Source organism: Massilia sp. LC238, from assembly GCF_000735635.1.
GTDB classification, from domain to species: Bacteria; Pseudomonadota; Gammaproteobacteria; order Burkholderiales; family Burkholderiaceae_D; genus Telluria; species Telluria varians.
Genome location: NZ_JNNN01000007.1, coordinates 171,491 through 229,161 on the forward strand (window position 1 = coordinate 171,491; position 57,671 = coordinate 229,161).

General features: G+C 59.1%; 29 protein-coding genes (1 of these 29 cut by a window edge). 17 read left to right on the forward strand and 12 right to left on the reverse strand.

Annotated elements, in window-relative coordinates; genetic code table 11:
* Positions 1-331: 331 nt before the first annotated feature.
* The 3 genes from FG94_RS25755 to FG94_RS02110 form a co-directional block, all read right to left on the reverse strand.
* The gene (locus FG94_RS25755) at positions 332-1,450 is read right to left on the reverse strand and encodes a HupE/UreJ family protein (protein ID WP_081925723.1); all 1,119 of its coding nucleotides are present in this window, start codon (positions 1,448-1,450) and stop codon (positions 332-334) included.
* Positions 1,451-1,523: 73 nt separating this feature from the next.
* On the reverse strand, positions 1,524-3,878 hold the full coding sequence (locus FG94_RS02105; RefSeq protein ID WP_200879927.1) for a hypothetical protein: 2,355 nt from the start codon (positions 3,876-3,878) through the stop codon (positions 1,524-1,526).
* A 206-nt stretch (positions 3,879-4,084) separates the two neighbouring features.
* Complete coding sequence (locus FG94_RS02110) at positions 4,085-7,057, reverse strand: DUF4982 domain-containing protein (RefSeq protein ID WP_051996036.1); 2,973 nt, start codon at positions 7,055-7,057, stop codon at positions 4,085-4,087.
* 673 nt (positions 7,058-7,730) lie between these two features.
* Between FG94_RS02110 and FG94_RS27035 the strand changes: the two genes are divergently transcribed.
* From FG94_RS27035 to FG94_RS28620, 8 genes are all read left to right on the forward strand, one after another.
* Positions 7,731-7,973 carry a hypothetical protein gene (locus tag FG94_RS27035; RefSeq protein WP_152570806.1) on the forward strand — a complete coding sequence of 81 codons (243 nt, stop codon included), beginning with the start codon at positions 7,731-7,733 and terminating at the stop codon, positions 7,971-7,973.
* A complete protein-coding gene (locus FG94_RS02115; protein ID WP_229445818.1) occupies positions 7,970-9,868 on the forward strand; it encodes a rhamnogalacturonan lyase in 1,899 nt (632 codons plus the stop codon). Before FG94_RS27035 ends, FG94_RS02115 begins: the two co-directional genes overlap by 4 nt.
* Before the next feature lie 28 nt (positions 9,869-9,896).
* Positions 9,897-10,424, forward strand: coding sequence for a PEP-CTERM sorting domain-containing protein (locus tag FG94_RS02120; protein WP_036206330.1), 528 nt, complete (start codon positions 9,897-9,899; stop codon positions 10,422-10,424).
* 155 nt (positions 10,425-10,579) lie between these two features.
* Entirely contained in the window at positions 10,580-11,305 is a 726-nt protein-coding gene (locus FG94_RS02125) for a response regulator (RefSeq protein WP_027864087.1), read from the forward strand.
* Positions 11,305-12,669, forward strand: coding sequence for an ATP-binding protein (locus FG94_RS02130; protein WP_036206334.1), 1,365 nt, complete (start codon positions 11,305-11,307; stop codon positions 12,667-12,669). Before FG94_RS02125 ends, FG94_RS02130 begins: the two co-directional genes overlap by 1 nt.
* 389 nt (positions 12,670-13,058) lie before the next feature.
* Positions 13,059-15,980 (forward strand): glycoside hydrolase family 2 TIM barrel-domain containing protein, encoded by a 2,922-nt coding sequence (locus FG94_RS02135; RefSeq protein WP_161783927.1) that lies wholly within the window; start codon positions 13,059-13,061, stop codon positions 15,978-15,980.
* 123 nt (positions 15,981-16,103) lie between these two features.
* Positions 16,104-18,842, forward strand: coding sequence for a Tat pathway signal sequence domain protein (locus FG94_RS02140; protein WP_036206486.1), 2,739 nt, complete (start codon positions 16,104-16,106; stop codon positions 18,840-18,842).
* A gap of 487 nt (positions 18,843-19,329) precedes the next feature.
* The gene (locus FG94_RS28620) at positions 19,330-19,701 is read left to right on the forward strand and encodes a restriction endonuclease (RefSeq protein WP_081925725.1); all 372 of its coding nucleotides are present in this window, start codon (positions 19,330-19,332) and stop codon (positions 19,699-19,701) included.
* Positions 19,702-20,976: 1,275 nt separating this feature from the next.
* Here the strand turns inward: FG94_RS28620 and FG94_RS02145 are convergent.
* Positions 20,977-22,044, reverse strand: a complete 1,068-nt coding sequence (locus FG94_RS02145) for a DNA-binding protein (protein ID WP_051996011.1) — start codon at positions 22,042-22,044, stop codon at positions 20,977-20,979.
* Between the two features lie 1,286 nt (positions 22,045-23,330).
* Between FG94_RS02145 and FG94_RS02150 the strand changes: the two genes are divergently transcribed.
* The 5 genes from FG94_RS02150 to FG94_RS02170 are packed head-to-tail and all read left to right on the forward strand — an operon-like array spanning position 23,331 to position 34,629.
* Positions 23,331-25,526, forward strand: coding sequence for a hypothetical protein (locus FG94_RS02150; protein WP_036206337.1), 2,196 nt, complete (start codon positions 23,331-23,333; stop codon positions 25,524-25,526).
* Positions 25,526-27,232, forward strand: coding sequence for a LeoA/HP0731 family dynamin-like GTPase (locus FG94_RS02155; protein ID WP_036206340.1), 1,707 nt, complete (start codon positions 25,526-25,528; stop codon positions 27,230-27,232). The genes FG94_RS02150 and FG94_RS02155 overlap by 1 nt, the downstream gene beginning before the upstream one ends.
* Before the next feature lie 11 nt (positions 27,233-27,243).
* Complete coding sequence (locus FG94_RS02160) at positions 27,244-28,500, forward strand: hypothetical protein (RefSeq protein ID WP_036206343.1); 1,257 nt, start codon at positions 27,244-27,246, stop codon at positions 28,498-28,500.
* Positions 28,493-30,475 carry a hypothetical protein gene (locus tag FG94_RS02165; protein WP_152570808.1) on the forward strand — a complete coding sequence of 661 codons (1,983 nt, stop codon included), beginning with the start codon at positions 28,493-28,495 and terminating at the stop codon, positions 30,473-30,475. Before FG94_RS02160 ends, FG94_RS02165 begins: the two co-directional genes overlap by 8 nt.
* Complete coding sequence (locus FG94_RS02170) at positions 30,472-34,629, forward strand: DEAD/DEAH box helicase (protein WP_036206349.1); 4,158 nt, start codon at positions 30,472-30,474, stop codon at positions 34,627-34,629. The genes FG94_RS02165 and FG94_RS02170 overlap by 4 nt, the downstream gene beginning before the upstream one ends.
* A gap of 117 nt (positions 34,630-34,746) precedes the next feature.
* Here the strand turns inward: FG94_RS02170 and FG94_RS02175 are convergent, their stop codons facing one another.
* On the reverse strand, positions 34,747-36,078 hold the full coding sequence (locus tag FG94_RS02175; protein WP_152570809.1) for a hypothetical protein: 1,332 nt from the start codon (positions 36,076-36,078) through the stop codon (positions 34,747-34,749).
* Between the two features lie 2,091 nt (positions 36,079-38,169).
* Between FG94_RS02175 and FG94_RS26365 the strand changes: the two genes are divergently transcribed.
* On the forward strand, positions 38,170-39,897 hold the full coding sequence (locus tag FG94_RS26365; protein WP_267872324.1) for a DUF262 domain-containing protein: 1,728 nt from the start codon (positions 38,170-38,172) through the stop codon (positions 39,895-39,897).
* A gap of 160 nt (positions 39,898-40,057) precedes the next feature.
* On the opposite strand, the gene FG94_RS02185 is transcribed toward FG94_RS26365, so the two are convergent.
* Genes FG94_RS02185 through FG94_RS02200 form a run of 4 tightly spaced genes read right to left on the reverse strand, consistent with a single transcriptional unit; the run spans position 40,058 to position 48,831 of the window.
* Complete coding sequence (locus FG94_RS02185) at positions 40,058-41,788, reverse strand: nuclease-related domain-containing DEAD/DEAH box helicase (RefSeq protein WP_051996015.1); 1,731 nt, start codon at positions 41,786-41,788, stop codon at positions 40,058-40,060.
* Positions 41,776-43,653 (reverse strand): DUF1998 domain-containing protein, encoded by a 1,878-nt coding sequence (drmB, locus tag FG94_RS02190; protein ID WP_036206359.1) that lies wholly within the window; start codon positions 43,651-43,653, stop codon positions 41,776-41,778. Before drmB ends, FG94_RS02185 begins: the two co-directional genes overlap by 13 nt.
* The gene (locus FG94_RS02195; protein ID WP_036206362.1) at positions 43,637-46,885 is read right to left on the reverse strand and encodes a helicase-related protein; all 3,249 of its coding nucleotides are present in this window, start codon (positions 46,883-46,885) and stop codon (positions 43,637-43,639) included. The genes drmB and FG94_RS02195 overlap by 17 nt, the downstream gene beginning before the upstream one ends.
* Entirely contained in the window at positions 46,882-48,831 is a 1,950-nt protein-coding gene (locus FG94_RS02200) for a UvrD-helicase domain-containing protein (protein WP_051996017.1), read from the reverse strand. The genes FG94_RS02195 and FG94_RS02200 overlap by 4 nt, the downstream gene beginning before the upstream one ends.
* A gap of 804 nt (positions 48,832-49,635) precedes the next feature.
* Between FG94_RS02200 and FG94_RS02205 the strand changes: the two genes are divergently transcribed.
* A complete protein-coding gene (locus tag FG94_RS02205) occupies positions 49,636-50,109 on the forward strand; it encodes a very short patch repair endonuclease (protein WP_036206367.1) in 474 nt (157 codons plus the stop codon).
* Here FG94_RS02205 and FG94_RS02210 read toward each other — a convergent pair whose 3' ends face one another.
* Positions 50,110-51,627 carry a hypothetical protein gene (locus tag FG94_RS02210; protein ID WP_051996019.1) on the reverse strand — a complete coding sequence of 506 codons (1,518 nt, stop codon included), beginning with the start codon at positions 51,625-51,627 and terminating at the stop codon, positions 50,110-50,112.
* A gap of 317 nt (positions 51,628-51,944) precedes the next feature.
* Positions 51,945-55,091, reverse strand: coding sequence for an SNF2-related protein (locus FG94_RS02215; protein WP_200879929.1), 3,147 nt, complete (start codon positions 55,089-55,091; stop codon positions 51,945-51,947).
* A gap of 259 nt (positions 55,092-55,350) precedes the next feature.
* On the opposite strand from FG94_RS02215, the gene FG94_RS02220 reads away from it, so the two are divergent.
* Positions 55,351-55,806: a hypothetical protein gene (locus FG94_RS02220; protein ID WP_051996021.1), complete on the forward strand. Its 456-nt coding sequence runs from the start codon at positions 55,351-55,353 to the stop codon at positions 55,804-55,806.
* Positions 55,803-56,735: a hypothetical protein gene (locus tag FG94_RS27040; RefSeq protein WP_152570810.1), complete on the forward strand. Its 933-nt coding sequence runs from the start codon at positions 55,803-55,805 to the stop codon at positions 56,733-56,735. The genes FG94_RS02220 and FG94_RS27040 overlap by 4 nt, the downstream gene beginning before the upstream one ends.
* A 258-nt stretch (positions 56,736-56,993) precedes the next feature.
* Here FG94_RS27040 and FG94_RS02225 read toward each other — a convergent pair whose 3' ends face one another.
* Positions 56,994-57,671: the 3' portion of a PD-(D/E)XK motif protein gene (locus tag FG94_RS02225; protein WP_036206374.1), read on the reverse strand. The gene runs 315 nt beyond the window's last position; the window shows 678 of its 993 coding nt (coding positions 316-993); its start codon lies beyond the right edge, outside the window; its stop codon occupies positions 56,994-56,996.

Genomic DNA, 57,671 nt, shown 5'->3' on the forward strand with positions numbered 1-57,671 from the left:
GTTATTCAAGTAAGACAAGGCAAACTCCGCCCGTCTCGAAAACTGCTCAGTTTATTGATTAAACCCGAGATTCTGTGTAATTTTGCCGAGCAATTCAACGCGATTTGACGCCAGCAATCACTGCGCTTTTCGGATTAAAGAAAGTGGGCGTGCACGGGGAATCCGGCAGCCGCTCCGGTTTCCTCTCTTCGGATTGCAGAATATGAATCTCCACCAATTGCAGAGATGTCAATCACGATATTTACCTTATCGCAGAGGGCAGTAAATCCATTCAAGGCAATATGGATCTCCGATAGGATTATTATTATTCGATCAAATCGCCGTACTGTCGCTACGTTATCCGCTGCCCAAGCCAAAATACCCCGATAGTCGCCACCATCAGCGATAGGGCTGGCTGGCCATAGCGTAAAAAGCCTGTATGACGCCGCGCCAGTTGCAGTACAGCGATAACTGGTAACGCAACAAGCAACTGACCCGCTTCAACTCCCATGTTGAACATCACCAGGGGAACGAAGAATGTCCTGTCTCCGTTCCCAAGTTCATCTTGCAAGGCCCCCGCAAAACCAAAGCCATGGATGAGGCCAAATCCGGCGGCCATCCAATACCGCGATGCGGCGCCGTCGTCATCGCGCAGGTTCTGTATGCATGCAAGGACGATTGACACAGCGATCAACGGTTCGATGATGGCGCTTGCCGGCCTGACCACGCCGAGCGCGGCCAGTGCCAGGGTCAGTGAATGTGCCAGCGTAAAGGACGTCAATACATACAGGATCGGACGCAGGCGTCGCAGTCCGAGCAGCAGGGCACCCAGGAATAACAGATGGTCGAAGCCTTCGAGGATGTGCTGGACGCCCAGCCTGAACATGTCGGCCCCGCCGCTTGCCGGCGTGCTTGAGCTGTCGGCAGCCAGATTCAACTTGGCCATCGGGGCGTGAACGGAGAGGACCGCGCGCGACAGTACTCTTCCATTGGCGCCCGCGCTCACGATCGTCATCGGGCGCATGGCCTCGATGTAGCCGAATGTCGCGGCAGTTACGTGTACTGAATCGGTGGATGGACGTGGATAGATCAGGAGATAAGTCGTTTCCATATCGCCGAACGCGACGTGCGCAGCGCTCGGCGTCATTGCCACTCCGCCCGCGGCGGACACGTCGAGGATCGCCGCAGCAGCGGTCAGCGGCAAGCGTGCGCTTCCCGTCTCCGATCGCGCCGCTTCGCTCTTCAGGGTAGAAACTGCTCCCGGCGTCATGCCTGCACGGACCAGACTGGCGCGCGCCGCGTCGAATCCCAAGGTCATCTTGATCTCGAGTTTGTGGTCGAATACCAGCAGCTCGACGTTGCCTTCGAACGGATCGTGGGCATGCGCCGGCATCAGTACCGCCAGCCAAAGCAGGCATATGCAGGTAAAGCGGCGCCAGCATTGTAGCGAAAGAATGTTGTCGAATGGCATGTATCGATCTTGAACCTTGCGTACCGGCCGCTGCGCGGAGCAGCCGGTACGCCGGCAGGAAAATCAACAATGATTACTGGACGGTGATTTCATCGATAATGCCCAGGCTTTGACCGGTAGACTCGAAGCGCACGACGTTTGCAAAGCCGGGCTGCAGCACGGCCGGAACCTGGATCGTGGCCCATGCGCTGAAACTGCCGGTAGGCTTGAAGATGATCGACCGGGCTACACCGTTGATCCTCAGGATGCCCGTACGAGGAGTCGGGTTGCCATTGGCATAGCGAACGGTCAGCAGCTTGCTTTCGCCGGCGCCGCCGTGGATGTTGCTCAGCTCCGCACTGCCGCCGGTTGCCGGAAAACTCAGGAAGCCGGTGCCGCGATATCCGCTGCGATCCGTATTCACCGTGGTTCCGCCGGCCAGTCGCGCCGACTCTGCCTGGAAGGTGCCGGTGCCGACGTAGCGGATATTCGGTTGCGGCGGTGCTTCCATGTCGGCTCCAATGTAGTAGTCCGGCAGGTGAGCCTGCATGTAGCCCTTGATGGTCATGCCGTTACGGTAGGCTGGGTTGTGCGCCATCGTGTACAACCTGGTCGAGGTCGGCACGTTGGTCGTGAAGATGACCAACTCGTTCTCTGCCTGGTTCATCAGGACGATTTCAGAGCGCCAATCCCCCATGATGTCGCCGAAGAAGTAGGGATTCTTGTTGGCCAGTTTCGGGGTGCCGTAAGCGCTGCTGTTCACCGAAACCAAGCGCTTCAGGCCCGTCGAGACGGTCGGCGCCAAATGATTCCATTTTTCCAGCTTGTGGTCGTTCAGGCTTTCGGCCAGCAGATCGCCGTCCCACCAGATCGTATGCGACGGCCATGGGCGCAGGTTGGTATTGGGTTCGGTAAGGGTATTGGTCAGGCCGTTGAATACCCCATAGAAGGACCAGACTTCGAGACCACTGACCCGTGGATCGATGTCGCCCACCTGGCCTCGTCCGACGTCGACCAGTTCGCCGGCGGTGCTATGTCCCCATTCGACGACACCCGTACTGGCATCGTAGAAGTACTCCAGCAATCCGCTCGGGTTGTGTTGCTGCACGCCATAGCCCTTCAGAGCGGTCTGGGTGGGGCCGAAACGGGTAATGTGGAAGCGATCGCCGTGGGACACGCCGTCCAGCACGTAGCGTTGGCTTCCATTGCTGTTGATCATGAAATTACCTGTGGCAACTTCGTCCTTGCCATCGCCATCGATGTCGATAATCCGCATCTGGTGCGATGGCCGGTGCGGATTGCCAACTTCGGTGAACGGGAATACCCAGTTCTGGGTGATCGTCGAGCCTCCGTTCCAGGTCCAGGAAGCGAACACATTATTGAAGGTGCCGCCCTTGTCGGTGTTGCGATTGCGGCCCCAGTAATAAATCGATGGATTGACGCCATCCGCGTAGCCGATGCCCAACTGGGTTCCGAATGGCCCTGCCTGGGTGTAGAAGTCGCTCGGGAACGGATGGGTCGCCAAGGGTACGCCAGTCTGGCCGTCAATGACGGCGACGAACTGCTTGTTCGGGTCGGCGTTGGTGAAGGTGGTGCCGTTGCCGAACGTCACGCCATTGGCAATCTTGAGGATCACTTCGGCCTTGCCATCGCCGTTCAGGTCATAGACGGTGACGCCATCGTACATCCCGACACTGAGTGTCGCCGGACCAGGCTTGACGTTATAGGTATTGAGACTGCCGGGACCCATGCCGATGCGCCACAAGCGGGTACCATCACGCTTGAATGCCTCCAGGAACTGCTGGCCGACACCCAAGTCTTCGTTACTACCTTCCACGTAGGGCGCCAAACGGTCCAGCACGTAGTCATATTCGCCGTCTCCGTCCAGGTCGCCGACCCAGACGAACTTGCTCGCGTAGCCGGCCTCAGGTCCGTTCGCGAGGGGGATGCGTACGATCGGTTCAACCGGGCCGTTTGCTTTCAGCGCGAAGGCAGCACTAGCGGGTTGTTCCACACCCGCAATTACCGGTCGAACTGAATAACTGTAGGAGGAAGCAGTTGCAGCGGCACCATCAACGTAGTTGGTGCCCTGCGTCAGCGGGGTGGCATTGAGCTTGATGGCAGGGCCGCCGTTGGTGGAACGGTAGACGTTGAACGCAACACCTTCAGGATCCAGCCCCAGCAGGCGCCAGCTGACAAACACGGCGTTTGCGCTGGTGCGCACGGCGACGACGCCACGCCCGAGGTTTTCCATCAACCGGGCATCCACAGCAGCGGATGAAACGACCGTCGACAGTTGTCGCGCAGCGTGCGCGCTGCTTTGTGTCATTGTGCCGGTCTCTGGCACGGTACCTGCGCCGCAAGCGCTCAGCAGCGCTGCAACAGGAAGGAGTATGCCGAGCTGTTGCAGGCGTGTCCGTACATGGCGGGTGTAGTTTATGTCTTGCATAAGGTCTCCGGTATTTTCCAGTTATGCGTCCAATGTCGTACTCACAATCACTAAAACTTTAGAGTAGTAGTGTTCGGATAGTAGTTCTGGCCGACCAGTACGTGTCACTGGAGCATGAAACGCGCGAGAGATTGAGTAAAACTGGAATTCGTGTGTCGTTTATACGCACGCGATGCGCCGCCTGCCCGCCACAATCGCGAAGTCAGTCACCGATCAGTCGACGGCGTGAGCGCCTCATAGAACTCGGCTTCCACGATCGACAGAACATCCTTGCCAGCGCGTCCGATGCCTGTGTCCACGTTCTTCTGGTTGGCGACTTCAGTAAGGACATTCATATTCGCTTCGTCGGCACTTCCAGCCAGTTCGATGCGGACCAGGCTCCCGTGACGCGCCTGAAGTGGGAGCGTGACGTACCCCAGGCTCTTGGGTGTCTTGCCCTCATACACAGCTTCGCCGTCGACCAGAATGCGCAAAGGGTAGCTGCGTTCGCGCCAGCCGGTCAGCCGGAGCGTGATCTCACTGAGAGTGGCCGCGCGTGCAAGCCGATAAGTGATCGCAGCCCGTCCCGCGCCGGACTCGCTCGTCCAGGAAGTGGTCTCGTCGTCGTCGGTCGACGCTCCGGCAGCGAGCGCGTTGCTCCCAGCCTCGACACTGGCCACCGGTACTGCGATACGGGTACGCGTGTAGGATGACCCGGCCGGGGTCGGGCCGCGGCCCAGGTAGGAGCCCAGACCGGCGCCAGGGAGCACCTTTCCCAGTCCACCGATGACCTCATATGCTTCCGACCGCAGCGTACGCGTCGTACCAGCAAGTCCGTCCGCGCTGGCCTTGAGAACAATCCTGCCGGCCTGCGTCGAACTCCTGATAAGGACGCGGTTGATGCCACCTTCGACCGGCAATTCCTTGTTCAGGATATGGTTGTTCGGTCCCTGGGCAATACCGCCGCGCCACTCGGCAGGGCCCGCCAGCTCGAAGCGTACGGTGTTCAGTGCGACAGGATTGCGGCGGCCCTGCTTGTCCACGACTTCCACCTGGACCAGGGCCAGGTCGTGTCCATCGGCCTGCAGACCATTGGGAGAAATGATCGGCGTTAGCTTCAGCGCCGCCGGCTCTCCCGCAGTGACCAGGCTTGCTTCGCAAATGCGCTTCCCGGTGCGGTCATAGCCAATCGCTTTGAGCGTACCAGGCCGGAATGCGACCTGGTCGAAGGTGAAGATGAAGCCATCGCTCTTGAGCCCGTACCCCAAGGATTTTCCATTAAGGAACAATTCGACCATATCGGCGCTCGACACGACGACGACGGGTTTGACTGTGTTCGGCGCATGGTTCCAATGACCGATAATGTGTGCGCGGGGACGTTCGATGTCCACCCAACCGTCCCAGATCACCTGGTGCGCGAAGAAGCCATCCTTGGGAATCCGCATGGCATCCACTTCGCCGCTGCGGCGGAAATTTTCGGCGCCGCGGTGATGTGTGTTGCTATCCGAAAAGATGATGTTGACGCCACCGGATGATACCCGGGTTCCTGTGCCTGGCCGTTCACGGTAGTAGTCGAACCAACGTTTGACGTTCTCGATGGCGTGAGAATCCATGTTGCGGTTGTACGCCGCGGCGCTCTGGCCTCGGTGCAGGGGGCCGTCCCCGTCCCGATGGAACGGTGGCGAATACTCGTCCCAGAACTTGCGCGCGCCTTCGTCACGGGCGTACTCCATGGCCCAGACAGGCATGTCGGCGCTCTTATTTATATAGAGCATCTCGCCGCCATATTCGGATATTTCCTTCAGGCGGCTCGAGAGCATCTCGCGGCTGCCGGCCGCTCGTCCTCCGTGAGGATCGTATTTGTCGCGCAGCGCTTTCATCTCGCGCATGTGGATGTCGCTGATCCCGGCGTTGCCAGCCTCGTAAAACAGGATGCTAGGGCTATTGCGGTTATAGATGATGGCATCGCGCATCGCCTCGACACGCTGGCCCCACCATCGACCGACTGCGTCTTTTTCGGCGTCGCCGGCGGGCATCGCCTGGATCAGGCCGATGCGATCGAAGGATTCGACATCCTGCTTCCAGGGTGCGACATGCATCCAGCGCACCACGTTCGCGTTCGAGGCCAGCATCTGGCCGTTGCTGTAGTCGGACAGCCAGGGCGGCACGCTGATGCCGATGGCCGGCCACTCGTTCGACGTCCGTTGGGCGTACCCTTTCAGTTGCAGCGCACGGCCGTTCAAGCGTATCTCGCCGCCCACAAACGCGGTCTGCCTGAATCCGGTACGCGTGACGACGCTGTCGACAGGCTTGCCATCGATCTTCAGTGTGGTGACGACGTCGTACAGGTAACCATAGCCCCAGCTCCAGAAGTTGAGCCTGGAGATGCGGGCGCTGGCCCTGACCACGCGGGTCTCGCCTGGTCCAATGGTCTGACCGGGCGTGCCGAAACTCGCCACCCGACGCCCATCCTTGTCCTTGACGGTGACTTCATAGCTGAATGTGCGTGGCTCGAGGTACTCATTGCGCACTTCGGATTCGGCGTGCACCGTCGCGCGGCGGCCAGCCAGATCGAACTCGCGCGCATACACATAGACGCCCGTGGTGGCAAGGTTGCTGTACAGGGGGAGGGTCTGGTACAGCTTGTCCGTGACATGCAGGCGTACATTCTTCGGCAGGCCGCCGTAGTTCGCATTGAAGTTCTTGTCGGCCCACTGATAACGGCTGCCGGTGGATTTTTCCTTGTAGTCCCAGCGGTTATCGGTGCGAACCGCTATCACGTTCTCTCCGCGATGAAGATGCGGCGTGAGATCGAAGCCGAATGCGGTGACGCCGTTCTCGTGCAGGCCGACCGCCGTGCCGTTGACATACACCTCCGCTGCCTGGCGTGCTCCTTCGAATTCGATGAATACCTTCCGACCGACAGGCGATCCCGGCAGCGTGAAACGCTTGCGATACCACGCGATCCCGGTCGCATGGTCGACGATGTCACGGGAGAATGCGTCATCCTCGTTCCAGGCGCGCGGAAGGGTAACGGCCTTCCAGGACGCGTCGTCGAAGCCGGGAGCGGATGCGCTCTCGGGATCGCCCACGGTCAGCTTCCAGCCAGGGTTGAAGTTATATACCGCACGCTGTGCTTGGGCCGGGACACAGGCCGGGGCAAGCACCAATAGCGCGAAGGAAAGCAGAAATCGGTTCAACACGGCTCCCGGATGAATAGCGCGATGCGATGATGCGGAACCTCGGACAGCGCTTGCTCTGGGCTGAATCCAGTAAAACCAGTTGCAATGTAGTTCGCCGAAGGTCGCGGGAGTGCGGTTACCGCATCACCAAGGATCTAAAAGTCTAGCATCCGCATTTAATGCGTGCTACGGCGGATTTATTTCATTTTTCCTCATCCCGACACACTTCGACATAAAGATTGTTCTGTCGAACAGTCCGCACCGAATGGTGCACGCCGGCTGTACCACCCTCGAATATTTCACAATATGTCAAATCATTTTTAAATATGTCGCTGCATGTATCGATGAAAAACTTCTACATAAACGGACTTTAAAAACTACAAAATTCCAGGGGTTTCCAGCGCGTCTTGATCGCATAATTGCTTTGCTAAATTTGTCAAGCCAAAAGCGGGCAACACAGGATTTAGTCGCCGATCGGATCTATCCGGTTCATGTACTTAGATAATTATTAACGCTGGAGCTTTCAATGTTTCCACCCTCTCTAAGAAATGAGCTGATCAATTCGCTCTCTGGTGAGCCGATAGGTCGCCACTGTGCATTATGCGGGACCCACTTGACGTCATACCTCGACGAGGTGCCTTGCCCGCACTGGTTCATTACTACCGGACATCGGGCTTTCAATGAGCGGCACTTGCGGAGCATTTTCGATGTCTATCGTGTGCCGTTCGTGATCGAGTATCTCAAGCTGGTCTGCAAATACGACCGGGTAGGGCAGAGGGAAGTAGCCGCTACCCCATCCGGCTGGTCACTCGGATGGCGCGGCCGGCGCTGGATCTTCGAGGAGTTGAGTGGACGAAACTCCGGATTTCAGCTGTCGCTGTTCAATGAAGGTCGCAGTGCCGGCTCCTTGACGATTGCCGAACGAGTGGATTGAACGACACACTCGCCTCGAAGGAAATCATGCAGTTCATTCGATACGCATTGGGAGCGTGCGTGCTGGTGGCGTCCGGCACGAACGCATCGCAGCCGGCCCCCCTGGTCGGAAAACAGATCGAACGCCTGGACCGCGGCGCCGTTGCGATGAAAACCCCGGCCGGAGCGCAGTTTATCGGATGGCGCGCGCTGGCCACGGATCCGGCTGGCACTAGATTCAATGTCTACCGTAACAACAAAAAGCTCAATGCCGCGCCCCTCGATGTGACCAACTTCACCGATAGCACAGGCACGGGCCAGGACCGTTACTACGTGCGCGCTGTCGTCAATGGACGCGAGCAAAAAGCAGAAGGCGGGATATCGCCGGCAGCCGTCCAGTGGAAGCTCATACCGCTGCAGAAGCCTGAAGGCGGCACCACATCGGCAGGCTTGGAATTCACGTATGAAGTCGGCGACGGCGCACCAGTAGACCTGGATGGCGATGGCAGCTACGAAATCGTGTTCCGCTGGCAGCCGACCAACTGGAAGGATCCCTCGCAGTCAGGCTACACCGGGAATACCTACCTCGATGCCTATCGGCTCGACGGGACGCGTCTCTGGCGCATCGATCTGGGCAAGAACATCCGTTCCAACTCCCACTACGTCCCGTTCGTCGCCTACGACCTGGATGGAGACGGGCGCGGCGAGGTCATGATGCGCACCGCCGACGGGACGCGTGATGGCCTGGGCCGGGTGATCGGATCGGAGACGGCTGACCATCGCAACGCAGACGGCCGCATCCTGGCCGGGCCGGAATACCTGACGGTTTTCAACGGCCTTACCGGTGCGGCGATGCAGAGCGTGGACTTCGTTCCCGTGCGCGGGGATGTTTCTTCCTGGGGCGACAGCTACGGAAACCGGGTCGATCGCTTCCTGGCTGGCGTGGCCAACCTCGATGGGCACCGCCCCAGCGCCGTATTTTCGCGCGGCTACTACACACGCGCAGTCATTGCAGCCTGGGACTGGCGCGAAGGCCGCCTGACCCGGCGCTGGGTATTTGACACGCAGGTCGCCGGCAAGGCGGCCGAACACCAGGGCGCGCACTCGTTTGCCGTCGCCGACGTGGACAGCGACGGGAAAGACGACATTGTGTACGGGGCTGCCACGATCGCCAGCGACGGCTCCCTGATGTACAGCACTGGCCTGTGCCACGGCGATGCACTTCATGTCGGCAGGTTCGATCCAGGCCGGCGCGGGCAGCAGGTGTACATGGTGCATGAAACGCCGGCGTGCTACGGCAACAAGGGAGCCGAGATGCACGATGCTGCCACCGGCGCCATCCTCTGGAGCGTGGATGGCATGGGCAAGGACGTCGGGCGCGGCACCTGCATGGATATCGATCCTTTCCACGCCGGGGTCGAATGCTGGGCCACTGTCGGGGGCCTGCGCAGCGCAACTGGCCTGCAGATATCTGCCGTCAGGCCGCAACGGATTAACTTCGGCGTGTGGTGGGACGGCGATCTCCTGCGCGAATCCCTCGATGCTGACAAGGTAGAAAAATGGAACCCGGCCAGGAACACGCTTGACCGGCTACTGACCGGCGCCACCTACGGTGCTTATGGCATCAATGGCACCAAGGCCACCCCGGTCGTCTCAGCCGACATGTACGGGGACTGGCGCGAAGAGATCGTCTGGCGCAGCCTGAATCACGACGCGCTGATGATCTTCAGCACGACTGATCCGACCGATGTACGCATGCCGACCCTGATGCACGACCCCCAGTATCGTGCCCAGGTGGCTGGTCAGAACATGGGCTACAACCAGCCGCCGCACCCGAGCTTCTATCTTGGATATGGCATGTCGCCGGTCGTGCAGGCGCCTGTGCACGTGCCTGCTCGCGTGGCGACTCGGGACTAGGTTTTAAAACGAGAGAGGAGCAAATGCAATGAAGAGATGTTTACTGATGCTTGGACTGGTGATCGGTATGCTGGGGAACTCCGTGCTCGCCGCGCCGATCGGTTGGTATGAACTGAACGCGGCGTGGAGGGATGGCAATTTCGAGGGCAAGTTTTTTTACGATAGCAGCGCAGCGACACCCATTACCCAAATTGAAGGCCTGCTGACGGATATCGCTCAGACTACCGCGATCACAACGGTCTGGACCGGGGAAGTCGAGCCACCTCAAACCGGCATTTTTGTGAGCAATACTCCCGGCGCCGATGGCATGCATGACGCGGGTTTCTATTTGAATTTGCTGGATCTTGGCGCAACGCTTTCACTGGATCTCAGCGCCGACAACGGTCTGCACGATTTCTCACAGGATTACGCGTACTATACGCCGGAGCAGCTGGCGGGCTCGCCGCTGCTTGCATTCACTATCACGGCCGTGCAAGACGTACCGGAACCGGGCGTGCTGTCGCTGATGGCGATCGGCGGCGCATGCGCATTGGTTAGGCGGCGGCGCTCGTCATAACGACGACAGGGTAGTGCCGGTCGAGAGGGTTTTCCGACCGGTACTTTTATATTATTCTGCGAGCGACGAGCCCAGCAGGGTTCTATTTCGATCCGTCACCTCGAAGGGGTGACGTAGTGCATTCTAAGACAAGGCTTTGCCGCTACCAATTGATAATGGATTCCGTTCCCACCATTCTTGTCGTTGATGACGACCCAGATATCTGCAAGTTGCTGGTCGACTACCTGAACGACAATGGTTACCACACCCTGCACGCGGAGGATGGGCGCGCGATGTGGCGTGTGCTTGATCAGAACCACATCGACCTGGTGGTGCTGGACCTGAATCTGCCGGGCGAGGATGGCCTCAGCCTGTGTCGAAAACTGCGCAGTCAGTCCGTCATTCCGGTCGTGATGCTGACCGCGAAGGGCGAGGCGCTCGACCGCATCCTGGGCCTGGAAATGGGCGCGGACGACTACCTGCCCAAGCCGTGCGAACCGCGCGAACTGCTGGCGCGAATCCGCAGTGTGTTGCGCAGGAGTTCGTTGCAGACCGAGCGCAGTCCAATCGAAAAGGCCCAGCGCATACTTTTTCTAGGCTGGACCTTTGACCTGATTGCTCGCCACCTCGTTCGACCGGACGGGATGCTGGTGATGCTGTCGGCCGCGGAATTCCGCTTGCTACGGGTCTTCCTCGAGCATGCGAACGAGGTGCTCAACCGTGACCAGCTGATCAACCTTGCGCACGGACGCGGCGCCGACACGCTCGACCGTTCGGTTGACCTCCAGATCAGCCGCCTGCGCACCAAGCTGGGCGAAGAAACCCGCGCGCCGAAGATCATTAAGACGGTACGCAACGGCGGGTATGTGCTCGCCGCGAACGTGCAGATCGAAGTTGGCTGATGGGATTCACGTTCGATACGATGGTCGGCCGCGTCACGGCTTTGCTGGTGGCCGGCGTCGTCGCCTCAGCGACCGTGACTCAGGTGATCGCCGAGGCCGAACGGCTCCGCGCCGCTGAGGAAGCCCGCAACGTACTGGTGCTTAATCGCTCGGTCCAGGTGCTGAACGACGTGAAGGATATCCAGCCGGATCAGCGCGAGGCCTTCCTTGCCGCGACCAACAAGCAGGGCGCCAGGCTCAGCCTCGAGAAAATCAGCGAACCGCCAGTTGAGCCGACAGCATACGCGCGCACGTTGCAGGCGCGCATGGGGGAGGGCTTCAAGGTACGTGCGCTGGCGTCGCGGGCGCCCGAGTGTGACCGGAAGTTGCTGCAGCCGACCATCTTCGGCCGCTACAACTTGCGCTGGGAGGGTATATGCGAAAACCTCAGTGTCATCATGCCGGACGGAGACCGCATCCGCATATCCGTTGTGCCGCCGGGGATGCCGCGCCCAGAGAACGCCAACTACCTGCTTGGAATCCTGCTGTTCCTGATATCCACCGTGGTGCTCGCGTACTGGATCGCCAGAATGACCGTGCGTCCGCTCGACGATCTCGCCAATGCGGCGCTACGGCTCGGCAAGGATATCAACCAGGCACCGCTGCCGCTCGACGGTGCGGCCGAGATACGCAAGGCCAGTGGTGCCTTGAATACCATGCAGGCCATGATTCGTGAGTACATCCGCCAACGCACGGTCATGCTAGCGGCGATCACGCACGACCTGCAGACACCGTTGACACGCATGCGCTTCCGCCTGGAGAAGGTCGAGAACGAAGAGCTGAAGGAACAGCTGCTCGGTGACCTCGCGGCTGTCTTGAGCATGGTGCGTGAAGGACTCGACCTGGCACGAAGCACAGATTCCGTCGAGCCCACACAGGCGATGGATCTCGATTCGCTGTTGCACAGCGTTTGCCACGATGCCAGCGAGTCTGGGCAGCCAGTGACAGTTCAGGGACATTCTTACAGTGCCTTGATCGGTCGTCCGCAAGCTTTGCGGCGCTGCTTGAACAACTTGATCGATAACGCCGTTAAATACGGGCAAGAAGCCGTAGTAACGATTGAGCGTAGCGGTAATCAAGTGTTTGTGCGCATTCGTGATTGCGGGCCAGGAATCGATGAGGCCGAACTGGAGCGCGTATTCGATCCATTCTATCGGGTCGAGTCTTCCCGCTCGCGTAAATCGGGCGGCACCGGTCTAGGACTTACCATCGCCCGAAACATAGCCGCCCAGCATAACGGCAACGTCACGCTCGCGAACCTGCCAGGCGGCGGAATGGAAGCAACCCTGATACTTCCAGCCAGTGGCAGCAGCGGCTGGCAGTAGTACCTTGCCGCGCAACGCACGCTATTACTGATCGACTCCAGGTGTGGCTTGCGCTGCGTGCGGAGGCCGCATATTCACGCGTGTAATCACTTGTCTCCGGCCCTGCCGATTACCGCTTTTTTTTCATGCGCGCCAATGCATTCACGCCCAGACCAGTCAAGAGGAACACATTTATCCACGTCGCGGCGGTGTCTTGCGCTACCGAGAACCCGGCTATACGCACGATGTTGATCGTTGGGTGCTGCTACCTATCGCACTGCGAACTCATCTTGTAATGTGGTTGGTGCATGTGATGCAGGTCGTATCGGGGCGCACGCCACCACCTTGTGCGCATGCGAATCGTTCGTCCCCGCCGGGGGCGACCTCGTCTTTTGGGAATATCACGGTATATGGTCAAGCAATTATTCTCCCATTCGGTCGGCGCGATGTTGGCGATGCAGTTGTGCGTCGCTTGCTCAAGTCTGCTGTTCTCCGGTACAGCCTCGGCACTGAACGCATCGGTCAGCACAAGCACGCAAGCGAACGTGGTGTCGCTCAATGGCACCTGGCAGTTTGCTCACGCGCCGACCGAAGCGGCCGCGCAGGCGCTCGCCGATTTTCACCAGCCCGGCTTTGATGCCAAAGCTTTTCAGCCACTGCCGGTTCCGTCCAATTGGGCGCTGCATGGTTTCGAGCAGCCGACATACAAGAAATTCGCCGGCAAGCAGGGCGCGCAAGGTTTCTACCTGAAGCGGTTCAGGATGCCGGCGGGATGGAACGATGCCCGCGTTCTGTTGCGCTTCGGGGGTGTATGGGCAGCGGCCGAAGTATGGCTGAACGGGAAGCATGTCGGCAATCACGACAGCGGATTTACTGAATTCGCATTCGACATTACCCCGCACATCAAAAAGGGAGCTGAAAACGTGCTGGCGCTAAGGGTACGTCAGGTCTATGCCGATTATGAGTTCGATACCAACGACGACTGGTCGCTCGGGGGTATTTATCGTGACGTTACTCTGGAGTCCAGTCCCAAGCAGCGCTGGCTCGATAGTATTGGCGTGCAAACGGTGTTTGACGCCCAGTTTCGCGATGCTGAACTGAAGGTCCGCGTGATGGTGCCCGATGTGCGTAAGACCACTGTACCAGGCAATTACGTTGGCCCTGGCAACCCGTATAGTGTGCGTCTGACGCTCCTCGATCAGGCGGGCCGTACTGTGCTAAGTCATGAGGTCGAGCACCAGGGGCATGCCGGCACCAGTCGCGAGACAAGCGCGACGCTCCACGTGCAGCGGCCGCTTCACTGGACCGCCGAGACCCCTAATCTTTATAACCTTCGGGTGCAGCTGATCGAGGGGGGCAAGGTCACCCATGAAAAGCATGAGAGGGTCGGTTTCCGTCAAATTTCATGGGAGGGCGGCGTATTCCGCATCAATGGGCAAGCCGTCAAACTGCGCGGGGTGAACCGCCACGAGGAGCATCCCGACGTCGGCCGCGCCACCACCCGCGAACACTGGATCGAAGACATCCAGCTGATGAAGGAAGCTAACATCAACTTCATCCGCTTGGCCCACTATCCGTCTGCAAAAGGATTTATCGAGCTGTGCGACGAGATGGGGATGTATGTCGGTAATGAGATCGCCATGGGCTACGGGGGAGGGGCGGCGCACAATCCGGCCTATACGTCCGCCGTACTGTTGCGCAGCTACGCGACGGTGGCACGCGACGTCAACCGTCCATCCGTGATTTTCTGGGCGGTGGGGAACGAAGATCCCCTGACGTCACTGCATATGGGTTCGGTACAGGCTGTCAAGGGCTGGGACCCAACGCGCCCGGTCCTGCTGCCTTGGCGCGCGGAATCGTGGCTGCCGGCAGAGATCGACATCATGGCGCCCCATTACTGGACTGCCAGCGAATACGATGAGTTCGCCGCCCGCTCGACCCGTCCGGTGATCACCACGGAGTTCACCCATGCCTACGCCAATGATGGCTTCGGCGGCCTCGCGGAGCGTTGGCGAGCGCTGACGCGCCACCCGGCCGGCGCCGGGGGGGCAATCTGGATGTGGGCCGACCAGGGACTTCGCTTCCAAGACCGCAAGGCCGACGGCTCACTGGAGAAAACGCTGAAGGTCTTGCCCGATGGGTGGGATGGGATTGTCGATTCGTATCGCAAGCCCACCCGTGACTACTGGGAGACCAAGGCGGTCTACGCGCCGGTTTATCCGACCATCTCTCAGGCAGGCTTCACGCCGGGGCAGGACAGCGTGGTGCTGCCGATCCAGAACGATTTCGACTTTACCGACCTTAAGAATATCAAGATCGAGTGGAGCGTGATGGAGGATGCGCGCAGCCTGGCTGCTGGCAACGCCACGCTCGCCGGAGAACCGCATGCCACTGCATCACTCGCGCTGCCGCTGCGCGCGATCACATCGGTTCGTCCGGGCGCTACGTACTCCGTCCAGCTGCGCTTCGTGCGCGCCGATGGCAGCGAGCTCACACGCCGTAGCGTCGAATTGCTGCCTGCAACCGCACCGGTTTCCGTCAAGCGCCCCCCGGTGGCGCTAAGGGTCGAGCAAGGCACTGAGGTACGTGTGCATGCGGGACCAACCAGCTTCGTATTCGACCCGAAGTCGGGGCACCTGGCCTCCATCACGCATGCCGGAAAAAGGGTGCTGGGCGACTTCAGGCCGACCCTGTGGCGCAAACTGAACGATAACGAGACCATGCTGGCAAAGCCGGGCGTGCTGGCGGCCTTGCCAGACCTGAATACGTGGCGCGCCGCAGCAAAGACATGGAGTGTGACGTCTGGCGAGGACGGCGTGCTGCTGCGTGCCAAAGTCGACTACCTAGTTGACTCGGCCAACCGCTTCGCCGCGGAGTACACGTACCGGGTAGCACCCGACGGCGTCCTGCAGGTGCGTTATGTCATTGCGCCAGCAGTTGCAGCCCCCTGGCTGCCGCATGTCGGCATCGATATGGCTCCTGCTCCGGGACTAGACCGGCTGCGCTGGCTGGGACTAGGACCTCTCGATGCTTATCCGAACGAGTCCACCGCCGCGATCCTTGGCGTATGGGAGGGGGCATTGGGTACGTCGCAGACCACTGGCGTGAAGAGTACGAGATGGGTGGAGCTGGCCGGCGCGCCCGGCATGGTCAGAATTGCCCACCATGGATACCTCGATACAGCCAGCGGTACCGCGGGCACCGTGCGGCTGCTCTCGAACGTGGCCGGACGCGGTACCAAGCATTGGGCGCCTGAGGCACCGGCGCCGATGCTTCCTACCGTAGCAGGAAAGACGTATGTCGGAGAGTTCAGCGTGACGGTTGCGCCATAACCGCATTGATGCGCCGAAGCCATGCAGCTGCTCGTGCCCGATGGCGCGAGCAGCAAATCCTGATGTCATCACATTTGATAGTTCATCCACATGCTCCATGTGGATTCTTATAGAAGCATACTCATGTCCATTTCCTCGCCTACCCGCCGCCGGCTCATTCAGGGCGCATTTGCCTTGACCACGCTGCCGGCAATGCCCTTCCTCGCACAGGCGGCTACCGCCAATCGCGGCGGCCGCGCCATTCCGGTGTCCGAAACCGCTCTGCAGTGGCTGGACGGTGCGCCGCCCGCCCGTTTTGAAGGTGCGACCGTCGGTGTGCCATGGCCGCGTGGGAGCGTCAAGGCCGATACGGCGTTTCAACTACTGGACGGCGAACGAGCAGTGCCGGTACAGTCCTGGCCTACTGCCTACTGGCCCGATGGCTCGCTGAAGTGGAGCGCCCATGCGGTGCCGGCAGGGGTGAGCGCAAAAATGCTGCGTCTGCGCCCAGGGCGACCGGCGACGCCTGCCCATCCGGTCGTACTTCAGGAGACGACTGAGCGCATCATTATCCGATCAGGCGACCTCGAATGGATCGTGCCCCGTACTGGTTCCAACCTCATCGCGTCGGCGGCACGCACAGGACGCGTCACAATGCGTGAACTGCGCTTGGCAGGCGAGACACAGGACCAGCCGGATTTGGACGCTACCGGAGGGCTGCGCCGCCAGCGCTTCACCAGCAAGCTCAATAAGGTCACTGTAGAGCAACGTGGTCCAGTGCGTGCCGTCCTCAAGCTGGAAGGGATGCACAGCGGGGAGGGGCGCGAGTGGCTGCCGTTCAGCGTGCGCCTGTATTTCCATGCTGGTGCAGAAAGCGTGCGCATCGTGCATAGTTTCGTGTTCGACGGTGATCCAAGCAAGGATTTCATCCGCGCACTGGGAGTAACGGCGAAGGTGCCACTCACCGACGCTGCCTATGACCGCCATGTCCGGCTGTCGGGAGAAGATGTCGGTGTCTGGGCCGAGGCGGTGCTTCCGGTGACAGGACTACGGCGTGACCCTGGCAAACCCTATCGGGAAGCACAGATTGCGGGTCGCGCCTTGCCGCCGCTGGAAGGCATGGCCAAAGCGGTACGTGAGGGACTGAAGTGGGTGCCGCAATGGGGCGATGTCTCGCTTTCGCAAGCTAATGCCGACGGCTTCACGATCCGGAAGCGCGTGGGTGCCGGTCATCCATGGATTGATTCGAATTCGGGTCACCGTACCAAAGGACTCGCCTACGTTGGCGGCGCAGCGGGTGGCGTCGCGGTAGGCCTGAAGGACTTCTGGCAGCGCACGCCCACTGGGCTTGACATTCGCGGTGCGCACACGGCCGAGGCCGAGCTCACGGCTTGGCTATGGTCGCCCGCCGGCGGCCCCATGGACCTGCGTCCCTACCGGGACGCCACGGGCCTGGAAACGGTCGAGCACCAGATGGAAAACCTCAACATCACCTATGAGGACTATGAGCCCGGATGGGATACTCCGGTCGGTATCGCCAGCACCTCCGAGCTTACGCTATGGGTGCTCGGCAGCACACCAACCAACCAGGTGTTCTCAGACATGGCAACCCAGGTTGCCGCACCTGCGCGGCCGGTTCTGGCGCCGGAACGGATCCACCAGGCTGGCGTGTTCGGTGACTGGGACGTGGCTGATTCGTCGACGCCAGGGCGCAAGCTGCTTGAGACCCGCCTCACTTATCAGCTCGAGCAGTACATGCGTGAAGTAGAGCAGCGGCGCTGGTACGGTTTCTGGAACTTCGGCGACATCATGCATGACTACGATGCCGACCGACACATGTGGCGCTACGATATCGGCGGATTCGCGTGGGACAATTCAGAACTAGCGACTGACCTGTGGCTGTGGTATTCCTACCTCCGTACCGGCCGCGCAGATGTGTTCCGCTTTGCCGAGGCAATGACGCGCCACACCGGCGAGGTCGACGTCTATCATCTTGGCCGCTTCAAGGGATTTGGCACGCGCCATGGAGTGACGCACTGGTCCGACTCGTCCAAGCAGCCGCGTGTATCGAACGCCGCCTATCGCCGGATCTATTACTTCCTGACAGCCGATGAACGGGCAGGCGATTTGATGCGCGACTTGCTGCATGTGGACCATGACCTGGCCCGCATCAATATTTCCCGCAAGTTAAAGAAGGTTCCCGACGGGAACACGCCGGCCGGCATGGTCGACACCGAGTTTGGCATGGTATGGGGTTCGATCGCCCCTGCCTGGCTGACCGAATGGGAGCGCACCGGCGACCGTCGCTGGCGGGACCGCTTATTGGCCGGGATGGACAGTATCGCCGCGTTACCGCACCGCTGGTTTGCCGCCTCAGCGCCCTACGATCCGAAGACCGGCCGGTTCACAGATGGCGGACGCGGCATGCGCTTCTCCTCGCTGAACGGCGCGTTCGGCATCGGTGAGCTCAATTCCGAACTGCTGACGCTGATCGATGCGCCCAAATACCGGAAGGCGTGGCTGGAGTACAGTCGCTACTACAATGCGCCCGCAGCCGAGCTGGTGAAACATCTAGGAACAGAGCCCAAAGGGCGCTCGTTGGTGGGCTCACACTCAAGGATTACCGCATATGCGGCGTACCATGAAGCCGACCGCAAGCTTGCCCTGCGCGCGTGGTCGGAGTTCTTTAGTGAACAGCGCTACGGAGGCGTGATGCGGACCCCAACCCATATCGCTGGGCCGTCGGTACTGCGGCCGATCATCGAGGAAACTGGTTACTCGACCAATGGCGCAGTAACGTGGGGCCTGGCGGCGATACAGAATATGGCCTTGATTGGGGACACCTTGGACGAGGCTGCACGTACCGCTGGCCTCCTGCGTTAAACAGTACCGCGCGTCCCACGCGGTACTGTTCAGACGAAATCAAACAGACAGGTTTGCCGACAGTGGAATTTACGTCGCTGGCTTTGCATCTCACTTCACCAAAACGGCCAGTTTGTTTCTGGCCTAATGGATCATCTGGCGGTTTTTGCGAGTACAGGAGAAGGGAATCGCGGATGCACCTCATCTTTCGCGTCGCTGTGGCGGCGCCATAGCATCTGAAAAAGTGCGCGGTGCCCGTGCGAGGCTTCAACGGTTCATGCAATACGAACGACTGCCTACCGTACGTCTCCCGGCACTGGTCACTTTACCGGCTTCATGAGGTTAGCCAGCACGGCTTCGCACATTTCCAATTGCGCGCGCAACGATGGCGGAAGAATAGCGAGCGTGAGATGTACCTGTGGTAACAGCAGCGCTAACGCCGTTCCCCCAACGCAGCCAAGTCTAGCAAAGTTGATACCGCGTTCTCGCTGAGCCGATCAGGTCAGCGATGGGCGCTAGCTTTCTCGTCCTGATCGAGTGCAAGCACGAGCAACGCAAAGTGGAGCGTCAGGCTGTGCAGGTGCAGCATGCAAAAATGATGTCGACCGGCGCACAAAAGGGAATGCTGTTTTCCGTTGCATGTTTTCAGTCGGGTGCTGTCGATTACGCGACAGTGCACGGCATTGCATTGATTCAAATGGCCGATGGGAACTCCACGTGGTTCACCAGGCGCTTTGGACCCTCTACGCCGCCGCCAGTTTCGATCGACTATCCGCGATACGTCGGGTGGTGGTGCCGCGGTAACGAATTCAGTGTCGTGTCCGCCGGTGAAGGAAGGTATACCTGTCGTGCGCTTGGCATTTGCAATGATCCAACCTGAAGTGGTTTCAGGATCGTGATTGCTTCGTCGGGCCAGATCGACTTCACCATCGACGGTTGAAAACTGCGTAGCTTGAACGGCGCAGGACCATGGCATACAGGCCTGCCTGCGATAGAAGTAAATGTGTCAGATTGATGCAGTTGGCGCATCTGAGAAATTTACTTCCGAAGATCTGAGCGTTTTACTTCCAAGAGCTGGCTTCTACGTGCGCTATGAAGAAGTTTCAGGCAATGTGCTTTGTCAGTCCCGTACTACGCATAATCTATATTATGTCAAATTAGTATCGTGCACGAGGATCTGTGTGTCCTTTAGCAGAGCCATCCACGGCCGACGTTCGGCGAAGTAAAAGTGGTCACTTAAGCGAAGTAAATTTGAAACTCGCCGGAGGTGTGACAGTAAATTTGAGACACTCCTCTGCGTTTTGCCTATGAACGGAACCATAGGTCTCTCAAAAACACGTGTTCAAACACCGACCGTGCCCTGCGTTTAGTGTACCGCGTTCACGCTTTAGCATGAGAATTGACTGTGCATGCGCAAGAGTTTTGCCGTACGATCCGGACGCATGGGTGCGCCACGGCAAGTCAACCTTGGCTGAGCGCGATGCGCCATCCGGATATTCCTAGGAGCGTAGAATCATCGGCCGTTCATCGGCTAGCGGGCTTCGCCAGTCGACGTTCGGGCCTTGTCGCACTTTCGGGCTAACTCAGGGGGAATTCGGACGTGCGGTATCGGTGGGCTTGTCTTGTCAATGCACCGTGCAACGTGCCGCATTTCCCTTGACCGTTCCTGCGACTGAAGAGAACGCGCTCCAAATAGGATGTCGCGGGGTTCCCCACGATTTTCAAGCTTGGTTCGAAAATTCAATCCCTTCGCGGGGTACGCGCCTTCACTGACGGATTTCTTTGACAACGGGTACCGCACGGCTGCTGATCATAGGCAGTCGACCTGTAGAGTAACGATCCTTGAAATGAACTGGATGCGCAAGCTACCGACATGAAACATGCTAACGCAGTCGGCTATCTGGACAGTGAGGGGAGCTATTCCTTCGAGTTCTTACGCCCTGCACACCAACCTTCCAAAGAAAACGAACTCGACATTACAGGAAATAATGTCGAGTTGATGAAAGATGCGAGAGAAAGCTCGAAGAACTATTATTGCCAGGCAGTCGCGACTCGGAGTGTTTTCTTGGGCGAGCAGTGCGCTTGGTGTGGCCGTATGAGCCGAAACATCGCCCCAGTGTAACACCAAGCCTGGAGGCACTGAAATCTCTGATCCTTATGTGCCGTCGCCGCTCTTGGCTTCCTTAGTCCCGCGCTTGCTTCTAGTTGAGGGCTTTTGGCGCATGCTGGCTTCTCTTCGCGTCCTTTCAAGTTCATCACGCAACTGGTCGACCCGTGCATTATCGGCGGCGGCTTGTCGTACCGCAGCGTCGAGATTCGTTCGCACGGCCTGCGCTTCTGCCCTCTCTCGATCCCGCTCGTATTTCAAGGCTTCGACGGAGCTCTGTAGCGCACCGATCTGCTCTCTCAAATGCCCACTCGTCATCTGCGCCGCATCGTGTTCTGAACGCGCTCGGTCGAGGGCCGCAGTGTGCTCTGCCCGTTCCGCGTCGAGTCTTTTCTGTAGCTTTGCCGCTGCCGTACGTTCCCTGTCGATTTCGACGAGCGCCCGCTTCTCCATATCTGCGAATCGCTCCTCGGTCAGACGAGTGCGGTCAGCCAGTCTCTCCCGCTCAGCGGCGTGATCGGCACCCATTTGGTCCATTCGTGCCTGCAGGGTGTGCATCTGACGATGTGCTTCCTCCAATCTCGTTTCCAGACTTTCCCTGGTGGCCGCCGCAGCCGCCAGTTCCTCGCGCAGGTGGGCAGCGTCTTCTTCGCTTGCACTCAGCTTTGCTTGAAGCTGTTCTAGAGCACATAGCCCATCTGCTTGGGCCGCCTGCGCGCGCGCAACATCGGCTTTTGCGTTTTCCACTGCAGCAACCGCATCTATTTGGAGCGCTGCAAGCGCCTCATGGGATTTCGACTGAGCCGATCTCCAAAGGGTAGCGACTAATTCGCCAGCTGCAGCTCGTAACTCGTCTGGAAGGTCCGAATGCTCAATCGTCACACGTGAGCGTTCCCGCAGCGTTTTCCAGAAGTGATTTAGCGCTTCGGTCGGCGCCGACATGCTGCCCTTGCGTACCAGTTGATACAGCTTGTTGGCCGTTGGCGTGACGCCATGCCGGAAGAATAGTAATACGCAGACCTCGCGGTACAGGTCCTGGGTGCGCGGAAACCTATCGCGTAGCTCCGCGACGCCGGCAACGATAGCGTTTTCGCTCGAAAGATCTTCTGTCTTCATCGGAGGAATCCCTGTTCGGGTATTTCGATAATATTACATATTACGTCACCAAACAGCCGCCCTGCTCCGGAAATATGACATTACTTCTATAATGTCGGATTTTTCTTCTGCGAGCCGTGCTTCCATCGTTGACGTTGGGGATTCTTGTATAGTGGTCTATGAGAGCTGGTCGAAAGGTTCGCGTACGAGACGCGAGCATACGTTAGCGGACATGCTTAGTCCCGGACCCTGGGAAGCTACCCGGGCCGGTCGTGCACAGTGCACAGTGTGTGTGCGAGACTAAGGATGCTTTACCGCTAGCAGGTCTCGTGCAGAAAGTAGAGCCCATCCATGCTTCCTTGGCCAGTGCCCGAGATCAACATCGTCACTACCACTTCAATCTTCGGCTGGTCGCGGCATATCCCGGAAGACCGGGCGAGTAGCCGATCCCTGGCGCTCGGTACTCTGCGCGGCCAAGCGCTCTGGTGCGTCGCTTGCACCGACATCGGCGAAATAGCTATGCATTGCGGCCCTGACACGGAATCGGTCAACGGAATACCAGCGGCGCATGGAGCTGTGCCGTGGTCGCCAGTCCATCGTCATGTCTTGCGGCCAGGAAACTCTGCGCCGGGCTGCACGGCGGAACTAGAGGATGAAGTGTCCCCTCGCCTCCTTAGTGACGTGATGCGTCTCAAGAATCCGCAGTGTCGCCGCAGCCGCGCTATCGATCGCAACCAATTCGGCGCCGCCCCCTTCCTTGGCACAACCGGAGGCCGCCGGCCTCACCCATCGATGCCCACCAGTGCGACGTGGCTCATCAACAAATGCCACCGTCCCAGCAAAACCAATGTAAAGAAAGTTTAGGATCAGGGCGAACGGCCCGGCCTCTCGCGCGAAACGGGCATCTGTTGCCCTCACGCCACCCACCAATACAAAACAGAGCGCGCTTTTAGCTGAAGTCAAAGCGTTAGTGCGCCTGTCATTCGCCAGAATTTTCCTGAAGTGCAGGAGTCCATTGGAAAGGCTCAGTTGCTCCGCATTTCCTGCCGGTACTGCGCTACGAGCCCTTTCGTCGAGCTGACCTTTGCAACAGAAAATATAACAATTTTAAAATATTCGGAGAGATTGCTTATGTGCATTTAAAGTTAGAATTCGACAAGAGTCGCAAATGCCCCGTCGGGCGCGATAGCCACCCTATAAAAGGACGCGCCCCAATTGGATCGGGCCGCTGATCCATACGCTGACAGCATTTGGTCAATGCCATGTGAGCCTCACGTCGGTACATATTCCTTAGGAAAGGCACCCTTTTGGACCTCAGCTCCCCACAACATATTTACGCCATGGTGTCGGCCGAAGTCGAAGCCATCCTCCGTGGACTCAAACATGGTTCAAGCGACCAGAACGTTTCCGAGGCCATCGGCAACGCACGTGACGTATTCGACAAGCTCGCACGCGAACTCGGCGCCGATATCGCTTCGCTGCAAAAGAACGCCAAGTGGGAAGTCTTCGAGATCGCCTTTTATGGCGAGACCAATGCCGGCAAGTCGACGATCATCGAGATGTTGCGCATTATGCTCGACGAAGAAGGACGACGTTCGAACCGGCAGCAATTCAAGCAATTGCAGTCCGAGTTCAACCTGACCGAAGAAGGCATCGCGGCCATGCAGGACAGGGTCGAGCAGTGCAAGATGCAGGCCGCCGAGCTACAGGCGAAATACGACAAAGTCCTTGCGGCAGCCCGTCAGCACAGTCAGCAGCTGCGTGCCCAGATCGAGGTGCTCGGACAGCAGGTCGCGCAGATCAAGGCCGCGGCACCGTTCTGGCAACGCTTCATCTACCTGTTCAAGCAGCTGCCGGCACAGAAGCAGGCGCGCGAACTGGAACAAGCCTTAAACGACAGCGAGGTGCAGGCGGCAGGATCGGCCGCTCTGGTAAAACAGGCCTGCGCCGAAGCGCAACAGCAAACCGCGGCGGCGGAAGATGCGCTGGCGCGATCCGAAGGCCAGCTCAAGCAACTGGAGCAGCATGCCGATGGCGAAATCATCGGCGACGGCCGCTCCGACAATACGCGGATAACCGGACGTTACGAATTCACGGTGGCAGGACAACGCTTCGCGCTGCTGGACGTTCCCGGCATCGAGGGTTCGGAACAGCAGGTCAACGACGAGATCTCGCATGCCGTCGAGGCCGCGCATGCGGTCTTTTATGTCACCGCAAGCGCCTCCGCACCGCAAAAAGGCGATGACGGGCGCATGGGTACGCTAGAGAAGATCAAGTCCCACCTCGGCGCGCAAAGCGAGGTCTGGACCATCTATAACAAGCGCGCGACCAATCCGGCGGTGCTCGCGAAGACCGTCCTGGTGAGCAAGGACGAAAAGGACAGCCTGGCTGCACTCGACGCGACCATGCAAGCGGCGCTCGGCGAGCACTACTGCGGCCACCTGGCGATCAGTGCCTACCCTGCTTTCCTGGGCGTGGCCGAGTGCTTGGTTCCCGGCTCGACCAAGGCCAATAGCCGGGCCAAATTCCTCGACGCCTTCCCGCTCGAGACCCTGCTGGACCGCTCGAGCGCGAGCGCCTTCCGCACCAAGGTCGCGTCTGAGCTGGTCAGTAACAGCGAAGCGAAGATCGTCCGCTCCAACTTCAATAAGGCGCGCCAGGTGGTCGTAACGGTCGACGACAAGCTGACGGCGCTGCGCAAGGAGACCTTCAAGCCGCTGGCCAAGCGCCTTCACACCGATGCAGTCGACGCGGAGAAGCAGGTCGACCTTGCGATGAGTGCGCTCAAGTCGCGCGCCCAGGCGATCGGCGAAGACGCGGTCGACCGCTTCGTCACCGTGACGCGCGAGCGGATCTACGCGCAGATCGACAAGGACATCGGCAACGACGACTTCAAGGAGGCGCTGGAGCGCTGCCTGCGCCAGGGTCAGGAGGATCTGGAGAAGGAAATGCCGAAGTTGATGCAGGGAGCGCTCGAAAAATTCCAGTCGGAGATCGCCGAGGTGATCGAACGCTTCAAGGAGCACGCCAGCGAACTGCTCGAAGCCTACGGCAGCATCGACATGGGCGGCCTCGGCGAACGCTTCGAGCTGAAAATCAAGATCGACAACGGCATCAATATCCCCGGCTTGGTCGGCGCCGTGGCCGGCGCAGCGATACTGCTCACGAACCCGGCGGGATGGGCCCTCCTCGCGGTCGGCGCCGTGACCGCGATCGTCGGCTTGGCCAAGGCCGTGTGGGGCGCCTTCAGCTCCAGTTACCGCATGTCGCAGCAGCGCAAGGCAGCGAACGAAAACCTCAACCGTATCGAAGACTCGCTGCGCGAATCGGTGCGCAAGGGACTGGCGGCCGGCTGGCCGCAACTGGAACCGAAGGTCGAGGCGCTGATGGCGGCCGTACAGGTGCCGGCCGAACAGGTGCGGCAGATCGACACCATTCTTGGCAGCGCGCAGAAACAGCTGAAGACCATCATCAAGACAATCGAAAAGACAGGAGCAAAATAATGGAGAAAACCCTCGACGCATTCAAGTCGCAGCAATCCGATGCCATCGGCATCCTCAACAAGCTGCGCGAGTTTCTCCTGCAGGGCGAAGCGGTCGGCATCGACATCGACCCGAAGCTGAAGGAGAAGCTCGACGCGTCTATCGACAGCGCCACCGGCGAAAAGCTCAAGGTCGCGCTGATCGGTGGCTTCTCGGAAGGGAAAACCTCGATCGCTGCGGCCTGGCTGGAACAGCTCGATCGCTCGACCATGAACATCAGTCACCAGGAATCCTCGAACGAGGTCAAGGTGTACCAGGTCGGCTCCGACTTCGAACTGATCGACACGCCGGGCCTGTTCGGCTTCAAGGAAAAGTTCAACGCGGATATCAACGCGGTCGAGAAATACAAGGACATCACGCGCAAGTACGTGAGCGAAGCCCACTTGGTCCTGTACGTGATGGGATCGGCCAATCCGATCAAGGCCAGCCACCAGGACGACCTGCACTGGCTGTTCCGGACCCTGGACCTGCTGCCGCGCACCGTGTTCGTCCTGAGCCGCTTCGACGAGGTCGCCGACGTCGAAGATGACCGCGAATATGCCGAGGGCCTGGAGATCAAGCGCCGCAACGTCATCGGCCGCCTGCAGGAATTGATCGGCCTGAGCCCGGAGGAAGCGGCCTCGCTCGCCATCGTCGCGGTCGCCGCCAACCCCTTCGACATGGGTACCGAGCACTGGCTGCAGAACCTGGAAAAATTCCGCAGCCTGTCGCGTATTGCCACGCTGCAGAAGGCGACGGCGGACAAGGTGACGATGAACGGCGGGCTGGCCTCCGTCATCGGCGAGGCGAAGAAGAGCGTGATTCGCGACGTCCTCGACAAGCAGCTGCCGGTCGCCGTCGCCAACGACGAGAAGATCGCGGCGGAAGTCGCCAAACTCGAGACCATCAACGTGCGCATGCAGAAGCAACTCACCATTACCGCCGGTGAAGTCTCGGACGTGCGGATCAGCCTGCGCCAATTCGTCACCGGCTACTTCTCGGACCTGATCCTGCAGGCTCGCGGCGTGACTCTGGAAACCTTTGGCGAATTCTTCGAGCGTGAAGTCGGCGCCGGCGGCGTGATGATCGCCACCCGCCTGCAGAACGAATTCGAGCGCCGCATCAGTACGGTGACGCTGGAAGTGCAGAAGATGCGGGTCGGCTTCGAGTCGGAGCTGAATCACTTCAATGCCAACGTGCGCCAGTACGGCAAGCAGGGGCTGGACTTTGTCCTGAGCAGCAAGCTGATCAACAGCTCCACGGTGCTCGCGACGCGCGACGGCGTTGTCACGGCCGCCAAGTGGATCGGCGTCGACCTCGGCAAGATGTTGAAATTTAAACCTTGGGGCGCCGTGAACATGGCAAAGGGCATCAACGGCGCGCTGTCGGTGCTGGGCCTGGCGATCGAGGCATGGGACAGCTGGGAACAGGCACAGCGGCGTGAAGCCTTCGCGGACGCCATCAAGGACATGGTGGAGAATTTCGAGCAGCAGCGCGAGGAGTTGCTCGGACTCGTCAACAGCGATGAGTTCGTGGCGAAGTTCTTCCCCGACTACAGCCAGCTCGAAGCCAGCGTCCATCAGATCGCCCAGAGCGTGCGCGAGCGCGAGGCACAGCGCCAGCAGTTCCACGCATGGCGCCAGTCCGGCGAGGCGATCCGCGTCGAGTTCACGGACATCGCGGCCTGATCGAGAAACCCTTGAACCTGCCCTTTTTTACCGCGCGCGACCCGGACCTGTTGCGCGCCGATACCGGCCGGGATCCGCTCGGCCTTCTCCCCGTTTGGGCCGAACTGGGCCGCCGGCTGGTACCGATCATCGCTGGCCCGGTCACGCGGCTCGACGGCATCAAAGCGGTGCTGGTGATTCATTACGTCCATGCCCGGCTCTTCGAACGCGACGGCGCCTCCGCAGGCGTGAGCTTCCGCCGCTGCTTCCGCCTGATGGAAGGGCTGCTGGAAGCGTATCTCCACGAGAACGGCCGCCATTGCTTCGGTACGCGCCGCTTCGCTTCCGGCACCGAATTCACCGTTCGCCGCGACGACAGCAGCACTGCCGTCAACGGCTTGTACCAGTACTACCGCGGCACGTGCGGGCGCGCCGGCCTGCTCGACAACGGCATGCTGAGCCCGGAAGCGTCGGACGTACTCGCCGCCGAATGGAACAAAGGCGCCGATAAGGCACTGCGCAGCGAACTTCTGGACTGTGCAAAGGACGGGCGGCGCACACTCCATCCTGGAGCCCTGCTGAACGCCGAACCGCTGCTGCGCCGGTCCCTGGACGACTGCTTCGAATCGGCTGCCCTCAATACCCTATTGTTCGACCGGCTTTTCGGCAAGGAGCATCACAGCGCCCTTGCCGAGCACTGCAGTAGGCTGCGCAAGGAACCCGTCGCCGAGGACCACGAACGATATGGGCCTGTCCGCAACTTGGTGGAGCGGCTATCTGCGACCTTGGCCACGGCCGATGCGGATGCGGCCCGGCCACTTGCCGGCCAACTCGAATACGTGCGGCTCTGTGAACCGTTCCTGGTCACGGTACAGGACAGCTTCGACTACCTGCTGCGCAGTAGTGCAACGCGCATTAGGACGGTGGCCGCCGACCTGGCTGCATTCGGCATGCCGATCCGTGTACGGGCCCAGGACTTCCTGAGGCTCGAGGATGTCGTGAAGAACCCGCGCAGCCAGCAGTTGATGTCCGTTGCCAGGGCCGCAAACGAGGGCGTCTCGCCCTTCCTGCAGGCGGTGCTCGCGCACCACTCCACGGTGGCCGTCGAGCGCGGCCGCGACCCCATGGCGCGTCTGGAAGGATCGCTGGTGCTGTCGCTCACGGCGCCGGATCGCAGCACCGGCGCCATTCTGAAACGCCTGGAAAACGGGTTCCCCTGGGATAACGGCTATTACCTGTCCACCGCGGGCGGCCTGTACGCCCAAGCACAGAAGGCATGCCGTGGCTGAACAACAATTCATGCGCAGTGCGCTCGGCAACATGCTGGGCAAGTTCATCGACGGAAGGCCGGACTACGTCCTGTTCACCAGCTTTACGTTCTCCGCATCCTTTTTCGAAGACAACGTCCTGCCCCTCCTCTGCGGCACGGACATTAACGATCTCAAAGGCGCATCGCTCACGCGCGACATGCTGAACCGGCAACTAGCCGAGCTCAAGGTCGTCGTCGCCTGCGATCATTCGGCGCACCCCGAACCCAAGGGCAACCTGCGCTACGGACTGATGACGGTCGCGCTCGATCGGGGCCGGTTCCATCCCAAGATCATCCTGATGGCGGGGACCGGCACCAGCGCGCGCAAGGAAATGTGGCTGTCGGTGGCTAGCGCCAACCTGAGTTACAGCGGATGGGGCGTTAACCGCGAGGTAGTCGGCATCACGCCGGTCGCCGCACAGCATGCGGACGAGTTGCAGCCGCTGCTTGCATGGCTGCTGCGCCAGGCCGAGAGCAAGGTGGGCATGGCCGGCATAGCGCCGGGTCAGGCTCCGGTCGAGGAAGGCGACACGCGCCATGTGCTGGAGCATCTCCTGGCTACCCTGGGCACGGATCGTCTGCCCGCGGACGAGGCGCACGACCTGCCGACGCTGCATTTGGCCCTTCCTCCGCAGATTCGAACAAGCCAGGTTTCATTGCTGTCGTCGCTGCTGGGCGGTGACGCTTGGCGCGAAGCGACGGTCATCTCCCCTTTCTGGAGCGACGTTCCCGGATTAATTGCGCGGGCCGAGGCGGACACGCGGGGCGACATTGCCTTCCGGCTAGTACCGGCCATGCAGGGTGATGGCTACGCTTTTCCCTCCCTGCCGGAAGAGCGGCCGGTCAGCTATGCCCGTTTCGTCGACGAACCCGAACGCTACACCCACGCCAAGGCCTTGCTGCTGGCCGGCGAGAAGCACAAGGTGCTGTGCATCGGCTCAGCCAATTTCACCACGGCGGCCCTGCAACACGACAGCGGCTGGCTTTCGAATATCGAGGCCATGCTGCGCTATCGGGTCGGCGCGGATTACGACTGGTCGCGCATGCTGACCAACCTGGCACGTGACGATTCCGCTGCCGCCGACGACGGCGAAGAAGGTGCGCCGCCCCTGCCGCCATTCCGCGCCAACATCGTCTACGACTGGCGCAGCAAGCAGTTCTATTGCAGCCTCACGGTCGATCCGGATGCCGCGTTCGCCAACCTGCTGCTGGAAATCGGTCCCTTGACCCGTCGCTTCGACTGCCGCCGTCAACGCGAGCACCGGGTCAGCCTGGCCCCGCCTTTGCCCCTACGCCATCCCGTGCGCAGCTACAAACTGATCTACGAGAGCAGTGCCGGCACGATGGTCCACGTCGGCCTAGTCACCCAGTTGAATGCGGAAGACGATCAGCTCGGCTACCTGCCCAAGCCCCGCCTCGACCAAGTGCTGTCCCTGCTGCAAGGCCTGGTTCCCGGCCGCACCGATCCGCGGCGCCGCGGCGGAAGTGGTGGCTGCGAAGACGAGGAATCCGACCCGGACGGCAATGACAATACCGAGCCGGTATTCGACTTTTTCGGCTTCTTCCTGGCGACCGACAAGATGCGGCGCTACTACGCCGATCCGCGCCACCGCGACGAGAATCCCCTGGGCACCAGCAGCACCAGCGTTTACACACTCTACCGCGCCGTGATGGCGCAACCGGACGCGACACCGGCAGCGCAGATCGGCCGTTACGTCCAGTTGGCCGAGCTGGCCGACACCCTGGGCCACCTTCAGGAGCTGCGCCCGCAGGCGCAGCCGCGCCCGGCCCGCGCCGAGATCGAAGAGGAAATGCAACGACTCGAGCTGGCCATTGCGCCGCTGATGGAAGCGTCGCCGCACTGGAAGAATATGTTCGCCCCGCACCTGCCCGATACCCGACAATTCCTGGCGTGGTTCCGCCATGAACTGAAACTGAAAACACTCGCACCATGACCACATCGCGCAACCTGCTCCCGATTCCGCTGAACGCCGCGGCCGTGCGCTCCTACATCAATTTCGATGGGGGCGCGCAGGTGGACGTCGAAGGCTCCACACAGGCACAGCTGCAAAGCCGTGGGGTCGCTGTCGTCTGGCATCTGCTCACGACTAAGGGCTACGCCTATCTGGCCGACGAAGTAGGTATGGGCAAGACCCGGCAAGCCCTGGGCGTGATCGCCACGCAGTTCCTGAGTGACCCCGACTCCCATGTGGTCATCATCTGTCCCGGCAAGCCCCTGCAGGCACAATGGGCGCGTGAATGGGATACCTTCATCCGTACCTGCTACAAGAGCCGCGACGACCGCCTAGTCAGCACGGTCGACGGCAAGCCGCTGCATCGCCCGCAGCGCTATGAGCGACTGAGCGACTTCGCCAAAGCCCTGCTGCTCAACGAAGGCCGTATCCACCTGCTGCGCTATTCCTCGTTCCAGCGCCCGGTCTGGTTCGGCCGCAAGGCAGATAGCGACACGGTCGACATCATTCGCGCGCAATACGCCGAGAGTCTGCGCGAGATCGGCATCGACGCCCTCGATGCCAGCGAAACGGCGCTGCTGGCGAAGCCGCGCGGCGAGGACTGGCGTGATTCGCTCACGGAAGATCTGAACGAAGCCTATGCGCGCCGTGTCGGCCAACTGGTCAAGAGCCGCACCATCGACCTGCTCACCCTGGACGAAGCGCAGTACCTGCGCCATGTCGAGAACCACCAGAACATCAATCTGGCGCACGTGTTCCGGGGACATGTCGAGAAGTGGCAATTCCTGAGCGCGACGCCCCTGCACAGCGGCCCGGGCGATATCAAGAGCCTGGACACCTACCTGTGCCGGCAGGCCGATGGCCACGACAAGGGCAAGTCGTGCGCGAGTTGCACCCATCCGGAGCGTGGCCGATGCTCCCAGGCGGCCCACCGCATGAGCGGCATCGGTGGCGAGCGTACCGACGTGGTCAAGGTCCTCAGGGACTTCATGGTGCGCCGTCCCCGGATGCATATCGATGGCGACGATAAAGCGCACGGCAAGGTCGCTTATCGCAGCTACAAGCGGGTGACGACCTCGCCCCTCGGCGATCCCTTCCTGTCGCTGACCATGGCGGTGGTGCAGAAGCAGCTGGTCCACGTGCTGAACGGCCAGAGCAACCGTTTCCGCCAGGGCGAATGCTCGTCCTTCGAATCGCTGTCGTCTTCCGTCAAGCGCTTGGTCAAGGACAAGGAAGGCAAGGAGCATGTGCAGCGTGAAATCGACCGCCAGGAAACCACTGGCGGCAAGCCGCCCGAGGAAACGCCGGACCGCAGCCTGATCAACCAGCTCAACGCCAGCTTTTTCAAGGCCATGCTACCAGGCGTGGAGCGCGGCGACCCACCTGACCCAAAATACAATCTACCGCACGCGAAACTGAGCCAGGTCTGTGATTCGCTTGCGCAAGCATGCCTGCGCGACGGCGGACTGCACAAGACCCTCGTCTTCGTGCGCCGCATCGATACCGTCAATGAATTGGTGCTGGGGCTGATGTCGCGGTTCCAGGATCAGTTGGACGGCCGCCTCGCGGCATGGCGTGGCCTGCTGTCCACCCCCGGTGATGGCTTTGCCCGGCGCGAGGACGTGTGGGATCCAGGCGATTTCTGGAACAATGACGACAACGAAGAGGTAAGCACCGATGAGCCGCCCGCCGACGAGAACGGCGACGGCGATGCCGAGGACCCGCAGGACGAGGACGAATTGAGCCGGCGCGCGGTAAGCATGCCATATTTCGCAGCGACGAAAAAGGCTTCTCGCAAGCGGGCATCAAACGGCAAGCTGTACTCGTTCCAGTCGCGGCTGCTGACCGCGCCGACACGCCCCGTCCCCTTTGCCGGTTTCCTGCTGCACCGCACGGCGCATCCCGGTATCGAAGACGCGGTATGGGACAAGGCTGATGCCCACTGGGCCCGGCTGGTCGCCCTCCTGTTCGAAGACGGCAAAGTGCCGGTATGGCTGTCTCCACAGGACACGGACGCCGAGGCGAACTGGAGGATCGCCACGCTGAAGCGTTGCCTGTTGCAGGTGATGCGACACAGTGACCTGCTGGTCGACCTGTATGTCCTCAACCGCTACGTGCGCGGCCTGCCCGGCGCGCAGGATGGTGCGTCGTTACCCGAAAAACTGTTCGCCCTGCTGCGCTTGGCGAACGAAGAGGCCTTGCCGACCGCGCTGCGCACTTACCTACAGAACTGGATTGCCCGGCTCCGCCTGTGGATCGAGCATTTCGACCTAATCGTCGACAAGTGCCTGCGCAACGAAGCGACGATGGACTGGAAAGACGTCCACGCCAACGTCGACCCCGCGTTTACCCGCATGGCGCCCGTGGTCGGCCGTTCGGGCATGCTGTTGAACAAATACGCTGTTACGCAGTTCAACTTCCCAAGCTATCCGAACATCCTGGTGTGTACCGATGTGCTGAAGGAAGGCGTGGACATGCACCTCTTCTGCGATGAGATCGTGCACTATGGAGTGGCATGGACGTCGGGTGACCTCGAACAGCGGATCGGCCGCATCGACCGCTTCGGCAGCCAGATCAGCCGTCGCCTGCGACAGCATCAGGCCAGTTCACTGCGGTCGATGCCGCGCCTGGCCGTCGAATTCCCCTATCTCGAGGGAACGCTGGACCGCTACCAGGTGGAACGCGTGATGCTGGCCAAGGTACAAAGCGATATGCGCATGGATCTCGGCAAGCAGCAGGACGAGCTCGGCCATATCACCATCGGCCGGCTGGATAATCCGTCGGAAGCCGTCGGCGCATTCGAACAGGCGTTGGAACAATATCCGGATTGCGCGGGCCACCTGCTACACGGCCGGATCGACGTGCCTGGCGCGCTCTTCACGATGGGCGGCAGCCCTGTAGAGAATGTGACGCACGCCCCCGAGCTGGACGCGATGATCGTACGCAGGGAGCAGTTGATACCGCATCCCTTCCTGCGTGCCACGAACGGCGAACGGAAACGCAGTGCCGGCCGACTCCATCTGGAATATCTGCTGCCGCTAGCGCAGCATGGCGTTCACGAGCCGGCTCCCTTACGGAAGAGCATCGCGTTGGCGCTCACGGCATTTGCCGAACCCTGTGGTTTCCACCTCGACCGCCGCTGGAATACGCTGGCGCGCGAAGTCTCCGTCCGCGATCCCTATGTCGAGAATGGGTACCGGCGCCAGCCGGTGCTGCTCGAACGGCTGCAGGACTTCCACCTGCTGCGCACGCCGGTTGCGAGAGCGGATGGCGTTGCCGCCGACCGCCTGGATGCACTGATCCCGCAAGAAAACGGTCGCCGTCGCTGGAGCTACCTGGTCAAGGAACAAGGCATCGTCTGGCTCGTCTGCCTAGCGCTGTCGCCCCACGGTTCGTGGCTGGACAGGCTCTCCGAACGCCTGGCCAAGCTCGGCAACCGCCTGCAGCACTTGCACGCAAATGGCGACGCTTCGGAAGAATGGCAGTACCGTGCCGTCGCAAGCATCGGCGATATCACTGCCGCCCACGCCACATTTTTTTCTCAAGGTAAGCTAGAAAATTTCATGACTCCAGAATCTTCCCATCTCGCGGCGCACGGCCGCCTGCTGGCAGGTGCGCAGCAATGGTTGGCCGATGCATTCGATACGGTGCTGTCTACCCTGTACGGGGACGATGACGGCAAGCCGCGCGGCCTCGAAGTGCTGCCGATCACGCTGCTGCCGAACGGGGTGCTGCACATCCGCAGCGAAGGCAGGGAGCGCTTCAACCTCGAAGCCTACCTGGAGCTCGCATCGGACCGCCAGGATAATGCTGCCGCCCCAGCACCACGCATCGTCTGGCAAGTCGTGGCCAGCACGTCGAGCACCGGCCCGAAGCCCGAACTCCCCTTCGCCGAATGGGCCGAGCTGCCCCACATGTCGATGAGCGGCTGGAAGGGTGAACGCCGTCCGGAAGCAGCCGTCTATTTCATCGAGACGAACCGGCGCTATGCCGTGCTCTATCACCACCCGGCGATGTGGGATAGCGCCCGCAAGGAACTGATCGAGGCCTGGAAAGGCTTGCTGGGCAAGATGAACAGCCAGAACTTCCAACAGAAATATGCGCGCGACGCCTTTTTCAAGGCTCTGGGAGCCTAGCAAGAATGCAGTGCCGTGACGGCCTGACCCAGCAGGCATATGTTCACCAAATCATGATCGCCGTTCCTGCACAACCACGGGCAGCGTATTTTTGGACAGCCGTACGCGGGCAGTTCGTTAAACGATTCCTTGCTTTCGCCATCGGTCGAAGTGACTGCCGGGATGGTCGATGTAAGATGCCGGCAGGTTAATATCGAGTTCCCTGGCAGCCTCGATGATTGCCTGCGATTGCGGCTTGCCGGATCTGTGCAGTTCGACTGCGCGGCGTTTGAATGCGCCGCAACCGGTGCCGACGCTGGCCTCGCTTTTATTGCTATCGAACCCGTGGACGTCACGGTTTTCTACTTTTCCGATCGGTATAGGACGCGAACTGCGCACATCGTAGCCAATCATGAAGAGCCCCTTTTCAGCAAGTGCAAACTCGGTGCTAGGGCCGCCTGACCGGATTATCTCCTGGACGTACCGCGAGCCGATCCGCGCAAATTTAGCAAGTGCAAACTCGGTGCTAGGGCCGCCTGACCGGATTATCTCCTGGACGTACCGCGAGCCGATCCGCGCAAATTTAGCACGAGCGCGATGACCGGCTGCCGTGACTGCAAATGGTGGAAACAGAAATGATGCACTGCTCGGATCCCGACGACGGCCGGGGGCTCTCTCGACCGGGTAGCTTAAATCATCGGGCACACTCTGCATGCCGCTGCGTTCCAGGGTGAGCCGAGTAATAAATGCGAGCCCCGCGGCGACGCGAGCGTCATAGATCAAAACGTCCTGTCGCGCCGCATCCAGACCGCGGCTCAAGTCTAGCGCCATGGCCGCGTACAACTTGATACTACTTGAGTTCATCAGGTAGGTATCGCCATCAAAATCCTGCAGACACGCAGATGACCGCGGAATGAGCCGCGCTGTAGCGTCAACTAGATCTCTGCAAAGCATGTTTTCGAAGGCGCGTTTGAACAACCATGGCTGCATGTTGCCGACCTTATGCCGAACCCCGCCCCAGTCCAGAATTTTGAGGCAGAGAGCTGCCGTGCGCAGCTGGTCGCATTTGCTTACCGCGACTTGAAGAGCCAATGCCAACAATGGGAAGTCCAGTTCGCCACCCGTCCACGAATACTTTTCACCCGCGTCCCTCAAGTTGCGGCAAGCCCATGTACGTTCACTGTGCAGCGTCTGGCCGAGAGGATGGCGTCTCCACATCTCCCAGAACCGCGCAGGGCTTTCGGCAATGGAATACGTATGAAAGAACGGTACCCCAAGCATGGCTGCCGCATTGCCTTCCCAGATAACGCGCAAATAGTCAGCGCATTTGTCTATGAGAGAGACTGGAATTTGACCAGACGCCCGGGCCTCGGTCAGACATATATGCGGTGCCAGACTACCGCTACCGACTGTAAAGTCATCACGAAACGGTGCCCACGGGAAGGTTGCGCCCTCGTTGGGTTGCCACATCTTTTCCAGGTGGAGGATTCTGTCGGTGAACTCATTACACGGTGTCATGCTTACTCTCTTGTTGTAGACGCGGCCACAGCCACGCGCCCAGTGTTCATATTATATGAACGAGCACGGCTCACTATTTCGTTCGTGCAATTTGCGGCCCACGTGCCCGATGGCGACGTCGTGACCAATTTCAGGCAATTGCTAGCGCTGCCATTTGCGCCCGCGTATTTCCGGGTCTGATGCTAAAGAACGGCCGCATCTACCGGATCGGTGGGGCGCGCCAGTCCTCCTAGGGACGCACGATTCCACACAGGGCCTAATGAACTATCTAAATCCGTCACCGGCGCATGTTGAACATATCGAAGCAATGCAGGCGGCCAAGTTCGTTCACTGGGCGCAAAACGATGCAGCCCACCGGACCGTCCAGCTCGCTTTCCGCGTGGAGGTGTTCAAGAAAAATATGTTCAACCGTGCGTCCACTATAGCTCAAATGGGAAGGACGACATCACTGGTTTGCTTGTGGCGGACATCGCCACCAGGGCCGCGCACAAAGCGTGGAAATTTTCGGGGCGCTTGGAGAGAGCGACCCAGCGAGGCGTTATTAAAGCTGGGTGAGCGCGAGTATCAAACGACGCTTGTAACGTTGCGTAAGAAGGTCGACAGGCTGCTTGCCGACGGTTCTCTGGGAAAGCGCAGCTAGTGTCGCAGACAGGGACTTCGTGCTTGCCTGATGGCGGCGCTATCAAGTGTCAGTCCGGTCAATCACATGTTGTATTATTTCTATTCAAACTACTGGGGTGGATTATGGGAGATTATGAGTACATGAAGGCCTTGCTGGGTCTGCCGCCTGGACAAGAGCATGAATTGGTCGAAACCCTCTTCGATGAGGAAGATAGGAAGCACAGACTGGAAAATGAGGAGATACGGCTGGAGGCAGGCCGCGTAATCCATATGATTTGGCTTACTACCGATCTCCCGGCATCTTTCGTCAAAGGTGAATTCAACTTTCGACTGCCATGTGATCTACATTTCGATGGGTACAACCATCTCAGGAGTGTTTCGACGGATGCGCCAGGCTCATGGTTTGTCGAACATGGTCTAGAGGTGCGGTCGAAACGAGTTCCTGGACTATGGCTCCAGTGCGTGTTCGGCAGCAGTAAGCCCTCTGAACTGTTCAAGCACGAGATCGTGGAGTACCTCCGCTCTGTTGCCAAAGTCGACGTGGACGAGTCGATGCTCCCTGATGGCCATTGCGTGGTCAGCGCAGCGAACGGTGTCGAGAGGCACAGTCCAGACCAACCTGGATAGATGGGTGTGCCGGGTCCGGGTCAGGTGGTCGCGATTGTCGCGCCGGTCGTTTAACGGCCTCGTGACCCCTGTCCCCGTCAAGTACAAACCGGTCCTCCCTCCATTCCAGGAATCGTGCAACGGAGCTCCGCCCGGCGAAAACCCATTTGACGAGCGCAGAATTTCGTTCGCTCCGTGCAGCTCGCATACTTCCCGCTCCAGTGCGTTAACACGTCCCTCTTCAGCAGTGTAGGCCAGCCGCCAGCCTGTATCGCCGCTCCTGCTAACGTTCGCACTAGTACAGCGTTTTAAGTGTGTGACCAATCCTCACTCCGATCCATTCGATAGCTGCCCGCTACAACCTGTAATCGCTGCCAGTTTCACTACCAATGCGCACGGCGCGCTCGATAATTTCGGAATACTAGGGTTAGTTGTTCAAAAACGCCCTTGGTCAACGATGGCGCCCCTACAAAACTATGGCCAGTTCATATAGCTATACAGACACGCTTATCAGCATTACAATCGAGTGAGAGATAACTCGTGTGGTGTATACCTCTTTTACCGACGGTTCATTGCCAAGTTGGCAGCGGGTACGTCCGCCGCGAGCACCAATTCATGAAGATGACAGATGAAAGCAAACCTCCCTACGGTATCGTCAATTGGATAAAGCGTTAAATCCAGGCATCAACGTCGATTCTAAAAATATTGATAAGGTCCTATTATGAGTCTTGAAGTTAGTCGAAAGAAAATTGATGAAGTTCTGCAGCTCCTTAAAGAGGGCAACTGGCAGATCCCGGAGTTTCAACGGGACTATGTCTGGACGCAAGATCAGTTAAAAAACTCGTAACGTCAATCTTAAACAGCTATCCAATCGGACTAATCACTACATGGGATCAACCACAGAACAATCCGCATACACCCGGGGAACCTCTTAAGCTTAAAGGTAACGCTGTTTACAAGAATTATTCAGTCAACCCAGCGGTAATTAAGCTAGTTCTTGACGGGAAACAGCGCCTAACGACGCTGGCAATGGTTTTCGGAGGCTTTAAAGCCAATGGAGGGCAATACGCATTTTCTGGCGAGTGGTTTATTGATCTCGACGCCCTTTTGAATAACAAAGATTTGGGTATCGTTTTATACAAGAAACAGAGTGAGATTCAAAGTAAATCGCTCAATGTGATCACGACGTGCATTCGCCATCTTTTAATTCCACTGAAGGATTTTCACAGGCTCAGTGATTATATCGCAAAGATCCACGATCCAGCGACTTACCCTAACGCTGAATATCCTCCCCAGGCGGAGCGGGAAAAGCGCGTAGAGTCGCTGAAAGGACTGCAAAAAACATATGAGTCATTCTTGATCCCTTTCGCTGAGATACCAAACACGATATCGCTAGGAAACGTCTGCGAAATTTTTGATGTTCTTAATACTACTGGAACAAAGGTGTCCACCTTTGACCTCCTGCATAATATGTTATTCAAGGACAGTTCAGGCTCATTCAACCTAAGAGAAAAGTTCAACGAATGCGCTAATTTGCAGAGCATCGGGCTTCTGTGCGACGAGGGTCGTCAGGAATTTTTCTGCCAAGTTATTACAGGCTGTAACTGCATAATGTCCGCGCCAGGTAGAAATGGGATAAAAATTTCGAGTATCAAGGGGCCAGATCTGATTAATACGACCTTGGCGTTTTACAACCAAGTCTGTGCTAATCTCTCACAACTCGACGAATTTGCAAGTAATTTTTTTGAAAATGTTCTTCGGTTTGAGGTATCGCTCAGTGAGCTACCTTATCCTGCATCGGCCGTTATTTACTTCTCTTTGCGATGGAAAATGTTCTCGGAGGCAGCCTCCTATTCGAGAGAAGAATTAGAAGCAGTTTTCAGGGCATTTTATTGGCGAAACGTTTTGTCCAATCGATATGATCAAGGATTCTTGACCCAATTTAGTGTGGACTTAAAGAAACTAGATCAAATACTTGAGAGTAAGCACCCGCTGTACAATGGGCCTAATTGGGTGAAGGAGGTGAACAAAGATCTCAACGATTTGTTCGGCAACGATTATCCAATCAGCGACGTCAACGAATTGAAGGCCGAGCTATTGTCTGAAGACACAAGGGGAGCCCTTCGTCAATTGTACTTGATACAGCTTAAGTCGGTAACTCACCGTGATATCGTAGATAATTCGAATCTGGATTGGGATTCAGTAGTCAAAGGTGATCGCGTTCAAATACATCATATATTCCCGCAGGACTGGTGTAAGAATAATGCCGCCGCGCATCTTGCAATAAGCGATTATGGAGTTAATTGCCTAGCTAACCTCACTCCATTAAAAGCCGGAACGAACAACAAATGGAGGGCCAACGGGCCGAAAACGGCAATTGCAAACCTCGAAATAACTTTCCAAAACAATTCTGCCGCACTTTCCGGCGCGTATATCGATAGCGTAAGTTTTGCGCTCTTGGCACAGGACAAAGTAGGAGAATTTTGGGAGCGTCGTGCTGATGCGATTGCCAATGATGTTTATAACGCCCAATTTGTCTGCTAGAGTAAGGCTTGCCCTTGCCAATAACATGTGTAACCCACAGCTGTTGGGAACGTAATGCTCGGCAAGGGCAAGCGGGCGACGATACTACACCCATTCTCGCCACTCTCGATAAGCGTGAGGGTAATGGGTGTCGAGACTCAACCGTGCGGGTGAATTCGGACTATAACGACCGGTAGCGCTGGCTGAACATTAAAACCTGATCACCATATTTCGCACGTGCATTTTCAGGCAAAAAAGTCTTCAGAATTGCGCGCGCGCGTGACAATCCGGCATAGTGAAGCATTGAATGCTCAGCCTGCCCGATCTCCTCCATGCCGACCGCGATCACGACCAGCCGTTCAAGCCCCTTGAAGGCGTGCATGGTTGAGAAATGAAGAGCTCCGGAAGCCCCTTCTGAGATGTCCACCAGCGGGATACCTGCCACGCTGCCGGTCCCGGCCAGCAGCGAGTTTTCCCGACGCCTGGTCGACAGGATGACGATGTCCTCAGGCCTGACATCCCGGCTTACCAGAGTCCGCACCTCATCCTCAAGCCTTGCAATAAACGATTTCCGATCGTGGTAATAAATGTTGTCACATTCCGGGCCGTCCGGTGCACCTTCGATCGCTAGGTCAATCCCGGAGACGATCGATGCCTGTACTGCTACCTGCCGGCTGTTGCGACAGTTCTCAAACAGATTATCGTGGGTCGGCTGTGCCTCGGCCAGCCGCTTCTCCACTAGGTCCTGCGTCGAGGCGTTATAAAGGTTTTGCAGAGGATCGAGGAAAATATGCCAGGACCCGCGGTTCAGTCCCTTTGCAAGTAATACGTCGAAGGCATCGAGGTTTTCTGCAGTGAGCACATCCTGGGCCTCGTCGACCACAAGTACGTCATAGGCAGGTCCGCCAGCCTGGATATACGCTTCCACGAACAGCTCGGGGAACACGGTCCCGTAAAGCTCCCGGCGGCCCCCCGCGAACTGGTCCAGTTTCCCGCTCAGCCCTGCTCTCTCGATGACTTCGCGGTAAACGGAGTGCAGGTGACGGATTTCAATCCCTGCGGTATCGGGGTCGTCAGAAAGACTGGTCCGGACATGCCGGGCAAGGAGCTGGTTGAAGCAAAGAAAAAGTACGCGCTGTCCTGCTTTCGCACATTGTCTCGCACGTTCAATGGCAATGATCGTCTTACCCGTCCCGGCCTTCCCCGTAACAACCGTACGCGGATTGGCCGCCATCCTTCTCGACGCGCGGATCTGGCTGTTCGACAGCTGGAGCAGCTCCCGTTCCACGCCGTTGAGGTAACTGCCCAGGCTGAATGCTGAGTCGATGTCCGGACGCAGAACAGCGCGGGCACGACGGATATCTTCCCGGTCAGGAAGCCGCGGCTGCCGCTGATGTTTTTCAACATACGCAGCCGTCCAGTGACGCTGCAGGTCTCCGATATAGAAGCCCAAGTTCCGTCTGAAGTCCCGGCGGTCCAGCAGCACGGCCGGCTCGATCTCTGCCCCGGTTGCTGTGAAGGTTTCCATCGGCATCACGACGCCGAATCCGGTCAGCAGTCCCTCAAAACGCTCGCGGTCGGCACCGCACAGCTTCTGTCTGATCCCGAACATGGTCCCCTTAGCCTGGGTCCACGGATCCTCGCGCTTGGTGTACCCGGCCGAACCCGGCTCACCGAAATACCATATGCCGCCCCGGCATGAAACCTTCCCTCCCTTTACCTCAAGCGCAAAGAAGCCTTTTGTCGAGAGCACGACGATATCGGCTTCTCCCCATATCTTGGTAGGGTGTCCGGGCAGCCCGAGCGAATGCAGAATGACCGTGTCATCGTCAAGATCCCGGCCCAGCTTTTCATAGACAAGGCGCTCGCCGAAGGGGCATTCTTTCGGGGTATCAGGGATCAGGGTTGCCATTCATCCTCCGCACCGGCGAAGAACCCGGTCCACGTTCCCTCGGCGTCGCCGGTCAGTACCGTGCGGTCGAGCTCCCTGTTGAACTTCTCACACGCAGTCTCAGGGACGAGCAGGCAGCAGTGACACGCTGCGCCACTGATCCGGTCCCCGGACTGATGCGGATCGGTCTCAAGGCACACCGGATCGCTGCCGCACCATTGCAGATTCCTGATGGTCTGCAGCACGATCCGCTCGAGCAGTGCCGGATCGGAAAGCCGCACCAGACCGCCGAGACTGCCTTCCGAGTCGGGCGAGCCGGTATAGATCAGCACGCCGTTCATGGCGGTGGTTCCTTCCGATGCCTCGGCAATATAGAGCCGTTCGCGCAATGCTGACGATGAGTAACCGCAGTCGACCGATATCTGCCGCACCAGCGCGTGGGAGAAAGAGTGGACCAGAAGCAGACGCGCAGTCACCGTGTAATCGCGGAAATAACCACGGTCGGCAGTGACTTGGGCCGATCTCGCCTCAAGGTCTGCAGCCCGCCTGCGCAGTTCAGGATTTTGGTCAATCCATTCATCGACCGCTTCAGTGCGGAATCTGAGAAAGATGCCTTCACCCAGAATCTCCGCAGCAGGCAGCCATTGTGGCCTGCGTTTGGAGATCGGAGCAATTCGCCGCTCAAGGATAGCGCGGGCGATACCCTCATTGTTCACCGGATACGGATCGATACGTGTAAAGCCTGCGAGTGCCCGGACCTCGCGCAGGCGCGACACTGCCCCGACCAGATCAAACCACTGTTCCAGCGCGTCCGGAGGCGCAGAAACCGTATTGCGGAAATGCGGGATGTAGCCGCCGACAATCGCATCGTCCCGGTCTGCCGACAGCGCCGCATATTCTTCCGCACGCGAGTCTGCCGGCACTACGTCCTCGCCAGGCTGCTCGATCTTTTTCTTTTCCCGTATGGCCATGAGCAGCGCTTCCTGGGCGACCCCGAATTTCTTCGCATAGTTTGGCAGGACCAGGCCCAGGGCCTCACCCGATAAGGCGCTGAGCATCTCCCACAGTTCTTCGACAATCTGAAAGGCTGCCTCCGACACGGGAGGAATTGATAGGCCGGACGCCACGATCGGAAAATGAACATTGGACGCGCCGCGCTGGAGAACACGCGGGGTGGCCTTACAGCCCGGCTCACGGTTGTGAAGCCACGGCATTACCCCGCGGCATTCAGCCTTACCGAGCGCGTCTTCACCGAATGCGTCTCCAAGGGAGGAACTGGCGCCACAGGCACACTGCACGTACATGTCACCCAGCGAAGCGGATTTCCCGTGTGAAAGTAGCTTCAGCCGCGGGGCCTTGCAGATCCCGGCGGTATGCCTGCGGTGTGCCCACCAGACCCAGGGGAATTCATCGATGTGACCCTGGGCACAGGCCACCACGAAGCGCACCGGCGTCGTGGCTCCCTTGCAGGCCGTGCACTTCAGCGTGCTGCCGTCCGCCGCCAGCTCGAACGGATCGCCCTCGGTGCCGATCCTGTGGCATTTCGGGCATTCGTTCCATGCCGGGAAGCGGACAGCCGGAATCACGCTCTTCCGGTCCACACTACTGCCGCCCGCAAGTTCCTGGGCAACGGGAGGCAGACGGAAGTGGCCGACGCCAAGCTGCGCCTGTAGGCGGGCCTCGGTGATGGTGAGGGAAGGCAAACGCGTAGCGCTCTCCCAGTCGTCAAGACCCATCGGCATGTAGGATCCTTTGTCCAGGTCGAGGATGCCGCCGATTCCGTACGTGGAAACAAGCTGGGACCTGCGGACCTTACCTAGCGGTTCCACGCCTTCAGCAACCGGCTGGGCCGGCGCGGCAGCGCGGGACTTATACGTTGTCGCCATCTTTGTTCTCCTGTCTTCTTGCGATCTTCTTCAACACAAATGCGGTTGACGGCTCCACATCACGCATCGTATTCGGCGTCGGCCATGCCAGCGCTCCAGGCGCCCTTCCTTCTTCAGCTGCAAACATCAAATGCGGAGCAGTCCTTCCGAAGGGCGCTTTTTTCTCCCAGTACTTCAGTTTCGTACCTGCGAGTCCTGCCTCACGCGCCCGTGCAGCCCAGCGACTGACAATCTCACGCAGCTGGACGGCTGCATCTGCGGTCTCCACGCCTTCCGAGCCTCTGTCAATACGCTCGATAATGCTGTCAGCGAGGCTGGTGATTTCTGCGGTTCCTGCATCGAAAAGGATCGCATCGTCGTCTCCGGAAAGGCCGGGTACCGCATGCCTGACTGCAGCGACAATCACGGCATGCAGTGCCTTGTCACGCGCGCGCGGTGCCCACGGCGTCACGCTGCTGGCTTCGACACGACGGTACAGCGCCCCGTGGTAGCCCCTGAAATGCTCAAAGTGAGAAAGGTCACGCGGCCGGCTCGCGTTATACAACGTGAAAACAAGGCCGGGCATGCCACGCCCGACCCGGCTGCTTGCCTGAATGTACTCGGCGGTTGACTTTGGCTGCCCGTTCACGACCATGAGCCCCAGCCGGGGAACGTCAACGCCAACTGAGATCATGTTCGACGCCAGAACACTGTCCTTCGGCGGATCTGCATACGGATCGTCATCCTCTGCAAGGGGGGCCTCAAGACTCTGCAGCGTCTTCGGGAGTTCACGCGAGGATACCCGGCTGCTGAGCTCGACGGGGGGCATCTCAAGCGGTCGCAGGTTAATGCCCATCCGCGTTGCCAGAAACTGCATCTGGCGCGGAACGTCGTCCTGCATCAGTACATAGGCACCGCCGAGCTCACGCAGACTGTTGAAGTAGGCGACGCAGGTCCAGTAGGGATCAACATCCTTCGGAGACACATCCGTTGTCAGCCGCATGGCCTGCGCCGACTGCAGAAGTGCCGCGACGGCAGCCTGCAGCGCAAACTTGGGGCTTCGACCGGCATTTGAGAGCCCGACATACAGCCGGTCCGGTCCTTCGGTGTCGCGCACAGCAAAGAAGGAGTCATCTGCATCGAAACCAGGCGGAGGGAACTGCAGGACCGAGCGGTCAAAGAGCGCCCTGACCTGCCGTGCGGCCTGCCCGATCGTCGCTGTGGAGCCGATGATCTTCGGACGCACTCCGCCGTCAGAGCAGAGGATATCCACAACGGTTTCGTATAGACCTGTCATCGAGCCGAGGGGCCCTGAGATCAGATGCAGCTCATCCTGAATAATCAGGCCGGGGCGCAGACCGCCATCAAGCCCGAACAGGCGCCGCATGTCCGTACGCCTCGGAATCTGTGCGAACTTGTCGATGGTTCCGATCAGGAGCGACGGCGGTGCCGCATACAGGGTGTCGTCAACAGTCAGAACCGGCAGCGGGGTGCCTGCGGTCTCGCATCCTTTGGCGCTGCAGCTGATGTCGATACACGGTGCAGCCGGATCCGCACGATACGCCGCTGACTGCAGCTCCGCGCCGCAGACAGGGCAGCGCAGGAGCTGGCGCGGCGTCGACTTCGGAGATTCCCCGGCATGCTCCTTCTCCATGGCTTCACGTGCCTCTTCGATCCGGTTAGGTGTTGCCTCTCCTCCGACATAGAGCCCGAGAGATATGCTCGCTGAACCCAGCGACCTGTCCTCCCGGCGCATCATCTCACAGGCTGTGATGAGTGCGGCTGCGCGCTGGAACTGCTGGACAGTGAGCAGGCGCAACGTATAACGCATGATGACGTCGACGCCTCCCTCCTCGCGCCGCCGCGTGTCCTTCAGACGACGCAGGAAAATCTGGAATGCCGTGATTGCCAGATATGCTTCGGTTTTACCTCCACCGGTCGGGAACCACAGCAAGTCCATGCACTCGCGGTCTTTTTTCGAGGGGTCAACAATCCCCGGCAGGACCAGCAGCATGAACGCCAGCTGGAACGGGCGCCAGACCAGATCCCCACGACGCCTGCCTTTTGAAGGGAAGTTCGACTGTCTGTTCATTGCCGCGTTTGCCATCGCAAAGGCGCGCCAGGCTGTCTCATTGGTGCGCAGCGTCGTGACGCCGTCTTCCATGCGCTGCAGGGCCTCAGTGCACTGCCGTAGATTGGCACGCGCCGCGCTCAGGTACACACCCTCAAACGACGAGAGTCTTCCTTCGAGCTCGTCCCGTATCCACCCTCCGTAGCAGGTGCAGAATTCACTCAGCGCGTCGAGCACTCCGCTCCGGTTACCGGTGGCGGCAAGCCAGGGCGCTTTGAGGATGTGGGGATACTTTGCTGTTACCTCTGCCAGCCTCCTGCTGCCGTCAGGACTGGTGCCGGCGACGACCGATTGCGGCAACCATGAGGTATATACCTCATGTACAGCACTGTCAGCCGGTTCACTCCACCCCGTACCGATGCCGTGTCCGACCGCATACTCATGCTCGTTCCTGTAAAGCAGTGCGTTACTCAGTGCATCCGCATCGTCCCCGGAAGGCGCAACCTGACGTCGGGGACGTATCGCCGGGGAACCGTCCGGATTTGCTGCAGTGATAACAAGTCCTGACTGGAACAGACAGCGTTCATCCCGGGCCAGGGTTTGATCCTTCTCGTCCGGCAGCGGATTAATAAGGGTAAGCGTGAACACATTCTGCCCGCTGCCGGGACGCCGCTTCACGTGCACTGCAGCCATATGACCGGCGGTGGCGCTCCCGGAGAATGTTTCGGTCCATGACATACGTGTCTCTGACGGCGCGATCGCAAACTCAAGTGCAAGCGGTACGCGACGCCACCGGCGGGAATCGCGCCCCTGACCGCTCTGTTCTGCCTCCGCTGCCGGCGACACGGCGCTCTCGCAGACATAACGGGCGGTGCTGCCAAGGCTTACGGTAATGGCTGCCGTGGCATCCGCTGCAAACGTGATGCCGGCTGAGCACGGCCGCATCACCCGGTACCCGGGCACTGCAGCCTCGCCTGCCTCACCGGATTCACTGCCTTTGCTGATACGGACATCGCCGGCATCGTCTTCCTGGGCGGACAGGGCGGCCCCGCGGGGCCACAGTATCCCGGTCAGATAGGTGTCTGCAGGCGGTGACTCAACCACCTCAGCAGTATCAACAGGTCCCATGAGCATGGATGACACATGTTTTAGGATCCCTGCGCGGACATCGTTTCTGTTCATTTTTTTGTTCCTCTCCTCAGGGGTCGGAAGTCTCCGGTTCCGGACAAAGTCAGGCCCAGCCAGAGCCGGCTCGAGCGGTATGGCTCGGGAATCGATGGCGGCACCTCTTCTGGTCCGGCAAACGTCGCAACCGAAGAGATACGCAGGTTCATGATTGTCGATGGCAGGGAATACCCGCGGTCATACAGCAGGTCGAGCAGATCCCGGCTGAGCTGCTCTGACATCCGGCCCAGTACGCGGCCGGGCTTCCTGTCATCCTGCAGATGTATCTTATAGAAAACGCGGTCGCTGTCTTCCGCTACCCGTGTCTTGCAGAGCATCACCTTGCGGCCATTGAGCAGTTCACACTGAGTCAGGAACAGCTGTTGCAGGCTGGCAGGTTCTTCCGGCGATCCCAGCAGATCTGCGTCGACGAACCCCGACACATCGACATCGCCCGGCAGGCCCATTTCCATGTTGACCCAGCCATTGCGCCAAGTTGTCAGCCGCCCTCTCCTGCCGGGGAACTCTCTGCGCACCGGGGGACGGAAAATATCACTGCCCGGAATAACACCGAGATTTGTCCGCGCGCGCGTGATCCCGACAAAACACACACTTGCCTCTTCCTGGGCATCGGCGGCCGTGTCTTCCTTCTCGTCCTCATCCCGACGGTCAAGAAGACAGACAGAGTCAAACTCCATCCCTTTCGCCTGGTGAACGGTGGTAACGAAAATCCGGGCATCGCTGAGCGACTGGTCGTCCGGGAAAGCATCAGGCCAGTCAAGCCTCTGACGGAGGATCTCCATAGGCACTGACGTCGCCGATAACGTCAGGCCTGCAGCACGGACAAGTCTCTGCCATGCTGTGCCTGCGTCCGGAAGGCCGAGTGCGTTTGAGGTGTCCGGGCCGAGCTTCTTAAGACACAGTGCGTGGATCTTGTCGAACTGGGATCTCGGAAGCTCCTGCGCGCGCAGTGGTGAGAGCAGTGCGGCGATCCAGCCCGGCACAGTTGCCACATGCCCCGCCAGCTGCAGGCTGACCGATACCGCTGGTCCCTCCGCGCCCTGGCCAAGAAGAGCCTGAGCAACGCGGACTGCCTCCCCGTTCGACCTTGTGAGAATAGCGACTTGGCCGGGCGGCATATGGGTCAGCCAGTAAGGCGAAAGCTGTGTTCCAGATGCCGGCAGTCCGGAGATGTACTCACGCAGTCTGGTGAGCTTGTCTGCTCCGTCAAGATCACCGGTCAGTATTTTCCTCAGCCCTTCAGCAGCCTCAGCCAGCTCCGATCGAGCCCGGTAATTTGTACGCAGGCTGATTTCGGCCAGAGTCGTACCATACATGCTGCGCAGCTCTGCCCAGCTATCCCGCGAGCCGGTACCGGCCGTATTCTCATGGCGTGAAGCGAATTCATAGATGCCCTGCGCCGGATCGCCAAGTACAGTAAAACCGGCGCCGGGCGCCCCCGGCGGTGCGATAAGATCCAGCAGGGCCAGGACCAGCCGTCCCCTTACACCAGGCAGGTCCTGAAACTCGTCGATGATGACGTGGTGGATTCCTTCGAGCAGACTGCGGACAGCATCCCGGTCATCGCCCTTTATCCGGTCGACCAGCAGCTGGATGTTCTGTTCGTACGACCGCGACAACAGCTCTGCGGGTGGCAGTCCGAGCTGGCGCAGAATACGGAAAGTCCACGCGTCGAAAGTCCGGATGGACAGATGCCGGAGCTCTTCAACTGTATCGGCGGTGCTTATGCCCGGCTTCTCAAGCCGCTTTGCAAGCGTGCGGACCGCACTGCGTGAAAAACTCAGCACGAGAATCCCGGCCGGACGTATTCCCTCCTGAATCAGCTTTGCAAGCCGTAATGCGGAAACCTGCGTTTTTCCGGTACCAGGGCCGGCGTGCACAAGCATGCGTGCAGAAACATCCGCCTCTATTACCCTCAGCTGATTGACATCATCCCTTTTCATTTTCTCTCTTCTCAACCTATGTAATTCTTATTGCTGAACCCGTCCACAACCGGTCAGCTCAATGTTCCGGGCAGAGCTCCCGCAGGCACTTTGCCGGGACCTGAAGGTTCATGGCGGCCTGCCTTCCTGCATTGAAGAGAACTGTAACGGACGCCTGCCGGGTACAATGGCCCTGACCGTCTGTCCAGCAGCGCAGCAGCATTCAAGGCCATAGCTGCGGAGCTCGCGAAGTGGGATATGTCTCCGGTCTTGAGTGAAGTTCGGCCGTAGTACAGCGGAACATGGTTTTGAGGTGAATTCAGTTGGCAAACGTTAATACACAGTCGCAGAGCATGACAGCGGAGACATGAAACGACTGGACAATGGGTCAGGAAAAATCCGATGTCTGTTCATTATGGCATTTTTCTCAGTAACAAAAGTCACTGATCTTCACAGTGACGTTATTGCAACCAAAACATCTTCGAATCCTACCGGGGCTGATTCCACCGCAGCCAGCTCAAGGCCGCACCGCTCCTTTTCCTTAAAGCTGGCCAGCTCCTGCGTCGCCGACGCGTTTACTCCTGTCGGAACACGGTCGTGCAATAGTTTCAGAAGGGGAAGCCAGAGTTTTTTACCGCAGTTTATTGTCGCCCGTGTTTGGGAAGTGTTGCATTAAAATTCACGCATTACCCAGTCCAAGCGACAATTTCCTTTTCGCTCCCGCGGGAAAGTCTGCCCTGTACAATCATTCTGGCCGGATATGAATGACGACGAAGCCCGTTCCTGCTGCACACACCATGGTAAATGCCAGCCGCAGGGCAGCCGATGACTGACGTGCTGACGCCTGAGCAGCGCCGGCTCAACATGAGCCGCATCCGCGGACGGGACACGACTCCCGAAATGCTGATCCGGAGAGGGCTTCATGCGCGAGGATTACGTTACAAGCTGCAGGACCGCAGCCTGCCGGGCCGTCCCGACCTTGTGTTCTCAACGCCCCGGGCAGTGATTCTCGTGCACGGGTGCTTCTGGCACGGTCATGAATGCCCCAGATTCCGCCTTCCCGCAACGCGACCCGAGTTCTGGGCAGAAAAGATCCTTGCCACTAAGACGCGCGACCAGCGCTCTCATGAAGCACTCCGGGCGATGGGCTGGCGGATTCTGACAGTCTGGGAGTGCAGTCTAGACGGACCGGCGCGTTGGCCTGCCGACCTGCTGCTTGATACCTGCGCAGGATTCATCCGTGGGAACGAGTGCACTCTGCAGATATCAGGGCGCTGGGACCAGTCAGTGGAAGGCTGACTACACGTCATCCTTCGAAACATAGTTGTGATGGTATGGCGTTTCCTGCTCAAAAATGAGCCGGGGCTTAGGGGCCGCACGGGTAATCTTGCCGACCTCGAGAAAACTTAGCCCGTACGCAACAGACAGGCGGTCATAGTCTTCGCGCATCAGTCCCGGGGCTTCAAGTTCCTCCGGCAGGGCAATATGTCTAGGAGCTGCCTTGAGCCAAGTACAACCGGGCATGCTGGCCAACTCAGTTCTGAGTCTGCTGTAGAAATTCATGCGCGTTCCACCGCCACAGTAAAAGGCAGGAATGTCACGGAGAATGTGCTGGTCCAGGTGGCCATCCTTCCATGTCCTCCAGTACGTGTTCCCTCTCACCTGTGCGACGACTCTGCGTCTGAAGAAGTCAGCATCCGGACAGGCTTTAGGGTCATTACGGGCGATGGAGACGTCACGGACATATCCGTCGACAGTATCCGGCACGGAGTAGAGCTGATCGGTGTGACACATGTGTCCGCCGAGTTCCTCGGCAAGGTACCTGCCTTGCTGACTGTCAGACAGCGCGAGTTGCTGTTGCCACCACCGGACACGGTGGCGATGCAGGTTCATCGTGCCATGGGGTTCGACCACGCACGTAAAAAACTCGAAGTCCCAACGGCCGCCCCGCCCGGGTTTGACGTGGAAAAGCGATGAGTCGACCGTACCCGCACCTACGTCAACCATGAGGAAGTAGTTCTTCGCCTTCCGGTCGAATTTTTGCGAAGTCACGAAGCCATAGATCTGGGCAGCAATCTCCGGGACAGCATCGACTTCCACATCTGCCCCGTCCGGCCAGGCCTGTACACCTGCCACCAGGTCCGGCAAAGTCTGTCGGGCCAGCTTGACACAGTCGAGCGAGATATCCGTCCGGGGACCGACAGACGTCACCCAGGCAAGGCCCGCTGCCTCCTTGAATACACCGGCCAGCTTACTTTCAAGCTGGTGTGCGACGGGCAGCCCGAGAACCAGCTTCCACACAATCCTGACATTCCGGTATACCGGCTCCTTTTCCATAAGCAGCCATCCCCGGACATGCCTTATCACTAAGGCGAGAAAGGCTGTTACGCGGGCCTGAAGGAGTAAGTCATCCGGGAACGCTGCCAGCGCCAGCTTCAGGTCTCTGTGAACCGTCGCGCCTCCCGAAAGATCGAAGACGCCGTCAGACTCATAGAGCCTGCACGGAAGCAGGTAGCGCTGGAGTCCGGACTGGTCAGTAAACGGCACGGCAAATGCCTTGCCGAGCGCGCGGTCACCGATGACAACCTTGACGGCAGACGTACCAAAGTCGAGGCCCAGTACGAGTTCCCGTTCTTCTGACCATGAATCCGCAGAGCGGCATTGACAGGGGATCCCCGCGGCCGCGTACAGGCGGGGTACCGCCTGCGGTCCCGCATCGCCCGTACTCAGCGCCAGGGACGGGTTATCACCGACACAGATCTCAACCGGGCATGGCGCGCGCCGTTGTGGCGGCTGCGGTGCGTGTGCCGCCGGCACAGTCCTCTTTTCCGTATTGCCGGGCAGCGGCGTCCCGGCTGGTGCGCACCGGGCGTTGAACGCTCTGACAAGTGACGAAGCGGACTTTCCGACAGTGCGGGATTTTACAGACTTGCTCTGGCTTTTCCTGCCGGCCGGGGCAGATGGCGCCGCCGCATGTGGTCCGGCTTGTAATGTGTTTTGCTTCCGCGAAGGAGGTGACTGCCTGGGCCGTGAGTCCGGTAAAGCCCGCCCTGCCTCAGCGAATGCCTGCTTGAGCTGCTCCGCCATTGTTCTCGCCATCGCGTCTCCCTTGAGATATTTTTTCTTTTATCCGTTCACTCCGTAACCCGGATCACGCCAGCGCATACGAAACTGGCGAGTGCCTGAGGACTCGCTTTCGCCCGCAGTTCGTCCATCCGGTCTCCCATCTTCTTTCTCAGCGTGCGGAGCTTGCCTTCCTCGGCAGGGATCATCCGGCGTTGCCTGTCTGTTCCGGTGTTCCGGTAGCGGGCAATACGCTCTGTGATTCTGTTGCTCTGCGTAACAGTGTGATGTTCCAGTGCCCTGAGCATCATGTTTATCCGGTCCTGGTTCTCGCGGATCTGCGCGTCGCGAAACGCGCGGAAGCGCTCGTCGAGTTCGGAGCGGCAGTCCTCAAAACGGGCAGCCACCAGGTCGTGATCTGATTCACTGCGGGCAGATAACCAGTCTCGCCCCTCCAGGCTGGCCGTATTAACCCAATGCTCGGCGAGCGCGCCCTCAACCCATGCCCCGTCCCCGACTGAACGCATCAGGTATTCGAGACGCTCGATGTCCCGCGAACCCGAGATAGTCCAGCGCGCGATGGCATAGACGTACGTCCCCGGCCGGGCGCCGTTGAGCCTCAGTGCGGAGATCTCGACTGCGCTGACCGGGCTGTAAAGCTGCGTACAGCCTGTCTGCCTGAGCCGGCCCGCTACGAAGCGCACCAGCGGATGGTCCTGTGTCACACGCTCCACCGTTGCCGAGTTCTTGCCGAGGCGGTTTTCGAACAGGAGAGTGGGCGGGTTTGCGGAGAGGATACGGGTGCCCCCCTGCAAGCGTTCTGCCTGCAGAAAATCGCCGAATGCCAGCCGCCCGTCGGCCGAAAGCTCCAGCACCAGCGCCAGCGGATCATCGTCCGTCGCAATCAGGCGTGTTCCGGCATACTCTCGCTCGAGGTAATCACGTACGTAGGCAAGCAGATCCTGCCCACGTACATACCGGCCCAGCTCGTTCGCGGCGCGTACCTTGTTCTGGATGAAGTCCCCGTGCGCGATCAGATGGGTGGCCTCTTCCTCCAGCTGCTCCTGCTGGCGCCGGGCCGTCTCAATGGCGACCTTGGCACGGTCAATCCGCCTGTCTTCCTGCTCCGGCGTGAGCTGGTGGGAGAGAAGCTCATAGCCCAGCGTCCGGATTTCCTCACCCAGCATGGCTTCCATGCTGCCCAGCGCGAAACGGAAGATATCCAGGCGCTCCAGTAACCGTTCATAAATCCGGGCGTCGACAGTGTCGGCGTGGACGAAATTCCAGATCAGGATTTTGGGCTCTTCCTGGCCTATGCGATCAATACGACCGATGCGCTGCTCAATCTTTGCCGGGTTCCAGGGCAGATCATAGTTAATCAAAAGACTGGAGAACTGCAGGTCCACACCTTCCGACGCTACTTCGGATGAGAGCAGAATGTCCGGTCCGCCTGCGGACTCAAACTGACGAAGCGCTTCAAGTTTGTCCATGCCCCCGTGCAGCACGACAGAACGGATACCGTCCGCCTGCAGACGCCTGCGCAGGTAATACAGGGTGTTACGATAAAAGGAGAAAAGTACGATCTTCTTGCCGGGGTACTCTTTCCAGTACGGTTTCAGGTTTGAGATAAGCTTGGCGTACTTTGTATCCTCTGCCTCCAGCGTTTCGGGATCGCCGATCCGGCGGGCTATGCCGACCAGCGTCTGGATCAGACCTCCGATACCCGGCTTGGTGATACGGTCTTCCGAATCGCCGAACATCTCGTAAACGGCAGAATCAAGCTCTTCCTCGTCACCGGCAGTCCGGTCGATCCAGCCACGGCACGCGGCTGCGATGCAGCTTGACATCTGACGCTGAGGGATCGTCAGCATGAATCCTTCAGACATCTCCATCCGCTCACAGAACTTGCGTACCGCTGCAGTCACTGCATCGTAGAACTCACGTTCTCGGGCGGTCATGTCAACGGAGATAATCGCCGGCTGACGCTCCACGCGCATTTCCTGCACGTCGCGCTTGAGCGTCCGCGTGACAACCTTGGCGAGCGGATTGATGCTGTCGAGCACATCTGCCACTTCTGCCCTCCCCGAAAACGAAGCCAGCTTCGCTTCAGAAGGGGGATTCTCGAGCAGGTGCGCGATCTGCGTACTTTCCTCCAGGAAGTCGTAAGCATGGGCTTCTTTAAGCGACCCGATAAATGTTTCCTGGTCGACCTTGCCATTAAGCACCTTGTCCCTCAACGAAACAATCGGTGCATTGGCCATCAGCGCGAGCTGGAAGGAGTGTTCATACGGAAAAGCATTCTCGTCAAGGAGATGCAGCAGATTGAAGAGATCGGTACTGCGCAACTGGATCGGGGTTGCTGAGAGAAGCACCAGGTTCTGGGCAAGCGGGCGCAGCAGCCGGGCAAGCCGGTGAGTCTGGGTGCCGCGATTCCGCAGATAATGAGCCTCATCGACCACGACCAGATCGAACAAGGCATCTTCGAACTCAACCTCGTCAAGAAAACGCGCCAGCTTGGCGGATTCGGTCTGGGCAGGCTCTTCCTCGTCGTTCCATCCGCGTGACGGGCGGAGCCCCTGCATACTTGCCACCAGTGCAAACTGCTGGCCCGGCCGTTCCCGCAGCGCTTCGAGCTTCTCCCGCAGCCCGCCTGCCGAAACGATCTCGGCATTGACCCCGAAGCGGTTGCCGAGCTCATTCTTCCATTTCTCCTGCAACATGGCCGGACACACCACTAGCAGGCGTTTGGCATCGGCGCGTGCGCGCAGCTCCGTCCAGATCAGGCCGGCCTCGATCGTCTTACCAAGACCAACCTCATCGGCGATCAGGATGCCGTTGCTGGGCGTATCCAGAAACTGCAGGACGGGCTTGAACTGATAAGGCAGGAAGCGCGTATTTGTTGTGTTCAGGCTATAGATGAGATTCGCCAGCCGTCCGCTCAGGCGATAGTATGTGACGGTGCCACGCAGGTCTCTGACCCGGCCATAGCTGCCCCCACGCAGCATGGCGTATGGACCGGTCACTTCTTTCCTGACCTTTTCTAGCGAGCCCGCGAGCACGAACTGTTCGTCACCATCCAGAAAAGTCACCAGCATGCGCTGGCGATGCGGCGGGCCGTCGGTTTCGTTGCCGAGGATGCCGATCCGTCCGGGGTTGGCGATCAATCGCACCTTGTCACCGGGTTGCAGGTACTCGCTTGTCATCTCAACGGATTCCATTCAGGCTGGACAGTCAGCTGCGGGCTGATTCCAGCCATTATGCAACAAAAATTGCATCTTTGGAAATACTCCGGGAGAATATCTTTGGGGCCAGTCTTACCCAGATGGATTGGCCGGGTCCTGCCGACAGACCACCTGCTGGAGCAGTAGCTATATGCAGACGTGAAAATTGGTGAGTTTTTTGCTCTTTTGACAGCGTATTATGCTCCCGGGGCGTCGTTGACTTGCAATGAACGTCTTAAAATGAGAGGAGCGCACGTTGGGAAAGCAGGACTTTGCCCCACTTCTGCCGCCGGGAATACACAAGATGTCGCTCGACGAGTTTCGCCAGAAAATGGTGGACCCCTTCGTTGACGATGCTCAACGACTGCGGCTGTTCCTCCGCTTGGAGGAATGGGTAACCAAGTTACGCCTGCGGAAAGTTGGCGCTATACTGTGGCTTGACGGTTCGTTCGTAACCGCGAAATTTGGGCCCAGCGACATTGACTGTATGATGTGGAATCCGACTTTTTTGGGTAACGTAAGTAAGTCGGACGAGACCATCGTAAAAGGTCTTGTAGACCGCGCCACGGCGCGTAGCTTGTATGGGCTAGACCTTTACATGGAGTCGCCGCAGCCTCCCGAGACTCTCCACCGTCAGGCATATTGGCGCGGATTGTTTGGTTTCCAGCATAGTGGCGTTGACGCAAAGGGATTTGTGGAGCTTGCCTTATGAAGACTGACTTCCTTGAGGGTCACTTAAGCGAGCTACAGAAAGTCGCGCGGGTTTCTGCCACTAGAGCCAGCGAAGATCCCAACGACTTTTGGAAGGCGACTGTTGCTGAAAATCAGGCTCAAGCCGTGCGGGATGTTGCACGCGAACTTGAGTTGTCCCGTGCAGATGAATCTGGAGAGCTTCTTGACTTGCGGTTTATTGGACCGAAGGCTGACGGAGCTCTTCCGCTTGATATTTTCTTAAAAATTGCAGAACCACTTTCGAAAGCATGGAAAGCGGCCGCTTTCCGCCTCCGTCATGGCATTGCGGATGGTCGCATCGGTACCGAAATTAGCGATTCGCTTAATTTAAAGCTCGCCGGAGTTGGTCCTGGCTCGACCCATGTTTTCTTGACGGGCAGCATGTCTGAGGATATGACCGGGGAGAGCTTACTTCGCAGCACACTGCAGCAAACGTTCCGCTTGCTCGGCTCTAGGAACGATGAGTTTTATGATGCGGTCGATGCTATTGGAGGGCGTGCAGCTCTCTCGTTTAAAGAAGCCATGAAAGCAATCAGTGCTGCCGGGCTTTCGGTCGAATTTTCATGGCGAGATGAGGGACATCTGCATAAATGGAGAGGAACGTCCGATGAGCTGGTCCGGATCAAGACTTTATTGGAGGCGGCCTCTGAGTCTCAATCATACGAAGAAAGTCTATCTGGTGTTGTGTCCGGGCTTTTCGAGAATGGCCGGCTTGATCTGCGAACTGAAAGCGGAAAAATAAGGATTAGATTCTCACTGGACCAGACCCCAGCCGTTCAGCATCTTACTATTGCAACTCACGCTACTCTACGAGTTTTGACAACTCGCTATACTGACCCAATCACACACCGTGATGTTTTCAAGCGGCAGTTAATTGAGAGAGATACCGGTCAAATATCGCTCAGTTGATCTCGACCTATGCCGTCCTCATCTTAATCTAAACGGCGTTACCAGGCCACGACTGGCTTAGCGCCGTGGTGACCTGATGTCGACCCCGATGCCTCGGCGTGTGCTTTGCCGTGGCAGCCTTGATATACGCGAGCGCTTTCTTTGTGACGAAGTCGACAGTGGCCGGGTGGTTCACGGACTCGCTTGCGCGCTAGATGAGGTACGAGGCTAGATCCACGTGCTCACATGTCCAGCGGTAGTGCACTTACTGGCAGTTGATCAGCACACGGAGCCATCATTTGCGATCCTTATTATTTCACCCACCTCATCCATGCCAAGAGACGGCAGATTCGCAAGACCGACGGTGTATCTGACCGAGACTACCCCTGAGGGGAGGACGAAATCGTCTGGCAGCCGGGGGAATTCCTCGTCCACAGCATAGACATCCGCGCCACGTAAGAAAAAACGCAGAAGCTCGCCGGAGTTCCTCACATCTTCAGACCAGCCCATGTTTGCCATCTTCGTCATGAATAAATCCAGGGCCGCGGCATCCGCCCGCAGGAGTTCAACAACAGCGTCTACCTCGCTGGCGAGCGACTCATTGCCGCCGATGCTCTCTTCCAGTTGAACAGACACAAACAACAGTTGCAGCCCGGGCGACACGCGCAGCTGATCGATCCGGGAGATTTCATGCTCCGGCCTGTTCTTGCGCGTCGTTTTTACTTCAATGTGAAGTCTGTCCAGGACGAAGTCGTGTTTTTCAGCCTCCGGCCCGCTCCAGTAGTCAACAGCAACCGGCCCGAGTATCGGAATCATCAACCGGCGAAGTACCAGTAATTCGCCGAAGAGGCCGGTCTGGACACTTTTTTCCATCGTCTGGCGGACAGGCTTCCAGGCCGACTGCCATGCCCGGATGATTGCCGCCACAGCCCGCCACGGCTCCCTCTCGTGACATAC

Excerpts from the sequence above, each read along its gene's own strand:
- FG94_RS25755 (WP_081925723.1), bottom strand. The coding sequence starts at position 1,450 with ATGCCATTCGACAACATTCTTTCGCTACAATGCTGGCGCCGCTTTACC.
- FG94_RS02105 (WP_200879927.1), bottom strand. The coding sequence starts at position 3,878 with ATGCAAGACATAAACTACACCCGCCATGTACGGACACGCCTGCAACAG.
- FG94_RS02120 (WP_036206330.1), top strand. The coding sequence starts at position 9,897 with ATGAAGAGATGTTTACTGATGCTTGGACTGGTGATCGGTATGCTGGGG.
- FG94_RS02125 (WP_027864087.1), top strand. The coding sequence starts at position 10,580 with ATGGATTCCGTTCCCACCATTCTTGTCGTTGATGACGACCCAGATATC.
- FG94_RS02130 (WP_036206334.1), top strand. The coding sequence starts at position 11,305 with ATGGGATTCACGTTCGATACGATGGTCGGCCGCGTCACGGCTTTGCTG.
- FG94_RS02135 (WP_161783927.1), top strand. The coding sequence starts at position 13,059 with ATGGTCAAGCAATTATTCTCCCATTCGGTCGGCGCGATGTTGGCGATG.
- FG94_RS02140 (WP_036206486.1), top strand. The coding sequence starts at position 16,104 with ATGTCCATTTCCTCGCCTACCCGCCGCCGGCTCATTCAGGGCGCATTT.
- FG94_RS28620 (WP_081925725.1), top strand. The coding sequence starts at position 19,330 with ATGGGCGCTAGCTTTCTCGTCCTGATCGAGTGCAAGCACGAGCAACGC.
- FG94_RS02145 (WP_051996011.1), bottom strand. The coding sequence starts at position 22,044 with ATGAAGACAGAAGATCTTTCGAGCGAAAACGCTATCGTTGCCGGCGTC.
- FG94_RS02155 (WP_036206340.1), top strand. The coding sequence starts at position 25,526 with ATGGAGAAAACCCTCGACGCATTCAAGTCGCAGCAATCCGATGCCATC.
- FG94_RS02170 (WP_036206349.1), top strand. The coding sequence starts at position 30,472 with ATGACCACATCGCGCAACCTGCTCCCGATTCCGCTGAACGCCGCGGCC.
- FG94_RS02175 (WP_152570809.1), bottom strand. The coding sequence starts at position 36,078 with ATGTGGCAACCCAACGAGGGCGCAACCTTCCCGTGGGCACCGTTTCGT.
- FG94_RS02185 (WP_051996015.1), bottom strand. The coding sequence starts at position 41,788 with ATGGCAACCCTGATCCCTGATACCCCGAAAGAATGCCCCTTCGGCGAG.
- drmB (WP_036206359.1), bottom strand. The coding sequence starts at position 43,653 with ATGGCGACAACGTATAAGTCCCGCGCTGCCGCGCCGGCCCAGCCGGTT.
- FG94_RS02195 (WP_036206362.1), bottom strand. The coding sequence starts at position 46,885 with ATGAACAGAAACGATGTCCGCGCAGGGATCCTAAAACATGTGTCATCC.
- FG94_RS02200 (WP_051996017.1), bottom strand. The coding sequence starts at position 48,831 with ATGAAAAGGGATGATGTCAATCAGCTGAGGGTAATAGAGGCGGATGTT.
- FG94_RS02205 (WP_036206367.1), top strand. The coding sequence starts at position 49,636 with ATGACTGACGTGCTGACGCCTGAGCAGCGCCGGCTCAACATGAGCCGC.
- FG94_RS02215 (WP_200879929.1), bottom strand. The coding sequence starts at position 55,091 with ATGGAATCCGTTGAGATGACAAGCGAGTACCTGCAACCCGGTGACAAG.
- FG94_RS27040 (WP_152570810.1), top strand. The coding sequence starts at position 55,803 with ATGAAGACTGACTTCCTTGAGGGTCACTTAAGCGAGCTACAGAAAGTC.